Source organism: Halopolyspora algeriensis, from assembly GCF_003337235.1.
GTDB lineage: Bacteria > Actinomycetota > Actinomycetes > Mycobacteriales > Pseudonocardiaceae > Haloactinomyces > Haloactinomyces algeriensis.
The window spans coordinates 206,390-264,060 of record NZ_QPJC01000003.1; the positions used below are offsets into that span (position 1 = coordinate 206,390).

Sequence of the window (57,671 nt, forward strand, 5' to 3'; positions counted from 1 at the left end):
AATCTTCACGATCAGGACTTAACGTACCTGACGTACACCAGGTACACGGAAGCGGCCCCACCTCCGACAAGCCCCAGAGGCAGGAACAGGGTCGTACCCAGCCACTCGTCCAGTCCCCATCCGACCAGGCCGTAGAACAGCGGACCCGAGAGCATGTAAGCCACAGCGGTCCACGGATCTGCCCGCCGATCATGGCCATTGTCGCCGTGATCAGGGGTTTTGCCGGACGAGGCGTTCATTGCAGCCGCAGGTTACCAGCCGGTTATTCGGCACCTGAACCCGCACCGGCCGCGATATCGCTGGGTACAGGCGTGACGGTGGCCACCCGCCCCCGCAGGAAGCCGACGAGCTCGCCACCGGTCCACACCGCCGCCGCCGCCAGGATCGACAGGGCGAACGCGTGGATGTCGAACCACGCGGTCTCGCGCACCACGAGCAGCAGCGTCAGCAGCACCACGAACTTGCCGCAGTAGCCGCCGATGGCCGCCGCCATCACCGTGCCCGGCTGCGCTCGCGCCGTCCACCGCATCACCGCGATGTTGAACCAGCAGCAGGCGATCACCAGCAACGCCCCGGAAACGGCACCGACAGCCCCCGCGAGGCCGGCAGGCACCGCAGCGATCAGGACGGCGACCAGACCCACCACCAGGGTCGACCACAGCGCGGGCCGCAGCATCGCCGTCGCGAGCCGAAGCACCGTGGTTTCGGTGGTCTCCGTGCCGGGGTCGATCGTCTCGGGCAGAAGCCGCCCGGTGGAAGAATTCATCTGGCTCTCGTCATCTGGCCCGCATCCTGGGAACAAGGGAAATGATACCGGCCACGAGCGCCACGGAGCCCATCACCCAGGCCACCGCGAGCACGTTGAACAGCGTGAGCGAGACCGCGCCGAACGCGAGCACACCCGCCCACAGGTAGATGAGCAGCACCGCACGCCGCTGCGAGTGCCCGATCTCGAGCAGCCGGTGGTGCAGGTGCATCTTGTCCGCGTGGAAGGGACTCTTTCCCGCGCGGGTACGGCGTACCACCGCCAGGACCAGGTCCAGCAGCGGCACGAACAGCACCGCCACCACGACGATCAGCGGCGCGAACAGCCCGAGCGCGTCCTCGGCGGTGAAGCTGGTCGGGTCCATCTTCCCGGCAGCGGTGGTACTGGCCGCCGCGAGCATGAGACCGATCAGCATCGACCCCGAATCGCCCATGAAGATCTGCGCGGGCTGGAAGTTGTACGGAAGGAACCCCAGGCAGGCCCCGGCGATGGTGGCGGCGATCAGGGCGGGCGGGTAGGCGGTGACATCACCGTTCTGGTTCTGCAACAACCCGAGGCAGAACGCGCAGGTGGCGCTCGCGGCGATCAGCCCGATGCCGGAGGCCAGGCCGTCGAGCCCGTCGACGAAGTTCATCGCGTTGATCATCGCGACGGTGAGCAGGACGGTCAGCAGTTGCCCCTGGTTGGGGCTGAGCACCAGTACCGAGCCGACCTCGCTGGCATGGCCGCTCGAGGGCAGCATGAACCAGCGCACGCCCATCAGCACCAGGATTCCGGCAGCGGTGACCTGACCGGCGAGTTTCGTCAACGAGTCCAGTTCGAAGCGGTCGTCGAGCGCACCGACCACCGTGATCAGGCCGCCGGCGAGGATCACGGCGAGAGCGTCGTTGGAGTAGTCGAAACTCCGCGAGAGGGCGGGCAGGTTGTTGGCCACGAACATGCCACCGAGCACGCCCAGGTACATCGCCACGCCGCCCATCCGGGGAATCGGCGCGAGATGGACGTCCCGGCGCCGCGGATGAGCAACCGCGCCGCTCCGGAGAGCCAGCATCCGGACGAGTCCGGTGAACAGGAACGTGACCGCCGCCGACGTCAGACAGATGAGCAGGTACTCCCGCGCCGGGAGACCGGCGGGTGCCCACGCTGGTGTGTTGCCCACGGCGGCGGCTCAGCAGCGGACGGCCACGGGCCGCACGAGCTCGGCGTCCACACCCCACAACGGCATCGTCACAGTTCGGTGTTCCTCCTCACAGTCCACGTTGCGCATCCGCACGTTCACGCTATCGGGCCACGCTCCGGGAGTTCGTCACCGGTCCGGCGCAGTGAAGGGTCGGCCCACGGCACCCGCACCACTCGGATCGCCGCCGCTACTCGGCGGTGACCTCCATGCCGAGGACCTCCGACAGCGCGGCCGAGTCCACCGCACCCTCGCGCAGCACGCGCGGCCGGGCCTGGGTCAGATCCACGATGGTCGAAGCGACCTGATGCTCGCTGGGCCCGGATTCCAGGTAGACCGAAACCGCGTCACCGAGCTGCTCCCGCGCCTGCTCGGCCGTGAGCGCCGGGGGGTTGCCGGTGCTGTTGGCACTCGACACCGCCATCGGCCCCACTTCCCGCAGCAGGTCCAGCGCCACGGGATGCAGCGGCATCCGCAGGTTCACGGTTCCCCGCGTGTCACCGAGGTCCCAGGCCAGCGACGGTGCCTGCGGCAGGATCAGGGACAACCCCCCGGGCCAGAAGGCCTCGATCAGAGCGCGGGCCTGCTGCGGCACCGACAGCACCAGGCCGTCCACCGTGGACCAGGAGCCGACCAGTACCGGAACGGGCATGTCTCGCCCCCGTCCCTTCGCCGCCAGCAGCGATCCCACCGCGCTGGGATCGAAGGCATCGGCGCCGATGCCGTAGACCGTGTCGGTGGGCAACACGACGAGCCCACCGGACCGCACCGTGTTGGCGGCCGCGGTCAGCCCCGCCTGCCGAGTGTCCGGACGCTTGCAGTCGTAGACCGTGCTCACGGGTGTGATCCTGGCACGCCCGCGATGGCGGCGTGCGCGCGGTGCGACCTTGCGCCTGCCGGAATATCCTGACGAATCGTCCGGCACGCCCACGTGCGTGCAGGCGGATGTAGCAACCCGGTCACCGATATCGATGTCGATCAGGGACCTGATCACGAACCGGCCGGGCCGGTAGAAGGAGAGTTGGAGTTCAGATGACCGCCCCACCGCAGGGTGTCGAGATCGAGCACGTCGAGTATCCGGCCGGGAGGATCCGCTACTACCGCGCCGGATCCAGCGGCCCGCCGGTCGTCCTCCTGCACGGGGGTGGGATCGACAACGGGTTGCTGGCCTGGCGGCACACGATCCCGGCGCTCGCGGTGGATCACCGCGTGCACGTGCCCGATCTCCCCGGCCGGGGCGGCAGCGTCGAGTGGACCGGCCGGGCGGACCAGCGCAATCTGGAGGAAGTGCTGCGCTGGCTGCTCGACTCGTGGGGGCTCGAGGAGGCGACCCTGGTCGGCCTGTCCATGGGCGGCAGCATCGCCACCGGATTCGCGTTGCGGCACCCACAGCGCGTGGGTGGGCTGGTTCTGGCCGGCTCCGGCGGGCTGCAGCCCCGGGTCGACAAGCAGGTGCTGCTTCACCTGCTGTTGCGGACGCGCTTCGCCGGGCCCCTCATCGCCCGACTGCTGCCCCTGCACCGGGGGCTCAGCCGCCGGTACCTGGCACGCGGCGCCTTCGGCGATCCGCACTCGGTCCCCGACCTGGAACACATCCTCGACGAGGTGCGCGCCGAGCTGCGTACCTGCGGGTCGGTGTTCACCGACTGGATGACCGACGCGGTGGGGCGGCGCTCGATGCGGGTCAATCACCTTCCCCACCTCGGCCGGATCCACTGCCCCACGATGCTCATCCACGGTGAGCGGGATGCGATGGTGCCCGTGTCCGCCGCGCGCGAAGCGGCCGGGGCCATCCCGGGATCGAAACTGCGGATCGTGCCCGGTGCCGGGCACTGGGTGAACCGGGAACGGCCCAACGAGTTCAACGCCTTCCTGCGGGAGTTCGTCAACGGCGGGCATTGAGCGCGCGGCGAGACCGGACGAGGATGCCGTCATGACCACCGCGAACGAGATCGCCGAGCGCTACCGGGCCTTCGCCGGGCAGGAGGCGTCGCCCTCCTCCCCGCACTACGCGGCCCTGGCGAACGCGGTGGCCGACGATCCCGAGCTCTGCGGGCGCATCGCCGCGTTGCCCGCGCGGTGTCACCAGCCGGCACTGTTCCTCGCCGCGGTGCGTTTCGCCACCGGCTCGATCCCGGTGGACGGCCCGGACCTGCTCGGCCGCGCCTCGACGGCCTGGGAGGCCGTCAGCGGCACCATGCGAGCGCGCTCCACTCAGACCAACGAGCCCGGCCGGTGCGCCGCGCTGCTGCCCGCGTTGCAGGATCTTCCGCAGCCGCTCGCCCTGATCGAGGTCGGAGCCAGTGCGGGACTGTGCCTGCTGCTGGACCGCTACCGCTACGAGTACCGCGGCGTGCGCACCGCCTCGCTCGGTGCCGGGGACTGCAGGCTGGACTGTGAACTTCGCCCGGGGGCGCCGATTCCGCGGTGGATCCCGGACATCGCCTGGCGCGCGGGACTCGATCGCAATCCGCTGGACGTCACCGACGAGCGGGACATGCGCTGGTTGCGGTGTCTCGTGTGGCCGGACATGCCCGCCCGGGCCGAGCGGCTGGAACGGGCCCGCTCCCTCGCGGAAGCCGACCCGCCGCACGTGCGCAGCGGCGACCTCGTCGGCGACCTTCCGGCTCTGCTCGCCGAGGCACCTGCGGCAGCCACACCGGTCGTGGTGCACTCGGCGGTGCTGGCCTACGTCGACGCGGAGCGGGCACGGGCATTCGTGGCGACCGTCCGCGATGCGGGAGCGGTGCGGATCGGGCTGGAGGCACCCATGGCCAGTCCCGCCTCGGACGGTCCCGGCGGGACCGCATCCGCGGGGTTTCGATGGGGCTCGGCGCTCGTGCTCGATCGGGATGGCGAGAGGCTGGCTTCCTGCGCCCATCACGGCGGTTGGCTCGGCCCTCCGCACGAGTGAACTGCCCACGGCACCCGCCCGGCGGCCGCGCATGCCCGTACCGCGCCCGCCCGTGCCGGTCACCTCTCCGGCGCGTGCATCACCATGCGGGGCCGGGGCGGGGCGGTCCGGCGGGCAGTGGCGAAACGAGGCCGGCCCGCGAGGTCGGTGTGCTCCTCGACAGCGGTCAGCACCCGTCGCGCCGACAGCAGGGCGGGCACCGACCCTCCGTGGGTGTCGTCGTGCTCGACGGCCACGTACCCGTCCGGCCGCAGCAGCCGCGCCGCGCAGCCGACCACGTGCCGCACCACGTCGAGACCGTCCCGGCCGCCGAAGACCGCCTCGCCCGGGTCGTGCTCGCCGACCTCGGGAGGGACCGGTGTCCCGTCCGGAACGTAGGGCGGGTTGCACACCACCAGGTCCACCAGCCCCTCGAGCTCCAGCAGCAGCGTCGGTTCGGCCACATCCCCGGCATACAGCCGGACGGGGGTGTCACCGGAGCGCACCCGCTCCTCGGCATTGCGGCGCGCCCAGGACAGCGCCGTGGCATCCTTCTCGACGGCGTGCACCGCGGCATCGGGGCGCGCGTTGGCCAGGGCCAGCGCCAGTGCCCCCGAGCCGGTGCACAGGTCCACGACCACGGGGTTGTCCACCCCCTCCAGGCTCGCCAGCCCCCATTCGAACAGCAGCTCGGTCTCCAGGCGCGGCACGAACACACCCGGGCCGACGGCGAGCGTGACGTTGCCCAGCGTGGCGGTTCCGGTCAGGTGCTGCAGCGGCACTCGCGCGGCACGCCGACGTACCAGCTCCTGCAGCGCCTCGACCACTGCGGGATCCACCAGCGGGACCATCATCAGTTTGGTGCGTTCCACCCCGAGCAGGTGGGCGGCCAGCAACTCCACGTCGGTACGCGGGCTCGCCACGCCTGCCGAGGACAGGACGCGTTCGGCTTCCAGAATGGCCAGGCGCAGCGGTTGTCGACTCACGGGGCAAGCTTAGAGAGTGCGCGGATCGGCTTGCGCAGTGGTGCGGCAGGCGGAACCCCGGTACCTGTCTTCGGGCCGATTTTTTCGCTCGAGGGACCAGCCCGGGCACGAGGACCCGTTCCGGCGGATCCTCACGTGTCGGAGTCCAGCCGCTCCTGCCGGTCGGCCGTGACCAGTGCCGTGATGACGGCATCGAGGTCGCCGTCGAGGACGTGGTCGAGGTTGTAGGCCTTGAAGTTGATCCGGTGGTCGGAGATGCGGTTCTCCGGGAAGTTGTAGGTGCGCACCCGTTCCGAACGGTCCACGGTGCGAACCTGGCTGCGACGGGTTTCGGCGACCTCGCGGTCGGCCTCTTCCTCGGCGATCGCCTGCAGGCGTGCCCGCAGCACCTGGATGGCCCGGAGCTTGTTCTGCAGCTGGGACTTCTCGTTCTGGCAGGACACCACGATGCCGGTCGGCAGATGGGTGAGCCGTACCGCCGAATCGGTGGTGTTCACGCTCTGACCACCCGGCCCGGAGGAACGGTGAACGTCGATGCGCAGGTCTTTCTCGTCGACCTCGACCTCGACCTCCTCGGGCTCGGGATACACCAGCACCCCGGCGGCCGAGGTGTGGACCCGGCCCTGGGACTCGGTGACCGGCACGCGCTGCACCCGGTGGACTCCGCCCTCGAACTTCAGTTGCGACCAGACACCGTCCGGTTCCGTGCCCGCGGCCTTGTTCTTCACCGCCACGGTGACGTCCTTGTAACCGCCCAGGTCGGATTCGGTGGCACCGAGCACCTCGGCACGCCAGCCCTGACGCTCGGCGAAACGCAGGTACATACGCAGCAGGTCGCCCGCGAACAGCGCGGACTCCTCACCGCCCTCACCGGACTTGATCTCCAGGAGGATGTCGGAGGAGTCCCGCGAGTCGCGGGGGATCAGCAGCTCGGTGAGCTTGGTTTCCAGCTCCGGAACCGTCTCCGCCAGCTCGTCCGCCTCCTCGGCGAAGCCGGCGTCCTCGCCCGCCAGTTCCCGCGCGGTGGCCAGGTCGGAACGGGCCTGCTCCAACCGGCGCACGGTCTGCACGATGGGCGTCAGTTCGGCGTGGCGCTTGCCCAGCTTGCGCGCGTGGGCCTGGTCGGCATGGACCTCCGGGTCGGCCAGCCGCTGCTCCAGCTCGGCATGCTCGGCGACCAAGTCCTCGAGCTTCGACGTATCCACGGATGACCCACCTTCACTACGAGCCGACTGCACGAGCAGCAAAACGGCGCCCGCCTCCGCGCGTCGCGGTGGCAGGCGCCGCCGGCTCGGCTATTTCTTGGTGCGAGCGCCCTGCGGGCGACGGCCGTAGCGGGCCTCGAAGCGGGCGACGCGACCGCCGGTGTCCAGGATCTTCTGCTTGCCCGTGTAGAACGGGTGGCAGTTCGAGCACACCTCGACGGCGAGGTTGCCGCTGGTGCGGGTGCTGCGCGTGGTGAAGGTGTTCCCGCAGCTGCCGCAGGTCACCTGGGTTTCCACGTACTCGGGGTGAATGTCGGTTTTCATGCTTTGTCCTCTCCTCGTGGCCGCCGGGTCCACACGACTGGTGCCGTGCGGTGAACCGGTGCCGGAACCAAGCGGACAGTGTGCCAGAAGCACATGCCTGACCTGCAACGCAGGGGGACTCGACGGTATTCCACCCGCCGGTCACCGCCGGGCGTCCTGGTGCAGCGCCACCGCTTCCAGCTGCGAACCGACATCGAGCTTGGTCAGGATGGAGCGGATCTGGGTACGCACGGTGGCCAGCGAGATGTAGAACTCCTGCGCGATGGTCGCTGCCCGCTGCCCCTGCGCCAACCGCTCCAGAACTTCGCGTTCCCGGGTGCTCAGGCGGTCCAGCCGCCCGTGGACGTCCGCGGCCCGGCGGCTCGACTCCCGGTGCAGCGCGAGCCACTGCTTGCGTTGCTCCGGGGTGAGCAGCGCTTTTCCGTTCGCGGCCGCGAGTGCCGCGTTCAGCAGGTCGTCGAAGGACTCCGACTTCGGTACCCAGCCGTTCGCGCCGGCGGCGATCGCCGCGGCCACCCGCTCCTGCTGGGTGCTGCCGGAGACCACGACCACCGACCAGCCCGCCTGGCACAGCGGCCCCACCAGGTCCGCCCCGTCCCTCGGCCTGCCGTCGTCGCCGTTGCCCAGTTCGAGATCGACCAGGGCGAGCCCCGGCGTGTGCTTGTCGGCCTCGTCCAGCACTCCCTCGACGTCGAAGACCGGGCAACGGTGCGCATCGAGGGAATGCGCACGCAGGGCCATGACGAGCGAGGCGGTGACCAGCTGGTGGTCGTCGATCACCAGCACGCTCATGAGCTCTCCGTCCCGATGCAGGCGCGATCCTGCGATGCCGCGGCCGAAGCCGCACTGTTCGCCCGGTGCGGGAGCATCAGCCTCACCCTGTTGATCGGCTGGGTCTTCTCCGCGTGCGCCGTCGTCGCTTCCTCCGCGTGCGCCGCCGGAGCCTCGTCCTCGTGCGCCGCCTCCCCGGTGTCGGAGCCCGCGGCCGATGCGGGCACCTCGACCACCGCGGTGCAACCGGGGTTGTTTCGCGTGGAGGGCAGCATGGTCAGACGGCCGCCCTCCACGTCGAGCAGCTCGGCACTCACGTGCAGCCCCAGCCCGCTGCCGCCCTTGCGCCGGTCGCCGAACTGCCGCTGCACGACGAGCTCCTCGGTTCCCGGGGCCAGCCCGGGGCCGTCGTCGCTCACCTCGATGCGGATCGTCCCGCCGGTCTCGGCCGCGCGGATACGCACCCGTGCACCCGGCGCGTGGCGCTCACAGTTGGCCAGCAGGTTCGTCAGGACCTGCGCGACCGTCGCCGACGAGGCCGTGGTCCGCAGCTCGGCAGGGGCCTGCAGCTCGATGTCCGTGCCCGCGGTGCGGCGGAGCGTGACGAGTTGCTGCAGCAGCGGAGCCAGTTCCGCCTCCTCCCCGGCAGGCCGGGCGGCCGAGCGTTCGAGCAGGTCACGCAACCGCGCCAGCTCGGCCTCCACCGCCGTGCGCAGTTCGCCCTGGTCACCCTCGGGCAGGGCGGCTCCTCCCTGCCCGAGGAGACGGGCCGCGCCGGACAGTCCGACGAGGGCGTTGCGCATCTCGTGGTCACGCTCGTCGTTGCGCTCCCGGCGGCGTTGCTCCTCTTCCCGCATCGCCTGCAGCTGGGCACGTTCGGCCTCCTGCCGCGCCCGCTCCGCTCGGCTCAACGCCCCCGCGTGCACGGCCACGGCGGCCAGCACCGCACCGACCCCGGCGAGACGCAGGACCGCGAAGGGCAGGTACGGGTCGGAAACGCTCGCCGAGCCCGCCTGCAGGACTCCCTGGGCGATGGCGAGCACCAGCACCCCCAGGCCGATCCGCCAGAAGGTCCGCTGCCTGCGGGCGAGACCGAAGCCGGTCATCATCACGCCGACCAGGGCGTAGCCCTCGAAGGCGCCGTGCCCGGCCACGGCGGTCAGCAGGTCGATCGCCTCGACGGGGAACCTCGCGGCCGAGATGCCGACGACGAGCACGATCGCGCTGATCACGAGAACGGACGGCCAGGCGGTGGCCCTCGTCCTCGGTCCACCCGACCACAGCGACAGCGCCAGCAGCGCGACCACGCCGACACTGGCCACGAACCGCGCCGTCTGCAGCGCGACCACGTCGGCATCGGGCCCCGGATCGACGGTCGTGGTGGGCACGACGACGAGCCCGTAGACGAACAGCGCCGCGGCGATGCGGGCGTCCTGCCACTGCCCGCCCATCCGGGTGACGAGCTCGGCCAGGACACCCGCTCCGGCCGCCACCGCAGCCGAGAGCATGGTGATCACGAGGTAGCTGTGCTCGGCGGGCCAGAGCGTCCGGACGGGCCCCAGCGCCACCCCGAGGGCTCCGGCCGCCAGGGCGACGACCACGAGCAGATCGACGAACAGCGCGCCACCACGCGAGCCGAGCACTCGACGAACCCGGCCAACGCTCAACGCATCCATTCACTCGCCTCATTTCCCAGCCCGGGAGGACACCCCGGTTCGGCGACCCCCTGGGGTGGTATCGATCCGACCGGGGCGGATATTACCGGTGAATCGGATTTACTTCTCCGGTCGGACACTACTTGTCGGAGCGCACCAGCCCGCGCCGGGTGCGACCGAACCACAGCGCCAGCGCCCCGGCACCCACCGCCAGCAGGCCGCCGAGCAGGAGCGTACGGACCGGCGAACCGGTGATCGCGAGGAAGGACGAGTCCGAGGAACCGCCGCTTTCGGACACGACCGGAACGGACGCGTCGGCGCTGCCCACCGCACTCGTGGCGTGCCAGACCAGGTCGAACAGGGCCTGGTCGCTCTGGATGCGGTTGTCCACCTCCGCCGGGACCGTCAGTGTCACTCCGACCCGCATCGATTCACCCGGGGCGACCGGCGGCAGGGACACGTCCCGGTCGAGTGCGGCACGGATCGGCATCGAATGCGCCGCTCCGGACTCCGGTTCTGCCGAGAGGCGCAGGGCGGCGCCCAGTTCGCCGTCCTCGCCGGTGCACGTGGTGTCGACGGTGCGTTCGGGAGGGGTGCACCCGTTCTCCTCCTCGGTCAGGTCCGTCGCCCCCACCCCGATCCGGACCTCCTCGTCCGAATCGTTGGTGACGAGTGCGGTGATGCGCTCGGTCGTGCCCGGGACGAGTTCGGTGAGCTCCAGCTCCCCGGGGCCGTCCAGCGTCATGCCCGTCGAGGTGACGTGCAGCCGCATCTCCGGTTCCGAGGAGGTTTCCGGTGCAGCGGCGGCGGGTGATGCCGCGAGCAGCAGGGTGCTCAGCACGGCCCCGACGAAAGCGGGCACGAGTCTTCGGCCGGTGCGCGTGGAGCGGGCCGGCGCCGAGCCGTCACTGTTCCGTCCCATCGGAGGGCACCTCCTCTGCGGTCCGTGTCGACACCGAGCCCTCTGCCGGCTGCTGCGAATCCGGTTGCTGTGTCGGGGCGGTCGCCGGCGAGGTCTGTCCCGAGGTCTGCTGTCCGCCGTCGGCCGACCGGCTCTGCGTCGGCCGGTCTCCCGACTGCGACGGCGGCCGGCTCCGCTGCTCGTCGCCGGTGCCCGGCCGCTCGGCCGAGGCGCTGGGAGCGGCCGTCCGGGCGGGGTTCGAGCTCGGCACACCCGGCTGCGCTCCCCTGTCCGGGGGCGGCACCGTGTCGGGTTCCTTTCCGGGACCGGTGACGGTGTATTCCAGCACCACTTCCGAGTCGGTGAGCCCGGCCTCCGTGGTCCCGGACAGCGCCACGGCACTGGTGATGACGACCAGGGAACCGGCCAGAGCACCGGTCAAAGCGGCCCAGCGTCCCGGTCGGGCGAGACGCTGGGATTGCTCGCATGTGGGCATCGGCATCCTTATCCGTTATCCCCTGTTTCGATGGACGGGCGCAGCGCGGAACGCAGTGCCCCCACCCCGATGATCAGCAGCACCGCACCACCTCCCAGCAGCATGATCTGGGGAAGCCTGCCGTGGGCCCAGCCGAGCCACGGGAGGTGGAACCACACCTTGCCGATGACGTCGTCGGCGACCACGGGTTGCGCGTCCACCGCCTCGTTGGCGTCGCCCCGGGTGGTGAAGCTCACCGATTCTGCCGTCCGGTCCACGGCCACGATCCGGTGTGTGACGCGGTGGCTGCTGCCCAGGGCGTCCGGGCCTCGACTGGAGAAAGTGATCACGTCGCCGACGTGCAGGGAGGCCGGGTCCACCGGCTTGGTCACCACGACCGAGCCGGCCGGGATGGTCGGGCTCATGCTGCCGCTGAGCACCGTCAGCGTCCTCCCGCCCACCACCGCGGGGACCACGGTGATCGAGAGGGCCAGCGCGACCGCCGCGAGGACCACGAGCCCGCCGATCCAGCCCGCGACCCGGCGTACCGGCGACCGTGGCGGTGTCGAGCGCTTCCTCGGGGAATGACCATCATCGCGAGCGGTGTCGGCAGCCACAACCGGCATCTCTTCCGTCGGCATGTCCGTCGGTACGTTCGTCGGTATTTCCTGCGTGACGTCTTCCGTGCTGGCGGTCATTTCTTCTCCCCCTGCGGCGCGTGACCACTGCCGTGGGCGTGGAGCACGTCCACAGCGGAACTCCCAGCGTCGGGGACGGGGGTGATCGGTCGCATCATCAAAACCGGGTATTCGGGTTTCCTCAAGATTGACGACGCAGTTCGACCGGCCGGGCCAGCACGATCTTCGGTGACACGGCAACACCGCCGCCATCATCGCCGCCGCACCGGCGGCCCCGAAGAGAGGACCTTCGATGCGCAACAAGAAGCTCGCCGCCGGAATCGGTGGAGTCACCGCCGTCGCCGCCGCCGTCGCCATCTCCGCAGGCACCTTCGCCGCCTTCTCCGACACCGAGCAGCGCGGCGTCGTCGCCACCGGTGGCACCATGGACCTGCAGATCACCAACAGCCAGTACGGCGACGTGTTCGGCGAGAACGGCATCGTCGACGTGGGCACCGTTTCCCCCGGTGAGACGGTCGGCAAGGCCAAATTCACCGCGAAGAACGCGGGTGACGTGGCCGGCAACCTGAGCATCGATCTTCAGGCGCTGAAGGACGACGGAAACGGCTTCACCGGCCCCGAAGAGGGCGCCGACGGCGAGAACGGCGTCGACGGCGCGAGCGAGGGCGAGCTGCTCGAGAACCTGGTGCTCACCATCAACGGCGGAGGTAACTCCCACACGCTGGAGGATCTCGACGACATTTCCGTCGACAACCTCGCCACGCTCGAGGGCGGCGAAAGCATCAACTACACCCTGAAGCTGTCGGTGAAGGATGCCGGCAACGAGATCCAGGGCGACACGGCCAAGTTCAAGATGGTGGCCAACCTGGACCAGGTCCAGAACTGAAGCGCAGCGACCCCGCAAAGCCACTGATCACTCGCTGAAGCCGGGCCGGAGCATCACACACCTCCCGGCCACGGCATCCACCGAGGAGCCCCGCACCGGCGCCGGTGCGGGGCTCCTCGCGTGCTGTCCCAGTGATCACCGACCGGTCGCGCTCCCCTGCGTCGTCTCTCATCAAAACTGGGTATTCGCGTTTCCTCAACTTTGGCGAGTCCGCCGACCCGGCCGGCCCAGCATGCTCGTCGGTGACACGGCAACACCGCCGGCATCGACCGCCACACGGGCGGACATTCGGAAAGGAACCATCATGCGCAACAAGAAGCTCGCCGCCGGACTCGGCGGCGTCACCGCCGTCGCCGCCGCCGTCGCCCTCACCGCGGGCACCTTCGCCGCCTTCTCCGACACCGAGCAGCGCGGCGTCATCGCCACCGGCGGCACCATGGACCTGCAGGTGAGCAACACCCACGGCGACATCTTCGGTGAGAACGGCTACTTCACCGTGTCCGGCACCGTCGCTCCCGGCGACACGATCGGCTCCACCACTTTCACCCTGAAGAACGCGGGTGACGTGGCAGGCAACCTGAGCTTCGACTTCGAGACGGTGACCAACGACGAGAACACCCTCACCGACCCCGAAGAGGACGCCGGCGACAACAGCGCCGACGAAGGCGAGCTGCCCGAGAACCTGCAGCTCGTGGTCGACGGCCCCGGTGGGCAGGACGTGACCACGTCGCTGGATCAGCTCGCGGAGTGGGGATCCTTCAACAACGGTGGCACGCTCGCAGCAGACGAGACGGCCGAGTACAAGTTGACGCTGTCGGTGCCGCAGGACGCCACCAGCGAGTTCCAGACCGACAAGGCCAAGTTCCAGATCACGGCAAACCTGGACCAGCAGGTCCAGAACTGAAAGCACCCCAGCAGGCAGGGCCGCTGACGCGCGCTCGCTGAAAGCCGCGCTCGGCCACGGCGCAGGCGACGGGGCCCCGCACCGGGAGGTGGTGCGGGGCCCCGTTGCGTTCGCCGATTTCCTCAACTTTGACGACGCCGCCGGCCCGCTCGATCCAGCACGATGATCGGCGGCAGGGCACCACCGCCGCCACCGCCTTCCCGCGAATCCCGGGAGAAAGGACCTTCGATGCGCAACAAGAAGCTGGCCGCCGGGATCGGCGGGGCTTCCGCTGTCACCGCCGTCGTCGCCATCACCGCAGGCACCTACGCGTTGCTCAGCGACGAGGAGGAGCGGGGAGCCGTGGCCACCGCAGGCACGATGGACCTGCAGGTGGGCAACCTGAACAGCACCGAGGGCAGCTCCTTCAACGAGAACGGCGCCCTCGAGGTGGGCCCTCTGCACCCCGGCGACTCCAGCAGTGCCTCCTTCACCCTGACCAACGAGGGCAGCGTGGCGGGCAACCTGTCGTTCCGGCTCGAGAAGGACGCCGACGACGAGAACGAGCTCACCGAGCCCGAACGGGACGCCGGTGACGACTCCGAGGGCAAGAACGAGGGCGAGCTGTTCGAGAACCTGAGGATCACGGGCCTCGCCGCCGAGAACGAAAAACTCACGGAGGTCGTCGGCGAGCCCCGCAGCGCCGGAACGCTCGGTCCGGGCGAATCGCGGACCTTCACCGTGAACCTCACGGTCCCGCAGAACGCCACCAGCGTGATCCAGAACGACTCGGCCGGCTTCCAGATCGTGGCCGACCTGAACCAGCGGTAAGCGCACGCGGTCCCGCGCCCGAAAGGTCAGGGAACCGCCGAGCACGTTACCGAGAACAGGGGAGTTTTCCCGAGGGGCACGGGAACTCCCCGCCATGCGCCCGCTGAGCGCAAGCGCGGCCGGGTGTTGTCGGGCTCTTCCCCCGGCCGCCCGCTTCCCGCTCAGCCGCGGCGCAGACAAGCGGGCCCCGCGCCACGACCGGTGCGGGGCCCGCTTGCATCCGGCGACCACACCGGCGCCGACCCCCGCGCCGGTTCGATCACCACCACAGGACCGATCACCATCACGGGCGGAGTTTCGTCAACTTTGACGACGCCGACCGACCGGCCGATCCAGCACGATCTTGCGATAACACGGCACCACCGCTTTCCCGCAATCCGGGAGAAAGGACCCCTCCATGAAGAACAGGAAGCTGGCCGTCGGGATCGGTGGAGTCACCGCCGTCGCCGCCGCCGTCGCCCTCACCGCGGGTACCTACGCGGCCTTCAGCGACTCGGAGCAGCGGGGTGCCGTGGCCACCGCAGGAACGATGGATCTGCAGGCGAGCAGCGCCACGGGCGACGTCTTCAGTGGAAACGGCGTCATCGACGTGGACCCCCTCGCGCCCGGCGACTCCCGCACCGCCGCCTTCACCTTGACCAACAAGGGCGACGTGGCCGGTGACCTGTCGTTCGAGCTCGTACGTGTGGAAAACAACGAGAACAGCCTCACCGAGCCGGAAAGTGCCGCCGGCGACGAGACCGGTGGTGATTCCGTCGGCCGAGGCGGGGGCGAACTGCTCCAGAACCTGGAGTTCACGACCGCCACCGGAGCAGGCGAAACGGTCATCGACGGCAACACGGTGGCAGAGCTCGTCGGTGAGCCGCACAGCGCCGGAACACTGGATGCGAACGAATCCCGGACCTTCGAGGTGGCCCTCGAACTCCCCCGCAACACCACCAACGTGGTTCAGAGCGACTCGGCCCGCTTCGTGGTCAAGGCCGTGCTGAACCAGAACACCGACAACCGGTGAGCGCGGGCGCGCCGAGCGGAGAGCCGCCGAGCGCGCCTGTGAAGGCAAGGGGTTCTCCCACGGGGCATGGGAGAACTCCTTGGCATGCGCCCGTCGGATGTCAGCGCGTGTCCGGGGTTTCCCGGACTTTCCCCCGACGACGCTGCTTTCACCCGACCCCGGCGCATGCACGCGGGCCCCGCACCGATGTCCGGTGCGGGGCCCGTTCGTGTGCGGTGCGAGGAGGACCTACTCGTCGTCCTTGCCCGGAGTGGTCTTGGCGACCTGCATGAGGAACTCGATGTTCGTCCGCGTCTTGCGCAGCCGATCCTGCACGAGTTCCAGAGCCTGCTGGCTGTCCAGCGCGGCGAGCACCCGGCGCAACTTGTGGTTGACCGACAGCTCGTCCTGGGACAGCAGGATCTCGTCCTTGCGGGTGCTGGAGGCATCCACGTCCACCGCGGGGAACAGGCGCTTGTCGGCGAGCTTGCGGTCGAGCTTGAGCTCGGCGTTGCCGGTGCCCTTGAACTCCTCGAAAATCACGGTGTCCATCGTGGACCCGGTCTCCACCAGCGCGGTGGCGAAGATCGTCAGCGAACCGCCGTTCTCGATATTGCGGGCCGCACCGAGGAAACGCTTCGGCGGGTACAGCGCCGTGGAGTCGACACCACCGGACAGGATCCGGCCGGACGCCGGGGCCGACAGGTTGTAGGCCCGGCCCAGACGCGTGATCGAGTCCAGCAGCACGACCACGTCGTGTCCCATCTCCACCAGACGCTTGGCTCGTTCGATGGACAGCTCCGCGACCGTGGTGTGGTCCGACGGCGGGCGGTCGAAGGTGGAGGCGATGACCTCGCCCTTGACCGAGCGCTGCATGTCGGTGACCTCTTCGGGTCGCTCATCGGCGAGCACGACCATCAGATGGCACTCGGGATTGTTGGTCGTGATGGAGTTGGCGATCGCCTGCAGCACCATCGTCTTGCCCGCCTTCGGCGGCGAGACGATCAGCGCGCGCTGCCCCTTGCCGACCGGCATCACCAGGTCGATGATCCGGCTGGTCATGTTCTGCGGTTCCGTCTCCAGCCGCAGCCGCTCGTTCGGGTACAGCGGGGTCAGCTTCTGGAACTCGTGGCGCTTCTTCGCGGCCTCCGGCTCCAGTCCGTTGATCCCGTCGACACGCACCAGCGGGTTGAACTTCTGGCGCTGCTGCTCACCCTCGCGCGGCTGCCGGATGACGCCCTGGATCGCATCACCACGGCGCAGGCCGTACTTGCGGACCAGGGACAGCGAGACGTAGACGTCGTTCGGGCCCGCGAGGTAGCCGGAGGTACGCACGAAGGCGTAGTTCTCCAGGACGTCGAGAATCCCGGCCACCGGAAGGAGAACGTCGTCCTCCCGGACCTCCGGCTCGCCGCCGCCTTCACCACGTCCGCGGTTGCGACGACGGTCCCGGAACCGGCGCCCACGGCGCCCACCCCGGTCGTCATCGGAGTCCTGCCCGCGGTTGTCCTGCCCGCGACCGTCCTGTCCACGGCCGTCCTGCTGGCGGTTGTCCTGGCGGTCGTTGCGGTCGTCGGCCTGATCCTGACCCCCACCGCCGGAACGACCCGAGGAACGCCGGCGGCGGTTGTTGCCGCGACGGTTGTCGTCACCGGAACCGTCGCCGCCCTGCCTGCGAGAACCTCCTCCCCGGCTCGGTGCGGCGCCGTTGGTCGACGTGGTACCTGCGCCCTCGCCGCCCTGCGACTCCGTCCCGCGCGACTTCTGCCCGGTTTTCGCGGCAGCGGGAGCCTCCCGATCGGTGTTCGCGGCGGGAGCTTCCTGGTCGGTGCTCGCAGCAGGCTCTTCTCGAGTCGTGGCCGCAGCGGGAGCCTCCTCGGCGGTGTTCGCGGCTGCCCGGGCACGGTTGCCCCGCTGAGCAGGCTGCTTCTTGCCCGCGCTCGAGGCTTCGGCCCCACCCTGCTTTTCCTTGATGGCAGCGATCAGGTCGCCCTTGCGCAGGCCACTGGTCTCGATGCCCAATTCCCCAGCGAGTTGGCGCAGCTCGGCAAGCACCATGCCGGACAGACCACCGCGTCGCCGTGGAGTGCCGTTGCTCGCAGCCTCGGAGGTCCCTGCACTCGACGACTCGGATCCCTGCTGGCCAGCCGAAGAGACGCCGTTGGCGGTCTCGCTGCTCAACAGATCTGTGTTGCTCACGAATGTCCTTCCTGACCGGATCCGCGCCTCCCACGCGGCCCAGCGGATTTTCCGCCCGCAACCACGGCGAGCGGCCTTGTAGTGCTACCAGCCCCGGTGTCGAAGGAAACTCGACGAGGGCTCACGACACGATCGGTATCCGGGCCGACTCACGAAACCAGCGGCACCGGCGGGCGGAGACACCCGGGTCACGTGCACATGTTGCTGCCACCTCACACCGGGAATCACCATCTCAACAGCCCTTGCCGTACTGGAGTCGAGTCCGGTTGTCGCACGTCTGCGGCAGTTCCGGAGCCCTCGAGTACCTCACTTGCGAGCCATCGATCATCTCCATGGTGCCGTGCGGGGACACAACCGCGGAAACACCGGAACTTCCGGCTCGACACCGGCCACGATTCGACGATCGACTGCGTCGAAGCGAGCCCCATTGAGTTGCCAACTCCTACCTCGGCCACCGCGATCAAGTACCCGCCAATCCTGATCTTCACCCGTACGGGGGTGGAGTCAATTCACAGCGAGGGATGCACCCCGGGAATGGATGTCCCGGGTACGGCACCGGCGCCCGTGCGCGCGGTGACTGATTGACCTTGAGGGTAAATGCCGTCCACCGATACGTACAAGCCGTACCGGCGAGCCGTCATCTTGCGATGCGGCGTTGGCCCCGACCGCGCCGCAGCCGGGGTCTTCCCGCGGCGCTCCCCGGAGTCAACCGCAACGGGCTTACTCGGGTTTCCGTCGAGCCGTTTATCGTCACCCCGCAACGCTGGGAAGACGCCTGCCGAAGCAGGAGAACGGTTTCACATCGACCGGCTTGATTTTCACCGGAACGACCAGAACCCTCTACCCGGATTCTAGCACGCAGCACATCGATTCATGCTCCGCCTCGGCGGAGAACTCTCGGTGGTACTGCTCGGCGAGCACCCCGGAAAGGCCGCCGCCGAATCCGACACTCCCTTTGTACCACTGCGAACACCCTGCGCGACCGCCGGGTACCCCCTGCCACGCACTCTTCACGACAGGTGATCGACCCGCACACCGGCCCGATCCACCGGCAGCCGGAGCACGTCGAAACCCGCCGTATCGACACCGGCGGGGAGTTCCCCGCCCGGCGGGAACGCGAGCACGGTCGGTCCCGCACCGGACACCGCGGCCGCGACACCCGCGGCACGCAGACACCGCACCAGCGCGATGGTCTCCGGCCACGCCGGTTCCCGGTAATCCTGGTGCAACCGATCACCGGTCGCGTCGACGAGCAAATCGGGATCACCGGTCAGCGCATGCACCGCCAGGGCGGCGCGGCTCGCGGCGAACGCCGCGTCGGCATGCGGCACGTTCTGCGGGAGCAGGCCCCTGGTCGTGTGCGTGGCCGACTCCGCCGCCGGGACGAGCGCGACCGGACGCAAGTCCGCATGCGGCTCCAGCCTGGTGGCGCGGAAGCTGTCCCCCTCGCTCCAGGCGATGACGAGACCGCCGTACAGACTCGCCGCCGCATTGTCGCCGTGACCCTCGCACGAAGCCGCCATCTGCAAGACATCGGCGGCGCACTCGGGAGAGGCCACCGTGCGCCCGGCCAGCGTGTATCCGGCCGTGATCCCCGCGACGATCGCGGCGGCCGAGGATCCCAGTCCCCGCGAGTGCGGAATCGTGTTGTGACAGCGGACCCGCAGCGCGGGCGCGGTGGCACCCAGCCCGGCCAGCACCCGCTGGAGCATCCGCACCACCAGGTGGTTCTCGTCGGCGGGGACCGCACCGGTCCCCTGCCCCCGCACCTGCACCCGCGCGGTGCCGGGGCGCCCCTCGACCACCTCGACCTCGACGGTGTCGTACAGCGACAGAGCCATGCCGAGCGTGTCGAACCCGGACCCCAGGTTCGCCGTCGAAGCCGGAACGGTCACCCGGACGGAGGTAGCCGGTTCCGGGTGAGCGGAACGTTCCCCGCTTGCCGGGGAGTGCACATCCCGTTCGCTCTTCGCCGAAATCATGTCAGCTCCAGCGCTGTGGCCACGGCGCCGGGATCCACGGGCAGCGGCTCGACCTCGACCATGCCGGCCAGCGCGGTGTCCGGATCCTTGAGCCCGTGGCCGGTCACCGTGCAGACCACCGTCGACCCGGTGGGCAGGCGACCATCCGCGGCGGTGGCGAGCAACCCGGCGATGCTGGAGGCCGAAGCGGGCTCGACGAAAACACCCTCGCGGGAGGCCAGCAGCCGGTACGCCTCGAGGATCCGCTCGTCGGTCACCGACTCGAACAGTCCCCCCGAGGCCTCCTTGGCAGCGAGCGCGGCCTGCCACGAGGCCGGACTGCCGATCCGGATCGCCGTGGCCACCGTCTCGGGCGATGCCACCGGTTCACCTCGCACGATCGGGGCGGCGCCGCTGGCCTGGAACCCGAACATGCGGGGAGTGTCGGTGATGACGCCGTCCGCGGCGTACTCGGCGTAGCCCTTCCAGTAGGCGGTGATGTTGCCCGCGTTGCCCACCGGCAGGCAGTGCACGTCCGGCGCGCGGCCGAGCACGTCGCACACCTCGAAAGCCGCCGTCTTCTGGCCCTCGATGCGCACCGGGTTGACGGAGTTCACCAGGGTGACCGGATACTCCGCCGAGGTCTTGCGGGCGAGTTCCAGGCAGTCGTCGAAATTGCCCTGCACCTGCAGGATCTTCGCCCCGTGCACCACGGACTGGGCGAGCTTGCCCATCGCGATCTTGCCCTGTGGCACCAGCACCGCCGAAGCCAACCCGGCACGCGCGGCGTAGGCGGCCGCCGACGCCGAGGTGTTCCCGGTCGAGGCGCAGATCACGGCCTGAATCCCGGCCGCGACCGCGTGGGTGATCGCCACGGTCATGCCCCGGTCCTTGAACGAGCCGGTGGGATTGGCGCCCTCCACCTTCAGATACACCCGGCACCCGGTCAGTTCCGAGAGATGACGGGCCTCGACCAGCGGGGTGTTGCCCTCCTGCAAGGTCACCGTGCGGGCCCCCTCGGGGACCTCCACACGGTCGGGGTATGCCTCGATCAGACCGGGCCACCCGGCACCGGACGTCGGCGCTGCCCGGATTCCCGGCGTCACGATTGCTCACCTTCCACCCGCATCACGCTGACCACCTCGTTCACCGCCGAGAGCCGCGCGATCTCATCCACCGTGGCCTGCAGAGCCGAGTCGAGCGCCGTGTGCGTGATCACGACGAGGCTGGCATCGGGACCCCGGCCCTGCTGGCGCACCGCGGCGATGCTCACGTCGTGCTCGTTGAACGTGGCCGCGACCTGGGAGAGCACACCCGGCTTGTCGGCCACGTCGAGGCTGATGTGGTATCGCGTCGGCGTGGCGCCCATCGACCGCACCGGCAACTGCGCGTGTGCCGACTCACGCGGCCCCTTGCCCGCGACCACGAGATTGCGCGCGACCGCGACCAGGTCACCGAGGACGGCACTGGACGTCGGCACACCACCGGCTCCCTGCCCGTAGAACATGAGCTGACCCGCCGACTCGGCTTCCACGAACACCGCGTTGAACGCGCCGCCCACACCCGCCAGCGGGTGGCTGCGCGGGATCATCGCCGGGTGGACGCGCGCCGAGACGGACTCGTTGCCCTCGTCGTCGACCACCCGCTCGCAGATCGACAGCAGCTTGACGGTGCGGTCCAGCGACTTCGCGGCCGCGATGTCGCCGGCCCCGATCCCGGAGATGCCCTCGCGGTGCACATCGGTGGCCGTCACACGGGTGTGGAAGGACAGCGAGGCCAGGATCGCCGCCTTCGCGGCCGCGTCGAAGCCGTCCACGTCCGCCGTCGGGTCCGCCTCGGCGTAGCCGAGCTGCCCGGCCTCCTCCAGCGTCTCGGCGTAGCTCGCACCGCTCGAGTCCATCGCCGAGAGGATGTAGTTCGTGGTGCCGTTGACGATGCCCATGACCCGGCTGATGCGGTCGCCTGCCAGCGACTCCCGCAACGGTCGCAGCAGCGGGATCGCACCCGCCACCGACGCCTCGAAGTAGATGTCGGCCCCGGCCGCGTCGGCCGCCGCGTACAACTCCGAGCCGTACTCGGCCAGCAGCGCCTTGTTCGCCGTCACCACCGACTTGCCCGCACGCAGAGCCTGCAGCAACAACGACCGGGCGGGTTCGATACCCCCGATCAGCTCGACGACGACATCGACATCGCCGTTGACCAGCGCCGCAGCGTCCGTGGTCAGCAGATGCTCCGGTACTTCGGGGTGCTTGTGCGGGCGACGTACCGCCACACCCGTCACCTGCAGGGGTGCCCCGGTTCGCGCGGCGAATTCTCCGGGGCGACCCTGCAGCAGGCTCACCACCTCGGTCCCGACCGTGCCGCAGCCCAGCAGCGCCACCCTGATCGGTTCACGATCCTCGATCACTCACACCTCCAGCCGGAGCAGGTCGTCCTCGGTCTCCCTGCGCAGCAGCACCCGTGCCCGACCGTCCCGCGCCGCGACCACGGCAGGCTTGGGCAGGCGGTTGTAATTGCTGGCCATCGCATAGCAGTACGCCCCGGTGGCGGCTACCGCGAGCAGGTCTCCGGGAGCAATATCCTCCGGTATCCAGCAATCGCGCACTACCACGTCACCGGACTCACAGTGTTTGCCCACGATGCGGGAGAGCACACCGGGTTTCTCGCCCGACCGGGAGACCAGGCGGCAGTCGTAGCTCGCGTCGTACAGCGCCGTGCGCACATTGTCGCTCATGCCGCCGTCGACGCTGATGTACCGGCGCGATGCCCCGCCGTCGAGAGCCACGTCCTTGATCGTGCCGACCTCGTAGAGGGTCACCGTGCCCGGCCCTGCGATCGACCGGCCCGGCTCGACGGTCACCCGTGGCGGGTCGAATCCGGCGTCGGCACACTCCCGGCGCACGATCCTGTGCAGGCGATCGGCGAGCTCGGAAACCGGCATCGGGTCGTCCTCGGGGGTGTAGGCGATCCCCTGCCCGCCACCGAGATCCACGGTGGTCAGCGAGGACACCGCCTCGGCCCCGTACTCGGAGCGCAGCTCGGCCAGCAACCCCACCACCCGGTGGGCCGCCAGCTCGAAGCCGGTCTCGTCGAAAATCTGCGAACCGATGTGGCTGTGCAGGCCCACCAGTTCCAGGGCGTCGGCCTTGAGCACTCGGTGCGCGGCCTCGGCGGCATCCCCGGAGGCCAGCGAGAACCCGAACTTCTGGTCCTCGTGGGCGGTGGCGATGAACTCGTGGGTGTGCGCCTCCACGCCCACCGTCACCCGGATCATCACGGGCTGGCGGACCCCGCGTTCCCGCGCCACGTGCTCCAGGCGGGTGATCTCGTGGAACGAGTCCAGGACGACGGCCCCGACGCCGGCTTCGACGGCCGCGGCGAGCTCGGCGACGGACTTGTTGTTGCCGTGGAAGGCGATCCGCTCGGGCGGGAACTCGGCACGCAGCGCCACGCGCAGCTCGGCACCGGTGGCCACGTCCAGGCTCAACCCCTCCTCGGCGATCCACCGGGCGACCTCGGTGCACAGGAACGCCTTCCCGGCGTAGTGCACCGACGCGGGGTCCCCGAAAGCCGCGGCGTACTCGGCGCACCGTGCGCGGAAATCGGCCTCGTCCAGCACGAACAGCGGGGTGCCGTAGCGCTCGGCGAGCTCGCGCACGTCGAGGCCGGCCAACCGGGTGACCCCGTCCCGACCCCGCTCCGCGTTGCGCGGCCACACGGCGGAGTGCAGCCGCGCGGTCTCTTCCACAGAGGATGGTGTGGGGCCGGGAACACCGTCGGCCACGACGACATCGGCGTGCCGGGGCCCGGCCGGATGGGCGCGCATACTTGCGCCTCCTCCAAGGGATGTTCGAAAGCCCGCAGCGGCGGTCGCGCCGACCACCGCTGTGGACTTTCGGCCTTTCACATGGTCAAAGCTGTGTTGCAGTCGGACGGCGACGGACTTCCGACACTGTTCACATCTGTTCCGGTGCGCTCACGCCGAGCAGGGCGAGACCGTTGGCGAGCACCTGACGCGCCGCCTCGCACAGGTGCAGCCGGGCGATCGTCAGCGCGCCGGGCCGGTCGTCACCGGGCTGCAGAACGCGGCAGGCGTCGTAGAACTTGTGGTAGGCGCTGGCCAGCTCCTCCAGGTAGCGCGCGATGCGGTGCGGCTCCCGAAGCTCCGCCGCCGCTCGCACCACACGCGGGTACTCCCCCAGGGTACGGATCACATCGCCCTCGCGGTCGTGGGTGAGCAGCGACAGGTCCGCCTCGGCCACCGCCCCTCGATCGATCCCGAGCGATGCGGCGTTGCGCTGCAGCGACGACAGCCGCGCGTGCGCGTACTGGACGTAGAACACCGGGTTCTCGTTGGTGTGCTTGCTGATCAGATCGAGGTCGATGTCGACGGGCGAGTCCACCGACGACCGGATCAGCGAGTACCGGGCGGCGTCGACGCCGACCGCCTCGACGAGATCCTCCATGGTGACCACGGTCCCGGCACGCTTGCTCATCCGGACGGGCTGGCCACCGCTGACGAGGTTGACCATCTGCCCGATGAGCACTTCGACGGTCGCCGGATCGTCGCCCATGGCCGCGGCGGCCGCCTTCAACCGCGAGACGTAGCCGTGGTGGTCCGCCCCCAGCATGTACAGGCACAGGTCGAACCCCCGGCTGCGCTTGTCCCGCTGGTAGGCGATGTCCCCGGCGATGTAGGCCGGTTCACCGTCGTTTTTGATGACGACCCGGTCCTTGTCGTCGCCGTGCTCGGTGGAGCGCAGCCACCACGCGCCCTCGGCGTGGTAGAGACTGCCGGACTCCTTGAGCTGCTCGACCGCCGTCGTCACCGCCCCCGAGGTGTGCAGGGAGTCCTCGTGGAAGAACACGTCGAAGTCGGTACCGAACTCGTGCAGGCTGCGCTTGATCTCGTCGAACATCAGCCCGACACCGGTACGGCGGAATACCTCGTCGCGCTCGGTTTCCGGCAGCTCGAGCACGTGCGGCTCCCTGTCGACGACCGCGGAGGCGATGTCGTCGATGTAGGCACCGCCGTAACCGTCCTCCGGAACCGCTTCCCCCCGGGCCGAGGCGACCAGTGACCGCACGAAGCGGTCGATCTGCGCGCCGGCGTCGTTGAAGTAGTACTCGCGGGTGACCTCGGCGCCCTGCGCGCTCAGGACGCGGCCGAGCGCGTCACCGACGGCGGCCCAGCGGGTCCCGCCGAGGTGGATCGGCCCGGTCGGGTTGGCCGAGACGAACTCGAGGTTGATGCGCCGACCCCGGTAGAGCTCGCCGACACCGAAGGAATCGGCCTGCCCGAGCACCTGACGCACGATCTCGCCCTGGGCGTCGGCGGCCAGTCGGAGGTTCAGAAAGCCCGGGCCTGCAACCTCGGCCGAGGCGATGGAGCTTTCCGAGTTCAACGCCTCGGCCAGCCAGCCGGCCAGATCCCGGGGTGACACACCGGCCTTCTTGGCCACCTGCATGGCGAGATTGGTCGCGTAGTCACCGTGCTCCGGGTTGCGAGGTCGCTCGACCGTCACGGTCTCCGGGAGGACCGAGGTGTCGAGCCCTCGAGCGTCGAGGACCTGCACGGCGGTGTTGCGGACCAGTTCTGCGAGCGCGGCGGGAGTCACCTGATGAAGTCTAAGGAAACGTCTCTGCTGTTCAGCCAACGGGTTGACATCTCGGGAGCAGCCAGGGCCTGCTCTCACCAGGTGAGATTGTGACAGCGGCCCAGGCTCTCCCTCGGCTCGACCTGCAGGGTGGCGTGCTCGATGCGATAGCGCTCGGACAGCAGGCGCTGGGCCGCCACCAGCACATCACCGTGGTCGGCATCGGACCGGGTGGTCAGATGCGCGGAGGCCACCTCCATGCCGGAGGTCAGCGTCCACACGTGCAGGTCGTGCACGTCGGTCACCGAGGGCAGGTCGGTCAGTTCCGCGTGGAGCTCGTCGATGTCCACGTCCTCCGGGGCCTGCTGCACCAGGATGCGCAGCGCCTGCCGAGCCAGCTTGAACGTGCGTGGGAGCACGAACAGGCCCACGGCGACGGCCACGACGGGATCGGCGAGGTACCAGCCGAAGGCCCAGGCCAGCGCACCGCCGAGCAGCACACCGACCGAACCCACCGCGTCGGCGAGCACCTCCAGGTAGGCGCCGCGCACGTTCAGGCTCTCGCCCGCACCCCGGCGCAGCAGCACGAACACCACCAGGTTGGCCACCAGTCCCGCTGCGGCGGTGGCCATCATCGGGAGGCCGGCGACCTCGGAGGGATGCAGGAAGCGCCCGACCGCCTCGTACACGATGTAGCCGGCGACCCCGAACAGCAGCACGGCGTTGGCCAGGGCCGCCAGCACCTCGATCCGGTAGAGGCCGAACGTGCGCTTACCGCCGGCGGGTCTCCGCGCGGCCGTGATGGCCGCGAGAGCCATCCCGATGCCGAGGACGTCGGTGAGCATGTGTCCCGCGTCGGACAGCAGTGCCAGGGAGGAGACCAGGAAGCCCACGACGGCCTCGAGGACGAGGAACGTCACCAGGATTCCCAGGGATATCGTGAGCCGCCGGACGTAGCGCCCCGACGCACTCGTGCCCGCTTCCTCGGGCACGCCGTGACCGTGGCCGTGGCCCACTTCCTCACCTCCAGTCGCCTGTCCCGAATACATAGTGACATATGCATGAGTTGTTCGCAGCCGGTGACAGGCGCCTGGATCGGGCCTCCGCCCATCACGGCCATCGGCACCGCCACACCCCTTTCGAACCGCTGCCGGCGGTGCGGTAGGCTGACCGCAGTCGTCATGACGAGCCCTCGTAGCTCAGCGGATAGAGCACCGCCCTCCGGAGGCGGGTGTCGCAGGTTCGAGTCCTGCCGAGGGCACCCAGGCACAGGGTTCTCCCACTGCCCCGAGATCACTCGTGGGCACACTCGGGGCACGCACGACCCCCTCCATCCGGTCGACCGGTCTCGCTGAACCGGTCCGACAACAGGTGGCCGCAGAGGTCCGTCGTCCCGGTCCGTCAACGCCACCGGTTGCGAGTGATCGAAGACGGCCCCTCCGGACCTACCGGTGCGCACTTCCGCATCGTCCTGTTCTTCTGCAGGCAGCGCGATGTCTGCGGTGAAGACGGTGCGCGCCGCGCCGGCGTGCGGGTGTAGTCCTCGTTTCGTGGCGTGGCAGCTCAGGTGGTACGGGTCAGTCGCCACACGTTGTCCACCCGTGCGCCGGGCTTGCCCTCGGGCGATGGCGAGGGTCGTTCCACAGCCTCCAGAGTCTCCACCCGCCAGGTGTTCGGCAGCGCAAGCATCGCGAGCAAGCCCTGGAGCGGGGGGGGGCACCCACTCGCCGGGTGCCCGCAGGTTCGGCGTATGCGGCGCCGTGCAACCTCTTCCGGCTCGATTCCGTCCTTCCCACAGCACCGGTGATCACCAAGCCGGCGCAGCCGGAGGTGTCCTCCGAGCGCGGCACCCGGAGCACCGACCTTCAACAGAATTGCCATTCGGCCCGCAAAACCGCCCCGTCCGAGTAATACGGGAAATACGGTAAACAAACTCGCCGATCGCCACACGGCCTTCTGAACCCACTTTCCACTTCGCTGACCTGCACAGAAATATTCGCGCAGCACGGTGCTGGTCCGAATGGAGTCTTTTTTCTCGCCGCGCGACTTCCTATCGTTTTCCAGCAGAACGGCGGAAATCACGAGAAATAAATCCCGGGAAAAACGACAGCTCGGCCGGAAATGCCTGTACCTTGCACCGACCCACCGGTTTCCGCGCGTTCGACACGGCACTCGGGTCGAACTGCTTTCCGTCCTGTCCCGCGCTCCCACCGGCACCGATCCGGTTGCGCGGGTGCCCCACTGCACACGGAACCAGGAGACAACATTGAGCCGGAAACGAACGATACGACTGGCCGGCGCGGTCCTGCTCGCCACCGGAACCGCCACGGCCCTGGCCACCCCGTCGGTCGCGAACCCGCAGACCGCCGAGGCGGATTCCCCCAAACCCGTGGCCTCCGCCGCCATGGCCGAGGCAATGCAGCGTGATCTGGGCCTGACCGCCGAACAGGCACAAACCCGGCTGGCTCAGGAAACCAAGGCCAGAAATGCCGAGGACACATTACGTCAGTCGCTGGGCAACTCGTTCGGCGGAGCATTCTTCGACGCCGAGCGCGGCAAACTCGTCGTCGGCACGACCGATGCCTCGGAGAAATCGGCCGTCCGGTCGGCCGGAGCGGTCGCCAAGGTGGTGCCGAACAGCAAACAGGAATTGAACGCCGCCAAGGCCGAGCTGGACCGAATGGAAGGCTCCGCCCCCGACAGCATCACCGGCTGGTACGTGGACACCCGGTCCAACAGTGTCGTGGTGAACGTCAACAAGACGAAGCGCGACGCCGAGACCAACAAGTTCCTGGCTCGGGCCCGCTCCGTCGACGAATCGGTCCGTGTCGAGCAGGTGAAGCGCTCCCCGCGCACCCTGTACAACCTCATCGGTGGTGACGCCTACTACATGGGCAGCGGCGGGCGCTGCTCGGTCGGCTTCCCGCTCCAGGGCGGCGGCATGGTCACGGCCGGCCACTGCGGTGACACGGGCACCTCCGCCTCCGGCCACAACCAGGTGCACATGGGCTACTTCCAGGGATCGTCGTTCCCCGGTAACGACTACGCCTGGGTCTCGGCCAACTCCAGCTGGACCTCGAAGCCGTGGGTGAACATGTACAACGGTTACGCCCGCACCGTGGCCGGCTCCCAGGAGGCACCGGTCGGCTCCTCGATCTGCCGTTCCGGGTCCACCACCGGCTGGCACTGCGGCACCGTCGAGGCCAAGAACCAGACCGTGCGGTACTCGCAGGGTGCTGTCTACGGCCTGACCCGCACCGACGTCTGTGCCGAGCCCGGTGACTCCGGTGGTTCGTTCATCAGCGGCAACCAGGCGCAGGGCATGACCTCGGGCGGCTCGGGCAACTGCACCCTCGGCGGGACGACGTTCTTCCAGCCGGTCAACGAGGCCCTGAACGCCTACGGGCTGCAGCTGGCCACCAACTGATCCCGATAACCCCTCCCGGTGAGCCGCCTTCCTCCTCCGACGGCTCGCCCGAGGCCCACCCCGAGTGCCTGCGGCACTCGGGGTGGGCTGCTTTCTGTCGATACCGCTCGGCGAACTCCGCACCGTCGGGGGGATTCCGCACCCCCTCGGCCGGCCGGTGCCGTGCGTTCCGTTCCACGGTCCATCGCGCTCGGATCCCTCCCCGCCATCGCGATGTTCAGCGTGTCGTGAGATCGGACACGTCCGCTCTTCCGCTGTCGGCACCGGAGTCGTCGACCACGGGATTGCCTCCGATGTCCACCGGCCCCGGCGGTACGGGGGCAGCCGCGGGCAGCCATTCCCGAGCCACCCGCCAGGCCGCGTCGATCAGGGCCGAGGAGTGTGCGAAGGAGTACGGCGACAGCCCTCGGGTCGACGGTGCGGGAAGCACGTAGAGCTCACACCGCGTGGAGTTGAGCTGCATATCGAGCCTGGCGGCTGCGGACATCGCCGCACCCAGCGCATCGCCGTTGACCCCGCTGATCGACCTCGGTGGCCGCTTCGGCGGGGGCAGCGTCGCAATCGATCCGACGCCGCGCTCGGGCTCGACGGGTTCGAACGGCTCGGTCCCCCCACAAGGCAGCACGTACACCCGGTCGGCGCCCTGCTCCACCGCGCGGCTGATCGGCATGAAAGCCGCGGGGCCGCCGTCCACGAGCCACCGGTCCCCGATCCGGACCGGTGGGAACATGCCCGGGATCGAGCAGGAGGCGATCAGCGCGGGCAGCACCGGACCGTACTCGAAGTACACGCCGTCGCCGCTGTCGATGTCGGTGGCGGTGACGGTCAACGGGATCCGCGCGTGCTCGATCCGCCGGTACGGCAGGGTGTGGTGCATCCAGCGAGCCAGGCCGTGACTGCTCATCAGGCTGTTGGACAGGCCGAGCTTGCCCGCGAGGATGCGTACGGGCTGGGTGGGAAACACGTCGCGGCGCCGCATCGAGTTCCACAGCTCCCGAAGCTTGCCTGCTCCGCGGCCGGAAGGGTCGCCGGCCAGCCAGGCGGCATTGAGGGAGCCGACCGAGGTACCGACGACCGCGTCCGGTTCGATTCCGGCCTCGAACAGTGCCGTCACCAGGCCGGCCTGAATCGCCCCGAAGGTGGACCCACCCGGCAGGACCCATGCCGTTTGCATCCGCTTGCCCCTCCCGTGCGGCTGTCGACCACCACGGTAGCGGTGTGCCTGCGGCGATGCCGGGAAGCGCCGATCGGGCCGAACAGCCCCGTCACCGCTTGCCGCGGTCGGGGGCTCAGCCTTCACCGGGGTCACCCCGGCGCCGCTGTCGCTTGATCTCACCCCGGCGTTTCTTGGTCTCGAGACGGCGCCGCCGGGCTCTCTTGCTCGGCTTGGTGGGGCGACGGGTGGGCGGGGGCGGTGCGACGGCCTCGGCCAGCGCCGCGGCCAGCCGGTCGCGCGCGTCCCGGCGGTTGGCCAGTTGGCTGCGGTGCCGGGAGGCGGCGATGGTGAGCACACCGTCGCTGAGCCGGTGGTGCAGGCGGGCCAGCGCGCGCTGCCGGGACTGCTCGGTCAGCGACGGCGAGTTCCCGAGATCGAACGACAGCTCAACCCGGGAATCCGTGGTGTTGACTCCCTGTCCGCCGGGGCCGGACGAGCGCGAGAATCGCTCGCTCAGTTCGGCGGCGGGGATGAGCAGTCGCCGCGTGATGCGCAAGTCCTCGGTCACGCCCCCAGGATGCCGCACGGTGGGGCGAGAGCGAACCGGTTTTTTCTCCCGGATGCCTTCTACCGGGACCGCCGACAACCGGTCCGCCGGGTACCTCCAGGCCACAACAGCCACAGGTCGGCAAGGAGAACGGACTTATATCCGCAGGATGCGCTCCGCTCCGCAGTACCACGTGGGGTACGCAGGTCCCGCGCACCGGAAAGCACCGCGGTCGGTCACGAGAAGCAGGTGATCTCTCGCGGCAGGTCGAACGATTCACCGGCGAATGCGGGGTAGTCCTGCGCCAGCTCGGCGAACCTGATGTGTGGATCGAGCGCCGTCCCAGAACACAGCGCCCGTGATACTCGAGGAACGGCCGGCACCGTCAGCGGCGCGAGCCAGACCCAGTGATGGCTCCAGGAGAACAGGGAGATCGCCGTCGCGGTCTCCCGCACAACGTCAGTCCGAGCAGGAGATGACCGTTCCGATGGGCCCTGGCAGCTACGACCGGTCCGCCGATCGCGACGGCGATCGGCGGGTAGGTGAATGGAAAACTCCCGGCACCGACATGAAGATCGGCGGCCCCACCACCCATCTCGAGCAGCGGGGCCACTTCCTGCTGTGTCAGTCCTGCGCGGCCTTCAACAGCGTCTGCACTTCCTGCTCCAGGTTTCCTTCCACCTCACGGGCTTCCCTGAGCAAGTCGTTCAAACGGCGCAACTGCGGACCAACGACCGCGACTTCACGTGCAACGCTTGGCCGTTCAGCCATTGTCATGCACACCTTGCGAATCCACTCCGACTGAGACATGTTCGCCTGCTGCGCTGCCTGCTGGATCGCGGCGGACTCTTCCTTCGTCATACGCAGCGATGTCGTCACCGCCAGCGGTTTGGCAACGGTGACCTCTTCCTCCTCGCCCTCGAGGTCGGGATCGTTGCGGTGCTCGTATAGCCACTCGGCTTCGGCTGCTTCGCGGTCAGCGCGTGATTCGGTGTTCATCGTCCCTCCTCCCATGCGGTGATCGGGCGCACGGTGTACGTGTCCGGGTCGTAGATGACGGCGACGACGAGTCGGCGGCCACCATCGGTGCAGCCGTGCAGCAGGTGGGTAGCGGTTCCCGACTTCTTGTTACGGGGCGCGCGATGGACGTTGGCGATGGCTTGATCGATCTCGACTTCGCTGGCACGGGTGAGCGCGTGGGAGCGATTGTTGGCATCCCACTCGATGTTCTCGATGTACATGTGCGACTGCGCTCTCCACTACCCTCCCACCGCTGCGCAATACAAGGATACTTGTGTATTACACAGCGAGCAAGAGGGGGCTGGCGCACATGTTCCGGAGCCGAGTGGATGCCGCTCAGCGCCAGGATTCGACGCCACCCGGCACCGGGGCGTCCGGGTCGTAGGGCGAGCGCGTGAAGATGAACGTGTTCAGGTCGAGGTGGTTCGGCGTCCCGTCCGCGGCCCGGCCGACGCACAACTGCTCGCCGCGGTGATACCCGTCCAGGCCGGTCCAGGTGCCGTCGGCGTTCGGGCGGAACCTCGATGCCCGACCCTTGCCCTGCCACGGCACGAGATCGAGCATCCCGTCCGGCAGGATGCGCACCACGTGCGCTGTCGGTCCCCAGTACCACAGACCCGTCAGTTCCAGCAGCGCCGGATCCACCGGGGCGGGCTGCCACGGTTGCGGGATGCGCGGTTCGTGCTCGTCGAGGATGTCCAGCAGCTCGGCCACCAGTGCCCCGCTCGGCCCGGCGGTCGCGTTGGCCAGGAACACCGCCCCGGAGTTCTCGTCGGGGTCGGTCAACAGGTTCGCCAGGAAGCCGGGCATCGAGCCGCTGTGGCCGGCGAGCCTGCGTCCGCGATACCGCTGCAGTTGCAGGCCGAGCCCCATGCCCGCGGCCCACACGCCGCCATCGTCCACGCTGGTCGGAGTACGCATCTCCGTGACGGTGTCGGGATGCAGGACCTCTCCGGTGTCCCCGCCGAGAAAACGCAGCCACCGGGTCATGTCCTCCACAGTGGACCAGAGTTGCCCGGCGGGAGCCATCGCGCCCGCGTCCTCGGTGGGCTCCTCCTGGACGAGGTCGGCCCAGGGGTGCACCGCCCAACCGCGCGCATGCGGCGCGACCGGGTGCGGCGTGGTGCGTGTCATTTCGAGCGGGTCCAGGATCTCGCGCCGCACCACCGTCGCCCAGTCCTCGCCATGATGCCGCGCGACGAGTTCCCCCAGCAGCCCGAAACCGACATTGGAGTAGTGGAAGACGTGCTGCGGGTGTGGCCGCATCGCCTCCTTGTCGATCGTGTCGAGCAGCGACTCGGCTCCCACACCCGGGGTGCGTTCCCACCACGCGGTGTTCGGTTCCGCGGTCAGCCCGCTGTTGTGCGCCAGCAACTGCCAGATCGGGCGATCCCCCACCGCGGTTCCCGGCACGTGATCCTCGACGCGATCGGACAGGTGGAGCCGCCCCTCGTCGCGCAGCCGCATGACCAGCACCGCGATGAACGTCTTGGTGATCGAGCCGATCCGGTACTGGGTGTCGGCGGTCGGGGATTCCCCGTCGACCCAACCTCGCGTGCCCACCCAGATCGTCTCACCGTCCCGGACGAGTCCCGCGATGAGCGACGGGGCCCGGCCGTTCCGCTGTTCCCGGGCCAGTCGTCGGAGCAGGGCACGTTCGGTGGTGGGCAGCAAGCTCGTGGACATGCGCTCATGCTTGCGTGCGCCACCGATATCGGCAAGCGGATTCCGCACCGGCAACTCCCCGACCTGCGGTGGTCGAGAACGCTGTGTCGAAAGCCATACCACTCGTCTCCGGCCGGATCGACTGCTGCGCACGGGCATGGTGCGGCGCTCTGCGGTGCGACCCGAAAAGGTGCGATGCCTTGCCAACCGCCCCCGGATGGGTACCGTGGCCGCTGCCGATGGTTCACCCGCCGGGGCCGCTCACGGGCCCTGCCGGGTGAGGCAAGAGGGAACCCGGTGTGACTCCGGGACTGCCCCGCAGCGGTGAGTGGGAACGACCGCCGTCACCGGTCACGACGACCGAAAGGCACTGAGCACGGCTCGGGAAGCCGACGGCCAGTAGGAGCACCCGGCCACAGGCCGGGCCGCCCACGAGTCCGAAGACCTGCCGTCGGTGCGCACACGGGAGTGTGCGCAGGTCCGAGGCCTCGAGGGAGGGTCGCCGGACGGTTCGACCCGCGCCCCCACCACCGCGTTCGGGGCCGTGCGCCGCGCCGTTCCTCGCAGGTCTCGGTTCGTTCCTGTCATCGAGCTCGCGAGGAGAGAGCTGTGACCACCACGATCGGATCGACCGTCCTCGGCTACCCGCGCATCGGCCCCCACCGGGAGCTCAAGCGCGCGCTGGAGAGCTACTGGGCCGGACGCAGCAGCGAGGCGGAGTTGCGCGACGTCGCCCGCACCCTGCGCACCAACACCTGGCGCGAACTGAGCGACGCCGGGCTCGACTCGGTTCCGAGCAACACGTTCTCGTACTACGACCAGGTGCTCGACACGGCCGTCACCTTCGGCGCCGTCCCGCGGCGCTACACCGACCTCGGGGCGAACGCACTGGACACCTACTTCGCGATGGCGCGCGGGAATGATTCCGTGCCGCCGTTGGAGATGACCAAGTGGTTCGACACCAACTACCACTACCTCGTCCCCGAGATCGGCCCGGACACCTCGTTCGCCCTGACCGACCGCACCCCGATCGAGCAGTACCGGGAAGCGGCCGCGCTCGGCGTGACGACCCGCCCGGTGCTGGTCGGGCCGGTGACCTTCCTGCTGCTGGCCAAACCCGACGGAAGCGCGCCCGCGACGTTCCGGCCGCTGGACCGGCTGGGCGATCTGCTCGCCTGCTATGCCGAGCTGCTGCGGGAACTGCACCACGCCGGCGCCGAGTGGGTGCAGCTCGACGAGCCCGCTTTCACCGCCGACCGCTCCCCCGCGGAGAAGGAACGGCTCGGGCATGCCTACCGCGTACTCGGCGACCTCACCGAACGACCGAAGGTGTTCGTGCCCACGTACTTCGGCGACGCCGGCGAGTCCCTGCACACACTGGCCACGGCGCCGATCGAGGCGGTCGGCGTGGACCTCGTGGCGGGCCCCGTCTCCCCGGACAGGTTGCCCGGCATCACCGGCCTGCGGGACAAGACCCTGGTGGCAGGCCTCGTCGACGGGCGCAACATCTGGCGCACCGACCTCGACTCCGCGCTGTGCACCGCGGCGACCCTGCTGGGGGTGGCAGGCAACGTGGCGGTGAGCACGTCGTGCTCGCTGCTGCACGTGCCCTACGACGCCGAGGCCGAAACGAGCATCGACCCGCAGGTGAAGTCGTGGCTGGCTTTCGCCAAGCAGAAAGTCGACGAGGTGGTCACCCTCGGGCGCGCGTTGAGTGAGGGGCGCGAGGCGGTCGGAGCCGAACTCAACGCGTCCCGGGAAGCGATCGCCGACCGCGGTGCTTCGGAGCGCCTCCGCAACGAACGGGTCCGCAGCCGGGTCGATACGCTGCGACCCGGCGACTACCGGCGCAGTGAGTGCGCCACGCGACGCCCGGCACAGCAGCACGCCCTCCGGCTCCCGCCACTGCCCACCACGACGATCGGCTCGTTCCCGCAGACCGCCGACGTCCGCAAGGCACGCGCGGCACTGCGCAACGGCACCATCGACCGGACCTCCTACCACCAACGGATGGTCGACGAGATCCAGCGGGTGATCGCCCTGCAGGAGGAGATCGGGCTGGACGTACTCGTGCACGGCGAACCGGAACGCAACGACATGGTCCAGTACTTCTCCGAGCACATGGAGGGCTTCGTCAGCACCGACAACGGCTGGGTGCAGTCCTACGGGTCCCGTTGCGTGCGCCCCCCGATCCTGTTCGGCGACGTCGCCCGCCCCCGATCGATCACCACGGAATGGGCGAAGATCGCGCAGAGCCTGACCGACAAACCCGTCAAGGGCATGCTGACCGGGCCGGTGACCATCCTCGCGTGGTCGTTCGTGCGCGACGACCAGCCGCTCGAGGACACGGCCGCACAGGTCGCGCTGGCCATCCGCGACGAAGTGGTCGACCTGGAAGCCACGGGAATCCGCGTGATCCAGGTCGACGAGCCGGCCCTGCGCGAGCTGCTCCCGCTGCGTGCCGAGCAGCAGCGGGACTACCTGCGCTGGGCCGTGGACGCGTTCCGGCTCGCCACCTCCGGTGTCGCCGAGCGGACACAGATCCACACGCACCTGTGCTACTCGGAGTTCGGCGAGGTCATCGACGCGATCGTGGCGCTGGACGCCGATGTGACCAGCATCGAGGCCGCGCGGTCCCGAATGGAGGTCCTCGACGATCTCAACGCGGTCGGCTTCGGTCGGGGCGTGGGCCCCGGCGTGTACGACATCCACTCACCGCGCGTCCCGCAGACCGACGAAGTCGAGAAGCTGTTGCGGGCGGCCCTCGAGTCGATGCCCGCCGAACGGCTGTGGGTCAATCCCGACTGCGGGCTGAAGACCCGTGGCTATGCCGAGGTCGACTCCGCCTTGCGCAGCATGGTCGCCGCGGCCGCACAGGTGCGGGGATCCCTGCAGTGACGTTCCGATGAGTCACGCCGCCACGCCGCGAACCTCTGCCGCTCGGGGAATCCGCCTGCCGACCGTGTTTGGCAGGATGCCCGCATGGACACCGAGTACGACCGAGTGGATGTTCGCGGCGTGGTCGGCTTCGTGCTGCTGGCCTACCTCCCGGCATGGTTGCTGACGCTGCCGATGTGGCTGACCGGGCAGGGACTTTCCTGGGTGTGGTCGCCGGTTGTGCTGGTTGCCATGATGTTCATGCCCGCGGTGGCGACATTCGTGACCAACCGGTGGATCAGCCCGAGACGCAGGATGCTGCGGGAGACCGGCATCACCGGCCCGGGCGGCATCAGGGCATGGTGGCGTTACGCGTTGATCGGCTGGTTCGGCCCGCCGCTGGCCATGATGCTCGCGTTGCTGGTGGGACACGCCTTCGGCGTCTACCGGGCCGACTGGGGCGACTTCTCCGGTCTGGCCGAGCAGGTGCGGTTCTCCCTGATCGACAATCCGGACGTGCCCACGGGCACGGCCGTGGTGATCCTCGCCGCCCATACGTTCCTGCTGGGCTGGCTCAACGTGATCCCGGCCTTCGGTGAGGAGTGGGGATGGCGCGGATACCTGACTCGGGCGCTCCTGCCGCTGGGGCAGCCGGGCGCGTTCCTGGTGACCGGCGTGCTGTGGGGACTGTGGCATGCACCGCTGCTCGTGCTCGGCTACAACTACCCCACCGTGCCGGTGGTCGTGTCGTTTTTCATGATGATCTGCTTCTGCACGCTGGTGGGCACCCTGCTCGGCTGGCTGCGCCTGGCATCCCACAGCGTGTGGCCCGCGGTGATCGGCCACGGTTTCCTCAACGCCTCGGCGACCCTGCCGGTGGTGTTCAGCGCTCCGGGGCAACCGGTGGCCAACGCCTCGGTGGGACTGCTGGGCTGGTCCGGGTGGATCGTGCTGGTCCTGCTGATTCTCGTGCTGATCGCCCTGCACAGGCTTCCCGTGCCGAACCCGGTCCCGCGGGAACCGGGGCTGACCCGGGGCGTACGGCGCCTCAACCGCCGGTGAAGGAGAGGCTGCCGGAGCTCGAAGGCCCTACGGCGATCGCGGCGACGAGGACAGCGGAGCCACCGGCAACCCCTCGTGGATCTCGGTCATCGCATTGAACCAGGTCCGCCCGGGAACCGTTCCGCCGTAGATGTTGCCGTTGCCGTCCCCGCACAGGAACGGCGGCTTCCCGCCGCCACGGACGCAGATCCCCTGCGGGTCTCCGCCGTCGGCGTAGGTCAGCACCGCCCCGGCCATCTGCGGGGTCGCCCCCACGAAGGCGGCCGACTGGTGCCGCTGGGTGGTCCCCGTCTTGGCGGCGACAGGCCGCTGCCATCCGGCGGCCTTCGCCGGCGCGTGTGCCGTCCCGCCGGGAAGGGCGTCCTTGCTGAGCCCCTGCGCCAGCGCGCCCGCGACCTGCGGGGAGAGCACCTGCTCGCAGGCTTTCTGCTTGACCGGTACTCGGTTGCCGTTGCGGTCGATGACGGCCTCGATCGGAGTCGGGGGGCACCACGTGCCGTCGCTGACGATCGTGGCCATGACGTTCGACAGCTCCAGCACGCTCACCGAGGACACCCCGAGCGTGAACGACCCCATGTTGTGCCGCTTGACCCACTGCGCCTCGGACAGCTCGCCGTCCTCCAGGGGGCGGCCTCCGGAGTCCACGTGGTGCATGCTGCGCCGCAGCCCGAGCTCGGAGGCCATGTTCACGACGTTGTCGAGGCCGACCTTCTCCTGCAGCATGACGAAGGCCGTGTTCGGCGAGGTCGCCAGCGCCTCCTGCAGAGTCCGGGGTCCCGGCGCCACGCCCTCGGCGTTGTGCACCGTGTACGGCCTGACACCCGACTTGTAGATCGGTGAGGTGTAGACCGGCGGAGTCGGGATCGTGTCGTGGATGCTCATGCCCTGCTTGAGAGCCGCCGCGGCGGTGAAGATCTTGAACACCGAGCCGGCGCCGAACGGCTGCACATCGCTGACGATGGGATAAGCCGTCTGCCCCTTGTCCGCGTCGTTGCCGTAGTCGCGGTTGGCGACCAGAGCCCGCACCTCGTGCTTCTTCGTGCCGGGCTCCACGACCGCCATCGCATTGGCGATACCGGGCGTGCGGGTCGGAACCTGGGCCTCGGCGGCGGCCTTGGCCGCATCGGTGGCCTTGCGGTCCATCGTGGTGCGGATGGTGTAACCGCCGGTCTCCAGCTTGTCCCGGTCGAAACCGGCCCGTTGCAGGTAGCTGAGCACGTACTCGCAGAAGAACCCGTCGGTGGTGCCGTCGCCGATGCTCACGCAGCCGTTCGGCGGACGCCCCAGCGGCGACAGCACCCCCAGCGGCTGCTGCTTCGCCCGCTCGGCGTCCTCTTCGGTGATCCGGATGTTGTTGCCCGGATCGGCCATCCGATCGATGACCAGGTTGCGCCGATGCAGGGCATCCTGCGGGTGCGTGTTGGGATTGAGCGCTCCCGGCGCGTTGACGAGCGCCGCCAGCAGCGCCGACTGCGCGATGGTCAGCTTGTCGGGGATGGTGCCGAAGTAGGTCTGGGCGGCCGCACCCACCCCGAAGGTCTGGTTGCCGAAGGGCACCACGTTGAGGTATCCGGTGAGGATCTCCTCCTTGGTCATGGTGCGTTCGAGCTCGACGGCGAGCCTGGCCTCGCGCAGCTTGCGCGCGATGGTGGTCTCCTTCGCGTTCTGCGCCTCCACCGCGTTGTCGGCCGCCACGTGGACGAGGTAGTTCTTCACGTACTGCTGCGTGATCGTGGAGGCGCCCTCCTGGACCGAGCCGCTGGCGATGTTCGTCGCCAGCGCACGCATGGTGCCCTGCCAGTCCACGCCGTGGTGGTCCCAGAAGCGCTTGTCCTCGATCGCGGTGATCGCGGCCTTCATGGTCTTGGAGATCTCATCGGCCGGTGTAGGGATCCGGTAGTCCTCGAAGAGGTGCGCCATCGGATCGCCGTTGCGATCGGTGATCGTGGTCGTCAGCGGCATCTGCCGCTTCTCCAGCGAGTCGGACATGCGCGACATCGCTGTTGTGGTCCGGTTGACCAGGGCGCCGGCGCCGACGGCCATCGGCATCATCAAACTGGCCACCAGCACACCGGTGAGGACACACAGCCCGAACAACTTCAAGAACACGCTGCCGCGCACGTCTGCCCCAATCCCTGCGGCCCATTTTGACCATCGCGGACGGGGGACACCCTATCGGTGCACCCACCACCCGCATGCATGCAGGGGCCGGGCGAGGTGTTCGCACAAGCCGGGCACTAACGGCGGTTCCGGTCGGCCTCGCCGAGTTCCCGCAGGTACTGGTTGTAGGCAGCCAATTCCGGGTCCTCGTCCGCATCCACCGGTGGTGCGGGTGGCGGCACGAGGGGGCGGTTGCGCACCCGAGCGGAATCGCGTGCTGCGCCGACACCGGTGTCGGCGGGCGAGGAAGCTCGCTCGGTGCCGCTGTCGGAGACGACCCCGCTGTCGGAGACGACCGCGTCGGATCGCTCCTCCTCCGGCTTGCGCAGGTCCATGCGCGCCACCTGGTACCAGAGGAACAGCGTGAACGCGCCGAACAACGGCCACTGCAGGGCGTAGCCGAGATTGCGGAAGCTCCCGCCCGCCTCCTGCGCACGCTCCCACTGCCACCACCCCAGCCACAGCGTGGTGGCGACGGCCGCGACGAACACCAGGTGCAACAACACCCAGCCCGGGCTCAGCAGACGATGCTTCACACCCGCATTTTAGGGGTTTTTTCGGTATGAGCTCTGCGCATGGGTGCCCTCCCCGAGCAGAGCGAACGGGACGCAGCAGAAAACGAGTGCGGCCGCGAGGAAGGAGGTGATCGGATAGTCCACGGCGCCGACCAGCACACCGAATCCGGTCGCGCCGATGCCGTTGCCCGCGTCGTAGGCGATGTTCCACGTGGTGCTCGCCGGGCCGGCCGGAGCACGCTCGAACATGAGGACCAGGGTCGCGTTCTGCACCGCGCCGAAACCGCCGCCGAGCACCAGCGCACCGGGGACCGCGACAAGGGCCTGTCCGCCGGTGGCCACGGCGACGCCCACCATCCCGACCCCCGCCAGCAGCACCGAGGGCAGCAGCACGGTGCGGGAACCGAACCGGTCCCCCAGCTGCCCGGCCAACCATCGGCAGACCGTCGCAGCCATCCCGAAGGCCAGCAGTGCCACCGAGGCAATCGCGGACGCGGTCGCCAGGGGCAGGAAGGCGATGACACCGCCCGCGACGATCGACACGGCCGTCATCACCAGCCAGGGTGGCAGCAGGCCGGCCGGAAACCGCCGGCTCCGGCCGGTTTCGAGATGGTCGGTCCCATCCCGATCAGCATGGGTTCGGGCAGCACCGTCTCGAACGGCATGATCCCGCACCGGGGCGATCCCGGCGACGGCGATGGTCGCCGCGACGGGCAGTGCTCCGGCGGCCCAGAACAGCGGGACGAACCCCACGTGCCCGGCCAGCCACACCCCCACCGGCAGGAGGACCGCATTGGGCAGGCCGACCGCGAGGCCGTAGAGCCCGGCCGCCCGGCCGCGCTGCGACGGAGGGACGAGCTCGGCCACCAGTGCGCTCCCGGTCACGGTCAAAAGCCCGAAACCGACACCGCGCACACCCGACACCGCCAGCAGCGCCCACAACTCGGTCGCCAGGGCGAACAGCGGGGTCGGCACGCCGATCAGGAACGTGCCCAGCCCCAGTGCGATCCGGTGATCGACCCGCTGCAGCAGCCACGGCATCCCCAGCTGGGTCAGAACGGTGACCAGCATGAACAGCCCGGTGGTCGCCCCCGCGGCGACCTCACTCGCACCTGCCTCGACCGCCCACAGCGGGACGACCGGCAGCAGCGTCACGTAACCCGCGAACGCTCCCAGGGTGGCCACCAGCAGCATCAGGAAGGAGCGGCTGCGCAGTGCTCCGCCCTCGGGGGGACGGGATTCGACCCGAAACCGCATCTGTTCTCCGAAGCAGGCACTCCGATGCCGACCGTATCGACCGAAACCGGACTTCGGCCGGTGCGTCACGAAAAGGGCGACACCCCAGGGGGATGGGGGTGCCGCCGCTGCGGAGTGTAGTTGCCTTCCGCTGCCGCCTTGCTCGCCGGGCGAGCCCGGCACTCACTCATTCAGGTCATCGAGCATCCGCTGGGCTTCGGACAGTTCCTGCTGGAGCTGCTCGACCCGGGCACGCTGGTGCTCCCGTGCCGCTTCGAGCAGTGGCTCGACCGCGCGGGCGACATCGGCGTGCAGTGCCTTCGCGGCGTGGGCGACCGCGGAAGCCGGAACGGCCGTGGGGCGCAGAACCCGCTTCTTTCCGTTGCTGACCTCGACGCTCCACTGACCGTCCGATCCCGCCGTCAGGGTCACGGTCGCCCCGGCCGGTCGGCTCGCCTTTCGGCGGGCGGCCGCAGCAGTCCGGGCCTCGCCCCCTGCGGCCTGCTTGCTCGCCGAGGTGTGCTGAGCCGACCCCGACTCCGACGAACCTTCCGCGGCAGCCACGACGGTCGCCGGCCGACTCGCCGACTGCGCCGCAGCGGTTCCGGACGCAGTCCTTCCCGCACCACCGGACTTCGCACCACCGGACTTCGCACCACCGGACTTCGCACCACCGGATTTCGCGCCGCCGGATTTCGCGCCGCCGGACTTCACACTGCCGGACTTCGTGTCACCGGACTTCCCCGCGGCATCGGAGCCCTTGTTCCGTGGAGCGGGCTTGACGACGGTCACCTCCCCGGCCGAGAACGACAGCACGTCCTTCGAACCGGCCGGGCGGACCTGGATGAAGTCGCCTTCCTCGGGATCCCCCAGGGCGGTCACCTTTCCCGAACGGCCTTCCTGGACTCCCACCGCCGCGGACGTGAACCACACCGTCGGCGTGCCTCCCGCGGACAGCTCCTCGCGAAGGCCGCGGACGTCCTCGGACGAGAGTGCACGGGCCTGTGACATCGGCATCCCCTGGTGGACAGCAGGCTCCCCGCCGTGCCGAACGGGCGAGGCACGCCCCTTTCGGGAACACGCCCCGCAACCCCGATGGGGCTTTTCGACGGGGGGTTCCGCCGACATGGGCCCGGCAACCGGGCCCGGCGCGGGAAGCCGTGGTGGCAACGACGCGCCCAGAGTATCGAACTCGCGTGCGAAGACTCAACGACGCCCGGCGGAAAGGATCTCGTACTCGGCGGGGTCGACCTTGCGCGTGCGCCACCAGTAGTTCCACGTGAAGCCGGGCCACACCGTCCGGTTCACCCCGTTGGCGTCCAGGTACCAGCTCTGGCAGCCACCCGTCGACCACACCGACTCGGTGAGCTCCGACTGGATCTCCGCGTTGAACGAGTCCTGCACCGACTGCCGCACGTCGACCTGGTCGAACCTGCCCGTCAGCATCGGGCGCAGGACGCTGAGCACGTAGTTCACCTGCGACTCGATCATGAACACCACGGAGTTGTGCCCCAGCCCGGTGTTCGGACCCAGCAGGAAGAACAGATTCGGGAATCCGGACACCGTGATACCGAGATGGGCCTCCATCCCGTCGCTCCAGGCGTCCTGCAGTTTGCGCCCGCCGCGGCCGACGATGGCGAGGTGCTCGAACGCGTCGGTGACGTGGAAACCGGTGCCGAAGATGATGGCGTCCACCGGGTACTCCTCGCCGTCCCCGGTGACCACCGAGTGCTCGCGCACCTCCGCGATCCCGTTCGTGCGCAGGTCCACGTTGGAGCGGTTCAGTGTCGGGTAGAAGTCGCTGGACAGCAGGATGCGCTTGCACCCCATGGAGTAGTCCGGGGTCACGGCCTCGGCCACCTCGGGATCACGCACCTGCTTGCGGATGAACCGCTTGGCCAGCCACTGCGAGACCCGTTGCAGCTTCGGGTTGCGCAGGACGGCCACCGAACGCAGCTCCAGCGTCCAGTAGATCGCCGCCCGGGCGGCCTTCTGCAGCAGCGGGATGCGCCGGAACGCCTTCTGCAGCCGTGCGGGAATCGGCCGGTCCGGCTTCGGCTGGATCCACGGCGGGGTGCGCTGGAACAGGTGCAGGCGCTGGACCTTCTCGGCGACCTTGGGGACGAACTGGATCGCGCTGGCGCCGGTGCCCACGACGGCCACCCGCTTGTCGCGCAGGTCGTAGTCGTGATTCCAGTTCGCCGAGTGGAAGGTCTCACCCTGGAACCGCTCCAGGCCCGACAGGTCGGGGTAGCTCGGGATGTGCAGAGCCCCCACACCCGAGACGAGCGCCTTGCCGACGTACTCGGTGCCATCGGCGGTCGCGACGTGCCAGGTGTGGCCGTCCTCGTCCCACTCCGCGCCGGTGAACTCCACGCCGTAGTGGATGTGCTCGCGCACGCCGTACTTGTCGGCGCAGTACTGGAGGTAGTCCTCGATCTCGCCCTGCTCGGCGAACATCCGCGACCAGTTCGGGTTCTGCTCGAAGGAGAAGGAGTACATCAGCGAGGGGACGTCGCAGGCACACCCGGGATAGGTGTTGTCCCGCCAGGTACCGCCGAGATCCTCGTTCTTCTCCAGCACGACGAAGTCGTGAATGCCCGCCTGCTTCAGCCGGATCGCCGTTCCCAGACCCGAGAACCCGCTTCCGACGATGACCACGGAGGTCTCGTACCTGCGCTGGTCACGTTCCTGTCGCTTCGCCACCGGTGGACCTCCCCGTTTCGGCGCCACACTGCTTTTACTGTTCAGTAGGTTACTACCGGTAAGTTATGTGTATCCTACTGCCGGTAAGTTACGTACGGTAGGGTCGATTTCGTGGAGGCCGAGCAAGCAGACACGCATCCGGTGGCAACCGCATCCCGCAAGCGACTTCCTCGGGCCGAACGCGAGCGCCAGATCCTGGAGGTCGCCGAGGAGGTGTTCGCCACCCGGGGCTACCAGACCACCTCGATGGACGACATCGCCCAGCGTGTGGGCCTGTCCAAACCGATGCTCTACGAGTACTTCGGCTCCAAGGACGGGTTGCTGCTGGCCTGCCTCGAACGCGCCAGGCGGGAACTCCTGGAAAGCACCACGGCCGCGGCCGCGAACGCGGTCGGCCCCGAACAGCTGTTGCACGACGGCCTGCTGGCCTTCTTCCGGTTCAGCGACGAACACCGGCAGGCATGGGCACTGCTGCGCAACGAGTCCACCGTCCCCAGCCTGCCGGTCAACTCCGAACTCGAGTCGATCCGCAGCCAGCAGGTCGAGTTCACCGCGGACATGTTGCGCCTCTCGCTGCCCAACATGAACGAGGAACGGCTCGAGGCCTTCGCCGAAGCGATCATCGGTGCCTGCGAGCGGCTGGCCATGTGGCGCGAGAGGCGACCGGAGATCACTCCGGAGGTCGCCACCGAGCACCTGATGGCACTCGTCAGTCCGAGCCTCACCACCGCCTGACCGAGCCGCATCACCGCCCGGCCGACGCTCTCCGGCCGATACCCCGAGTCACCGTCCTTCACGCGATCTGGCGAAACCTCCGGGCACGTATTCCACACAAACCACCCGATCGGGTGTTACCGGCAAGCCCGGGGTCAAGATCGACAACGTCCCGTCCGATGCCGAGCGCGTTGGGCGTTTCACCGCCACCGCCGACTCTCCCCCGGTCCGGCGGCACGACGGTGAGGCGGCCTTTCCGCAGAAACCGGACCAAGGAGAACTGATCTTGCGCCCCTGGACCACGCGCACGCTGAACGCCGCTGTTGTGGCCGCGGGTTTCGCCACGGCCACGACGGGAACCGCCTCAGCGGCGGACACTGCGAACCCCGGGCTCCCCGACCTCAGCCAGGTACCCGACGACCTCGGGATCACGGCTCCCCTGCACACCTGCCAAACCCCCGCCGGGACGCTGCAGAAGCAGACCATGGGCTCCTGCGCGGACGTCACCCTGAAAGCCGAAGCCCCGAACCCGGTCAAGAAGGTCGGTGCCGACATCGCGACCACGGCCCGCGGTACGGCCGGTGAGATGCTCAGCGAACGGAGCTCTCTGCCGTCCGTCCAGCCGGGCCCCGTGCTCGGTCACGTCGCCAAGGCGAAGGCACGCGTGGAACAGCTGGTCGACAGCAGGCCGACGGTCGGCGTCGAGGCCGAAACCACGAGTGCGGGCCGGAGCAACGAACGCGGCAAGCACGCCAAGCTGCTGGAGGCCGAAGTCGGGCCACGCCATCCCGGTCACGAGGGCGTGTCCGCAGCCGACACCGCAGTCGATCTCACGGCCGCCCAGGGCGGCAGCATCGAACCGCTGAAGCCGGTCGGCGCCGTCGTGTCGAAAGCGTTGCAGAGCGCTCCGTCTCCGAGCGCGGACGGCCGGGCGAACCTGCCGAAAACGCTGCAGGACGCTCCGCCTCAGGCCTCGGACAGCCGGGCGAACCTGCCGAGGATCGGGGAGATCCTGCCCGCGCACAAGCACACTCCGGCCCTGGCCGCGTTGGACAACGGCCTCACCGGCGTGACGAGCCGGGCGGACACGACGGACCGGGGCGGCGAAACCCTCCCCGGCACCGGTACCCCTGTCGGCACGCCGAGCGACGCGCTGCCGATCGTCGGCAGCGTGCCGAACCCCGGCAGTGCACTCGGACTCTGAAGGAGCGCCTTCGAGATCGCCCGGTGGGCCCCGGAGCAAGGCTTCGGGGCCCACCGGGCAAGGCCATTGCCGTGTCAGGCGGCCACCGCAGTGACCACCTCGGCATCCGGTTCACCGGCGTCGAAGGCCTCGCCCGCTTCGGCCTTGGCCACCAGCGAAGCCGGCGGCTCGAAACGCTCGCCGTAGCGGGCCGCGAGTTCCCGCGCACGCTCGACGAAACCGGCCAGACCACCCGGGTAGCCGTTCATGTACTGCACGACTCCGCCGGTCCACGCGGGGAAACCGATTCCGAGGATGGAGCCGACATTGGCGTCGGGCACCGACTCCACCACTCCCTCGTCGAAACAACGGACGGTCTCGAGTGCCTCGATGAACAGCATCCGCTCCTCGAGGTCGGTGAGGTCGATCTCGCCGGGATCACGGCTGTCGGCTCCGAAGTGCTCCTGCAACCCCGGCCACAGGCCCGCGCGCTCACCGTCGGCGTAGTCGTAGAAGCCGGCGCCACTGGCGCGTCCCTTCCGGTCGAACTCCTCGACCATGCGGTCCAGCACCTCATCCGCCGGATGCGGTGTCCAGGCGCCGCCCGCGGCCTCGACGGCCTGCCGCGTCTCTTCCCGGATCTTGCGGGGAAGGGTGAGCGTGAGCTCGTCGTAGAGCTGCAGGACCGGGGCGGGGAATCCGGCCTGGGCGGACGCCTGCTCGATCGAGGCGGCGGGCACTCCCTCGGTCAGCATCGCCACGCCCTCGTTGAGGAACGTGCCGATCACCCGGCTGGTGAAGAATCCCCGGCTGTCGTTGACCACGATCGGCGTCTTGTTGATCCGGCGCACGACGTCGAAAGCCTTCGCCAGTGTTCGGTCGCTGGTCTGTTCACCGCGGATGATCTCCACCAGGGGCATCTTGTCCACCGGCGAGAAGAAGTGCAGGCCGATGAAGTCGGCCCGGCGGTGCACGCCCTCGGCCAACCCCGTGATCGGCAGTGTGGACGTGTTCGAGGCGATCACCGCGCCCTCGGCGACGACCTCTTCGGCCTGGGCGTACACCTGGTGCTTGACCGTGGTGTCCTCGAAGACGGCCTCGATCACCAGGTCACATCCGGCGAGCTGATCGGCCTGGTCGGTCGCGGTGATGCGGGCGAGCACGGCGTCGCGTTCCGACTCGCTGGAGCGCCCCTTGGACACGGCCTTGTCGAGGATCCTCGCGGAGTAGGACTTGCCCTTTTCGGCCGCTTCCACGGAGATGTCCTTGAGCACGACCTCCATCCCCGCCTTGGCGCAGACGTAGGCGATGCCCGCGCCCATCATGCCGCCACCGAGCACGCCCACCTTGCTCGCATTCCACTCCGGCACGTCCTGCGGGCGACTGCCTCCGGAGTTCACGTGCTGCAGGTCGAAGAAGAACGCCTTGCTCATGTTCTTCGACGTCTGCCCGCACAGCAGCTCCAGGAAGTACCGGCCCTCGATGGTCAGGGCGGTGTCGACGTCGACCTGCGCGCCCTCCACGGCAGCGGCCATGATGTTGCGCGGCGCGGGCAGCGGCACTCCCTTGAGCTGCTTGCGCAGGTTCGCCGGGAAGGCGGGCAGGTTGGCGGCGAACTTCGGGTCCGATGGTGTACCACCGGGGATCTTGTGGCCCTTGCGGTCCCACGGCTGAGTGGCGTCCGGGTTGGACTTGATCCACTCCTTGGCCTTGCTCATCATCTCGTCGGAGTCCGCGGCGAGCTCGTCGATGAGGCCGAGATCCTTGGCCTTGCCGGGCCGCAGCTGCTGCCCCTGGAGGAGCACCTGCATCAGGGCGTCGGCAATGCCGAGCATCCGGACCGAGCGGACCACGCCACCGGCACCGGGCAGCAGTCCCAGCGTGACCTCGGGGAAGCCGAAGCGCACGCCGGAGGTGTCGACGGCGATGCGGTGGTGGCAGCCGAGCGCGATCTCCAGGCCACCGCCGAGGGCGGTCCCGTTCAGCGCGGCGACCACCGGAACTCCCAGGGTCTCCAGTCGCCGGAGCTGCCGCTTGGCCGTGGTGCTGGTCTCGGCGACCTCCTCGGCGTTGTCCGGGCGTGCCCGGATGAGGTTGCGCAGGTCTCCGCCGGCGAAGAAGGTCTTCTTGGCGGAGGTGAGGACCACACCGGTGATGCTGTCTCGTTCCGCCTCGAGGCGTTGGAGGGTTTCCTCCATCGAGCGCAGGTAGCGCTCGTTCATGGTGTTGGCCTGCTGCTGGGGATCGTCCAGGGTGAGCACGACGACGCCGTCGGCGTCACGATCGGTCCAGCGGATGGTGCTCTGCTCGCTCATGAATGATGTGTCCTTAGGAGACTGTGCTACGGCTTTGGGGCGACGAATGCGGGAACTCTCGGTGTTTTTGGCTTTGTCTTTGAGTCTTGGCTTTTCGCACGAGTGCTCAGCCCGATCAAGGTGACCACCTCCGCCGTTCCATTTGGATGCATTGCAAGGCAGGAGGCCACGTGATGTAGGTGGCTACCTGATGTGGCCTTCAACGCCGCAAGGCGCCAAATGGGGCGGCGGTTCGGCGACCACGGACTCAAGCCGAAAACATCACTCGGTTCGTTCGACGATGGTGGCGATCCCCATCCCTCCACCGATGCACAGCGTCGCCAGGCCGTAGCGCTGGTTGCGGCGCTCCAGCTCGTCGATGAGGGTGCCGAGAATCATCGCGCCGGTCGCGCCGAGCGGATGGCCCATGGCGATGGCTCCGCCGTTGACGTTGACCTTCTCGTGTGGCACGCCGAAGTCCTTCATGAACTTCAGCGGCACGGCGGCGAATGCTTCGTTGATCTCGACGAGGTCGATGTCGTCGATGGACATCTTGGCCTTGCCGAGCGCCTTGCGCACGGCCGGGCCGGGGCCGGTCAGCATGATCGTGGGGTCGGCGCCGCTGAGCGCGGCGGAGACGATGCGGGCGCGTGGGCGCATGCCGGTGCGTTCCCCGAACTCGTCACCGCCGATCAACGCCAGCGCGGCACCGTCGACGATGCCGGAGGAGTTGCCCGGCGTGTGCACGTGGTTGATGCGCTCGACCCAGTGGTACTTCTGCAGGGTGACGGCGTCGAAACCGCCCATGTCGCCGATTCCCGCGAAGGACGGTTGTAGTCCACCGAGGTCTTCCACGGTGGTGTTGGCGCGGATGTGCTCGTCCTTGTCGAGCACGGTGAAACCGTTGCGGTCGGTCACCGGAACCACGGAGCGCGCGAAGCGTCCGTCGGCCCATGCCTTGGCGGCGCGGGTCTGCGATTCGGCGGCGAAGCCGTCGACGGTCTCGCGGTCGAAGCCCTCCAGGGTGGCGATCAGATCGGCGCCGATGCCCTGGGGAACGAACGAGGTGTCCAGGTTGGTTTCCGGGTCCAGGGCCCACGGGCCGCCGTCGGTGCCCATCGGCACTCTCGACATGGATTCCACACCGCCCGCGAGCACCACGTCCTCCCAGCCGGAGCGGACTTTCTGCGCGGCCGTGTTGACGGCCTCCAGACCGGAGGCGCAGAAGCGGTTGAGCTGCACGCCACTGACGGTCTCGGGCAGGTCCGCCGCGAGAGCGGCGGTTTTGGCGATGTCGCCTCCCTGGTCCCCGACGGGCGTGACCACACCCAGGACGACATCGTCGATCGTTTGCGGGTCCAGTTCCGGGTGACGCCGGCGTATCTCCTGAATGAGACCGACGACCAGGCTGATCGGTTTGGTCCCGTGCAACGACCCGGTTTTCTTTCCACGACCGCGCGGTGTGCGGATCGCGTCGTAGACGAACGCCTCGGACATGGGTGGCGTGCCTCCTCCTTGCAGCCGGTGCTCCACTCAAAGTGTGACACCACCGCTGTCACAGTCAATGGGTCGAGTAGCTGGGCGGGGACATTCCTCGCCGGAGGAATGTCCCCGTTGCCCCTACCGTCCCGGACGCGGGCCGCGTGCGCAGGACGAGCCACCGTCCCTCATCGCAGGGCATCCTCGCTGCTGTCGGGATGCTCCTCGACCGACCGGCGCAGCCACAGCACACCACCGAGCAGCACACCACCGAGCAGCACCAGCATGGTGGTACCGAGGTTCGCACCGAGCCCGTTGGTCAGCACGAACGCCAGCGCACCCGCGAACAGGCAGTAGTACATCAGCGGAAAGACGGTCTTGCGAATGAGATCGCCCTCCCTGCCCAGCAGGCCCACGGTCGCCGACGCGGCCACCACGTTGTGCACGGTGATCATGTTGCCCGCAGCGCCGCCCACCGCCTGGGAGGCCACCACCGTCTCCGGTGCCACACCGATCTGCTCGGCGGTGGAGAACTGAAACAGCGAGAACATCAGGTTGCTGACCGTGTTGCTGCCCGCGACGAACGCGCCCAGCGCACCGATCCAGGGCGCCAGCACGGGCCAGGCCCCACCGGCGATCGTGGCCGCACCGTCGGCCAGCGTCATCGGCATGCTCTCGTAACCGGACACGTTGAACTCCGTTCCGGAATTGATGAACACCCGCACCAGCGGCAGCGCGAACAGCAGGGCCACGGCCGCACCCGCGATCTGCCTGCCTGCCACCTGCCACGACGCCACGATCTGCCGCCTGCTCATCCGGTGCAGGCCGTAGGTGGCGACGCAGGCCACGATCAGCACGAAACCCGGGATGTAGAGCGGCTGCAGGCTTTCGGAAACCTCGGTACCGAAGATGCCCTCGAAATCCAGGGACACTCCACTGAGGAACTCCTTGATCGGCGTCACCGTCCTGGTGAGCACCAACAGCGCGGCGACCAGCAGGTACGGCGCCCAGGCACGGGCCGGGTGCATCGCCGTGCCGGTCACATCACCATCGGGCTCGACGTTGCCCGTCCACCGGGCAGGCCAGCCTCGCCGGTCCGGGAAGTCCCAGTTCCGCGCGGGCATGAACAGGCCGCGGCGGGCGGCGGCGACCACGATCGTCAGGCCGATCAGCCCTCCCAGCAGCGCCGGGAATTCCGGGCCGAGCACAGCGGCGACCACGAGGTAGGGCACCGTCATCGCCAGCGCGGCGAACAGCGCGAAGCGCCACACGCCGAGTCCCTCGCCGAAGCGGCGGTTCTCCCCGAAGAACCCGGTGAGCATGCAGGCCAAGAACAGCGGGATCAGCGTGCCGATGATCGCGTGCATCAGCGCGGCGTCCAGGGCGATGCGGGCGACGTAGCCGGGCATGTCCACACCCAGGATCGAGGCCCGTTGCTCCACGGCCGCGCTGCCGCTGAGGCCGTCGGTGACCCCGACCAGGATCGGTGTGCCGACCGCGCCGAAGGTCACCGGCGTACTCTGGATGATCAATCCCACCATCACCGCCGCCATGGCGGGAAAGCCGAGCGCCAGGAGCAACGGGGCCACCACCGCTGCCGGGGTACCGAATCCCGAGGCCCCTTCGATGAAACTCCCGAACAGCCAGCCGATGATGATGGCCTGGATGCGCCTGTCCGGACTGATGTCGGTGAAGGTGGCTCGGATCGCCGACAGTGCCCCGCTCTTGCCCAGTGTCTCGAGCAGCAGCAGCGCACCGAACACGATGTAGAGCAGGCCGAGCGCGAGGATCAATCCCTGCACGCTCGACGCCGCGACCACCACGGGTTCGACGTCCCACGTGAAGACGGCCGCGAGGACGACCACGACGAATCCGACCGGCATGGCGTATTTGGCGGGCCACCGCAAACCCACCAGAAGGATGCCGACAACCACGATCGGGGATAGGGCGACCATGCTGAGAACTGCGAGGTCACCCATGGCATTCACATCCGAGCGAACACGGATACGGAATCTGCTGGTACACGCCCACTCCTTCGTGTCGAAACCCGGCTATTCCGCCGATCACGAAGGAGTGAATGTAGCGCTTCGCAGTGTCACACGACAGGTCTTTCCCGGTACGACTTTCGAGGGATACTATCGCTGCGAGAGCGGCGATGCGAAAGGTGAAGAACCGCGCGATTTCGACGGGGAACGCCCCGAGCGCCGTTCCCCGTCGCTGTCGGCGGTATTCACCGCCGCAGCAGCGCCTCCACGCCGAGTCCCCGGATCGAGGCGTCGAGCACTTCCACGGTGTGCGCCATCGCCAGCTCCTTCTCGCGCCGCTCCAGTGCGGTGCGAATCTGCATCGAGCACCCGGGATTGGCGGTCACCAGCATGTCCGCATCGGTGGCGAGCACGTTGTCGGCCTTGCGGTCACCGAGTTCGGCCGCGGCCCGCGGCTGCAGCAGGTTGTACACCCCGGCCGAACCGCAGCACAGTTCCCCGCGATTGATTTCCCGCAGTTCCAGCCCGGGAACGGCACGCAGCAACTCGCGGGGCTGCGTCCGGATCCCCTGACCGTGACTGAGGTGGCAGGCGTCGTGATAGGCCACCTTCGCGGGCAGCGGATGGCGTTCGGCGACCGTGCCGAGCTCACCCAGCAATTCGGAAATGTCGCGCACTCGCGCGGAAAACCGCTCGGCGCGCTCGGCATGGTCGGGATCGTCGGCCAGCAGGCGCGGATACTCTTTCAGGGTGGACCCGCAGCCGGCCGAATTGATGACGATGTAATCCACCTCGGCGGATTCCAGGCGATCCAGCAGGCCGCGGGCGAACCGCACGGCCTCGGACTCGCGCCCGGAGTGCTCGCTCAGCGCCCCGCAGCATCCCTGCATCGCCGGAATCACCACGTCGCATCCCTCGGCGGCCAGCACCCGCGCGGTCGCGGCGTTGACGCCCGGGAAGAAAGCGCTCTGCACGCAGCCGGTGATCATGCCCACCACGGCACGCCGCTGCCCGTGCGCCCGCACTCGCTCGGGCAGTTTCGGGGCACGCTCGATCGGCGGTGCGAGCGACTCCATCGTCTGCAGATGCTCGGGCAGCTTCGCCAGCAGCCCGGTCCGCCGCAGCAGCCCGGCGAGCCCGAACCGCTGGTACAGCGCGAGCGGGCCGCGCATCGCCCTGAGCCTGCGCGGATACGGGAACAGCGAGAAGATCGCGCCGCGCAGGGCGCGTTCCCAAAAACCGCGACGATGGCGGCGCTCGACCTGGGCCCGGGTCTCGGTGATGAGCGTGCCGTACTGCACGCCCGACGGGCAGGCCGTCACGCAGGCCATGCAGCCCAGGCAGTTGTCGAAGTGATCGACCATGCTCTCCGACAGCGGCTCGCCGTCCAGGCCGGCCTCCATCAGGTGGATCCGGCCGCGCGGCGAGTCCATCTCCTGGCCCCACAGGTCGTAGGTGGGGCAGGAAGGCAGGCAGAAACCGCAGTGCACACAGTCGTCGACGAGTTCTCGCTGCGGCGGGTGGAAGGCGTCGAAGGCGCCCTCGGTGCCGGGACGGGCGGTGTTGTCGGCCATCAGATTCCTCCCACGAACCGGCCGGGGGACAAGCGATGTTCCGGGTCGAACTGGTCCTTGGTGCGGTGCATGAGAGTCAGCTCTCCTTCCGCTATCGGGCCCCAGGGATCCACGGTCGCGCGCACCGCTTCGGGGGCCCGCAGCACCACGGCATGACCGCCGTACTCGGTGGTCACCGCGCGCAGCTCCCGCACGAGGTCGGCTACGGCTGCCGGGTCGGCGCTGTCCGGCACCCCGGCGTGGAGCACGCCGAGACCGGCCGAGCCCCGCACCGCCAGCGGCAGGTCGCGGTGGTCGGCCGCCTGCTGCACCCCGGCCAGCAACGATCCGATCGCGGCGGGTTCGGCGCCGAGCCGCAATCCGGTGCCCCACGCATTCCCGAAGGGATAACGTCCCCACCAGGGCGGTGCGGCGTCGAGGACCTCGCCGGAGACCCCGACCGTCGCGTCGAGTCTCTCGGCCAGCTCCCGTGCTCGCCGGTGCGTGGCCTGCGGGCGCCCTTCCAGGTGCGCGCAGACCGTGATCGGGCCGTCCGGTTCGGCCCGGTCCGTCTCGACGGCGGTGGGCATCGCCTGCGAACTCCGCACCGTGTGGACGGCTTCACCGGCCGCTCCGGGATCGGACAGGGTCACCGCCACCCAGCGGTGCTCGGCGGCCAGCGGGTGCAGGCGGAAGATGGCCTCGGTGATCACGCCGAGGGTGCCGTAGGAGCCGGTGTAGAGCTTGCCGAGATCGTATCCGGCGACGTTCTTGACGACCTTGCCGCCGGAGGTGGTCACCACCCCGTCGGCGCGCACCACGGTGATGCCGATGAGCAGGTCCCGGACCGCGCCGAACAGGTGGCGGCCGGGCCCGGTCGTGCCCGTGGCGATCACGCCGCCGACCGTGGCCTCGGGAAAGGGCTGGTCGATCGACAACTGCTGCCCGGCCTCGGCGGCCACCCGCTGCACCTCGGCGAGCGAGGTGCCCGCCCGTGCCCGGAGCACCAGGTCCCCCGCTGCGTGTTCGCAGATCTCGCTCGCCCGGGACAGATCGAGCACCAGATCCACCGCCTCGACGGTGCCACCCCAGTCGATCTTGCTGCCTGCGCCCCGCGCGGTGACGCGGAGCCCGTGCTCGGCCGCCACCCGCATGGCCGCCGCGGTCTGTTCGGTGCCGTCCACCGAGGCCACCCATCGGGGCTGCACGCCACCGACGGTGTCGGCCTGCCCCGCATCGCGGAGGTGTTCCGTCCCGATCGCGGCTGCCAGAGCCGTCCGTGCCGCCTGCTCGGTCCTCGTCGCCATCAGAACTGGTCCGCCAATCCCGCCTCGGTCAGTGGGTGCACACCGCGGCGGGGGCCGGGAGCCTCGCCGCACAACCGCGGTGTCGGAAACACCTTGCCCGGGTTGCAGCGATTCTCCGGATCGAAGGAGCAACGCACCCGTTGCATGGTGTCGAGGTCGTCGGAGGTGAACATCCGGCCCATGTAGCGGACCTTGTCCGCGCCGACGCCGTGTTCTCCGGTGATGGATCCGCCGTGCTCCAGGCACAGGTCCAGGATCGCGCCGGAGACCTCCTCCGCTCGTTCGGCCGCGCCGGGGTGGTCCCCGTCGAACAGCACCAGCGGGTGCAGGTTGCCGTCCCCGGCGTGGAAAACGTTGGCGACCCGCACTCCGGACTCCGCCGAGAGCGCGGAAATGCGGGCCAGCACCTCGGGCAGCGCCGTCCGGGGGATCACGCCGTCCTGGACGATGTAGTCCCGGCTGATCCGGCCCACGGCGGCGAAGGCGGACTTGCGCCCCTTCCAGATCAGGGCTCGTTCGGCCTCGTCGGCGGCGACGCGGACCTCGAAGGCGCCGTGCTCGCCGCAGTGGCGCTGCACTTCGGCGAAGGTGTGGTCCACCTCGGCTGCCGGGCCGTCCAGTTCGACCACCAGCACCGCCCCGGCCCCCTCCGGGTAACCACAGTGGACCGCCTGTTCGGCGGCCTCGATGGACAGGGCGTCCATCATCTCGATCGCCGCGGGAGTGACCCCGTCGGCGATGATCGCCGAAACCGCCGCACCCGCCTCGTCGGTGGAGGGGAACCCGGCCAGCAGTGTGCGCACCGACTCCGGGCTCCGCAGCAACCGCACGGTGATCCGGGTGGCCACACCGAGCGTCCCCTCGCTGCCGATGAACGCGCCGAGCAGGTCGTACCCGGGTGCGTCCGGAGCGCGGCCGCCGAGCTCGACGAGTTCACCATCGGGTGTGACCACCTCCATGGCGAGGATGTGGTTGGCGGTGAAGCCGTACTTCAGGCAGTGCGCCCCGCCCGAGTTCTCGGCGACATTGCCGCCCACCGAGCAGACCTGCTGACTGGAGGGATCCGGCGCGAAGTAGTACCCGTACGGCGTGGCCGCCCTCGTGACGTCCAGGTTGATGACACCGGGTTCGACCACGGCCCGCTCGTTGGCGATGTCGACCTCGAGGATGCGACGCATCCTCGAGGTGACCACGAGAACGCCGTCGGCGTGCGGGAGAGCACCCCCGGACAGGCCGGTTCCCGAACCGCGCGCGACGAAGGGAATCCCGTACTCCGCGCAGGCGCGCACCACCGACCGGACCTGCTCGGCATCCTCCGGCAGCACCACCACGGCGGGCACGACGCGATGATTGGCCAGGCCGTCGCACTCGTAGGTGCGCAACTGCTGCGGGTCGGTGATCACCGCATCCGGCGCGAGGGCGTCGCGGAAACGACGGATCAGCGCGTGCAGGGTGGAGCTCTGCTCACCGTTTGCGACCATCCCGATCATCCTCCCGTGACCAGCAGTGGAACGTACTGTTCGGCGGCGGTGAGGGAACCGTGCTGGCCCCGCAGTGCCGACTCGCCCGGCTCCAGGACCGAACGGATCACCCCGGCCGTACGCATCACCGCGAGCACGTCGCCGATGCGCGAGCGCACGTCCTCGGTGACGGCAGGGCCGAACCAGCCCTCGTCGATCGCCTGCTCGCCGGTCAGCACCAGGCCACGATCGCCGATGTGCTCCCGCCAGGCCGCACACACATCATCCCGCGCTCCGGGTTCGGCATAGACGTGACGAGCGCGCACTTCACCACCGACCAGCCGCACACCGTCCCGCAGTGTCGGTTCGGTGTCGACATCGACCGTCTCCCCGGGATCGACGGTGACCATGCCGTGATCGGCGACGACGGTGAGCGCGCTGCCTGCAGGCAGACGTTCGGCCAGCGAGGACAGGAACCGGTCCACCTGCTCGAGCTGCATCAGCCACGGCAGTGAGCCGGGACCGTGCAGGTGACCGAGCAGATCGAGATGCCCGTGGTAGCCGTAGCACAGCGTCGGGCCGGCAGCCCCGGCCGCATCGAGCAGCTCCGCCGCGAGATCACCGAAGGCCTGCACACCACGGAACTCGGATCCCCGCAGCGCAGCCCTGGTCAGACCGGTGTTCGCGAAGTCGCGCGGCACCGCGATGCGGACATCGACGCCGGCAGCCGCGGCCTGTTGGAACACGGTCGGGTGCGGCTGCGCCCGCTCCGGCTGCCACGCATCGAGCATGCTGCTGCGCTGCCCCGCGGCAGCCTCCGCCGTGCCGTGCGTCGACCAGGACAGCGGATGCAGCAGGCCTCCCGAGGGCTCGGCGAACGTGTAGCCGACCACCCCGTGCTCGCCCGCACACCGGCCGGTACCCAGCGAGGTCACGCTGGTGGCCGTCGTCGTCGGAAACCCGGCCCTGCCGGGAGCGCCGCCGGCCAGGGAAGCCAGGAAGGGAGCATGGCTCGCGTGTTCGTGCAGCAATGTCCAGCCGAGTCCGTCGACGAGCACCACCACCGCCGTCCGGCACCCGGGGATACCGATGGTGTCGGTGAATCCGGTGATGCCGAGCGCGGCCAGTGCGGAGGGCAGCACATCGGCAAGGCCGCGCCCGGCACTGTCCGGAGCGACGATCCAATCCACGGCGCATCCTCTCCGGCCCGACAAGCAACAAGTCCGGCTTCCCGGTGGGAAGCTCACGCCCAGCTTCGCAGTACCACCGGCACGACAACAGCCCCTAGAAGCCCATCGACTTGCCCACGATCTCCTTCATGATCTCGGTCGTACCACCGTAGATCGTCTGGACCCGGGAATCCAGGAACGCCTTGGCCACCGGGTACTCCGTCATGTAGCCGTATCCGCCGTGCAGCTGCAGGCAGCGGTCCACGACCCGCTTGTTCAGCTCCGACAGCCACCACTTGGCCATCGCGGCGTGCTCGACACCGAGATCGCCCCGCAGGTGTTCGGTCACGCAGCGGTCGGCGAACACCCGGCCGATCTGCACCTCGGTGGCCATCTCGGCCAGTTCGAACCGGTTGTGCTGGAACTTGCCGATCGGACGACCGAAAGCGGTGCGGTTGCGGCAGTACTCCTTGGTGGCTTCGAGAGTCCGCTCCGCACCGGCAATCGACGCCACCGCGATGGACAGGCGCTCCTGGGGGAGGTTCTGCATCAGGTAGATGAAGCCCTGACCCTCCTCCCCGAGCAGGTTGGCCGCCGGAACCCGCACGTCGTTGAAGAACAACTCCGCGGTGTCCTGGGACTTCTGGCCGATCTTGTCCAGGTTGCGCCCGCGCTCGAAACCGGGCATGCCGCGCTCGACCACCAGCAGGCTGAATCCCTCGTGGCCGGCTTCGGGATCGGTGCACGCCACGACGATCACCAGGTCGGCATTGATGCCGTTGCTGATGAAGGTCTTCTGACCGTTGAGGATGTAGTCGTCCCCGTCGCGCACCGCGGAGGTGCGGATACCCTGCAGATCACTGCCCGTGCCGGGCTCGGTCATGGCGATCGCGGTGATCGTCTCCCCGGAGCAGAAACCGGGAAGCCAGCGCTGTTTCTGTTCCTCGGTGGCCAGGCGTGTCAGGTAGGGCGCGTTGATGTCGTTGTGCACGGGCACGCCGAAACCCGAGACCCCGG

General features: G+C 69.1%; 49 protein-coding genes, 1 tRNA gene and 1 riboswitch (1 of these 51 cut by a window edge). Of the genes, 12 read left to right on the plus strand and 38 right to left on the minus strand.

Translation table 11 applies throughout. From position 1 onward, the window contains the following. Positions 1-11: 11 nt before the first annotated feature. The 4 genes from DFQ14_RS07450 to DFQ14_RS07465 all read right to left on the minus strand — a co-directional run bounded on the left by DFQ14_RS07450 (position 12) and on the right by DFQ14_RS07465 (position 2,781). Positions 12-239: an AtpZ/AtpI family protein gene (locus tag DFQ14_RS07450; RefSeq protein ID WP_114452362.1), complete on the minus strand. Its 228-nt coding sequence runs from the start codon at positions 237-239 to the stop codon at positions 12-14. A gap of 23 nt (positions 240-262) precedes the next feature. Continuing rightward, positions 263-766: a Cg1360 family ATP-synthase-associated protein gene (locus DFQ14_RS07455; protein WP_114452363.1), complete on the minus strand. Its 504-nt coding sequence runs from the start codon at positions 764-766 to the stop codon at positions 263-265. A 10-nt stretch (positions 767-776) separates the two neighbouring features. After that, positions 777-1,925, minus strand: a complete 1,149-nt coding sequence (locus DFQ14_RS07460; RefSeq protein WP_114452364.1) for a glycosyltransferase family 4 protein — start codon at positions 1,923-1,925, stop codon at positions 777-779. A gap of 208 nt (positions 1,926-2,133) precedes the next feature. Further along, entirely contained in the window at positions 2,134-2,781 is a 648-nt protein-coding gene (locus DFQ14_RS07465) for an L-threonylcarbamoyladenylate synthase (protein WP_114452489.1), read from the minus strand. Between the two features lie 194 nt (positions 2,782-2,975). Here DFQ14_RS07465 and DFQ14_RS07470 point away from each other — a divergent pair, with 194 nt between their 5' ends. Next, on the plus strand, positions 2,976-3,845 hold the full coding sequence (locus DFQ14_RS07470; protein ID WP_114452365.1) for an alpha/beta fold hydrolase: 870 nt from the start codon (positions 2,976-2,978) through the stop codon (positions 3,843-3,845). Between the two features lie 31 nt (positions 3,846-3,876). Then, complete coding sequence (locus tag DFQ14_RS07475; protein ID WP_114452366.1) at positions 3,877-4,857, plus strand: DUF2332 domain-containing protein; 981 nt, start codon at positions 3,877-3,879, stop codon at positions 4,855-4,857. Between the two features lie 59 nt (positions 4,858-4,916). Here DFQ14_RS07475 and prmC read toward each other — a convergent pair whose 3' ends face one another. The 8 genes from prmC to DFQ14_RS07515 form a co-directional block, all read right to left on the minus strand. Further along, a complete protein-coding gene (gene prmC / locus DFQ14_RS07480) occupies positions 4,917-5,822 on the minus strand; it encodes a peptide chain release factor N(5)-glutamine methyltransferase (RefSeq protein WP_114452367.1) in 906 nt (301 codons plus the stop codon). Positions 5,823-5,953: 131 nt separating this feature from the next. After that, positions 5,954-7,027: a peptide chain release factor 1 gene (prfA, locus tag DFQ14_RS07485; protein WP_114452368.1), complete on the minus strand. Its 1,074-nt coding sequence runs from the start codon at positions 7,025-7,027 to the stop codon at positions 5,954-5,956. A gap of 90 nt (positions 7,028-7,117) precedes the next feature. Beyond that, positions 7,118-7,351: a 50S ribosomal protein L31 gene (gene rpmE, locus DFQ14_RS07490; RefSeq protein WP_114452369.1), complete on the minus strand. Its 234-nt coding sequence runs from the start codon at positions 7,349-7,351 to the stop codon at positions 7,118-7,120. 141 nt (positions 7,352-7,492) lie between these two features. Next, entirely contained in the window at positions 7,493-8,143 is a 651-nt protein-coding gene (locus tag DFQ14_RS07495; RefSeq protein ID WP_114452370.1) for a response regulator transcription factor, read from the minus strand. Further along, complete coding sequence (locus DFQ14_RS07500; protein WP_141921345.1) at positions 8,140-9,798, minus strand: sensor histidine kinase; 1,659 nt, start codon at positions 9,796-9,798, stop codon at positions 8,140-8,142. The genes DFQ14_RS07495 and DFQ14_RS07500 overlap by 4 nt, the downstream gene beginning before the upstream one ends. A gap of 118 nt (positions 9,799-9,916) precedes the next feature. Continuing rightward, positions 9,917-10,699, minus strand: coding sequence for a hypothetical protein (locus tag DFQ14_RS07505; RefSeq protein WP_114452372.1), 783 nt, complete (start codon positions 10,697-10,699; stop codon positions 9,917-9,919). Next, on the minus strand, positions 10,683-11,174 hold the full coding sequence (locus DFQ14_RS07510) for a hypothetical protein (RefSeq protein WP_114452373.1): 492 nt from the start codon (positions 11,172-11,174) through the stop codon (positions 10,683-10,685). The genes DFQ14_RS07505 and DFQ14_RS07510 overlap by 17 nt, the downstream gene beginning before the upstream one ends. An 8-nt stretch (positions 11,175-11,182) precedes the next feature. Beyond that, complete coding sequence (locus DFQ14_RS07515; protein ID WP_158546674.1) at positions 11,183-11,851, minus strand: signal peptidase I; 669 nt, start codon at positions 11,849-11,851, stop codon at positions 11,183-11,185. 232 nt (positions 11,852-12,083) lie between these two features. Here DFQ14_RS07515 and DFQ14_RS07520 point away from each other — a divergent pair, with 232 nt between their 5' ends. The 4 genes from DFQ14_RS07520 (at position 12,084) to DFQ14_RS07535 (ending at position 15,403) form a co-directional block, all read left to right on the plus strand. Then, on the plus strand, positions 12,084-12,677 hold the full coding sequence (locus DFQ14_RS07520) for a TasA family protein (RefSeq protein ID WP_114452374.1): 594 nt from the start codon (positions 12,084-12,086) through the stop codon (positions 12,675-12,677). Positions 12,678-12,981: 304 nt separating this feature from the next. Next, complete coding sequence (locus tag DFQ14_RS21845) at positions 12,982-13,581, plus strand: TasA family protein (protein ID WP_158546675.1); 600 nt, start codon at positions 12,982-12,984, stop codon at positions 13,579-13,581. 228 nt (positions 13,582-13,809) lie between these two features. Then, entirely contained in the window at positions 13,810-14,391 is a 582-nt protein-coding gene (locus DFQ14_RS07530; protein WP_158546676.1) for a TasA family protein, read from the plus strand. 397 nt (positions 14,392-14,788) lie between these two features. Further along, on the plus strand, positions 14,789-15,403 hold the full coding sequence (locus DFQ14_RS07535; protein ID WP_114452377.1) for a TasA family protein: 615 nt from the start codon (positions 14,789-14,791) through the stop codon (positions 15,401-15,403). Positions 15,404-15,631: 228 nt separating this feature from the next. Here DFQ14_RS07535 and rho read toward each other — a convergent pair whose 3' ends face one another. From rho to DFQ14_RS07570, 7 genes are all read right to left on the minus strand, one after another. Further along, complete coding sequence (gene rho, locus DFQ14_RS07540; RefSeq protein WP_114452378.1) at positions 15,632-17,581, minus strand: transcription termination factor Rho; 1,950 nt, start codon at positions 17,579-17,581, stop codon at positions 15,632-15,634. 1,010 nt (positions 17,582-18,591) lie between these two features. Beyond that, entirely contained in the window at positions 18,592-19,563 is a 972-nt protein-coding gene (gene thrB, locus DFQ14_RS07545) for a homoserine kinase (RefSeq protein ID WP_114452379.1), read from the minus strand. After that, positions 19,560-20,648, minus strand: a complete 1,089-nt coding sequence (thrC, locus tag DFQ14_RS07550; RefSeq protein ID WP_179951516.1) for a threonine synthase — start codon at positions 20,646-20,648, stop codon at positions 19,560-19,562. The genes thrB and thrC overlap by 4 nt, the downstream gene beginning before the upstream one ends. Continuing rightward, positions 20,645-21,949, minus strand: coding sequence for a homoserine dehydrogenase (locus tag DFQ14_RS07555; RefSeq protein ID WP_114452380.1), 1,305 nt, complete (start codon positions 21,947-21,949; stop codon positions 20,645-20,647). The genes thrC and DFQ14_RS07555 overlap by 4 nt, the downstream gene beginning before the upstream one ends. Beyond that, a complete protein-coding gene (gene lysA / locus DFQ14_RS07560) occupies positions 21,950-23,368 on the minus strand; it encodes a diaminopimelate decarboxylase (RefSeq protein ID WP_114452381.1) in 1,419 nt (472 codons plus the stop codon). Between the two features lie 130 nt (positions 23,369-23,498). Continuing rightward, positions 23,499-25,160 (minus strand): arginine--tRNA ligase, encoded by a 1,662-nt coding sequence (argS, locus tag DFQ14_RS07565; RefSeq protein WP_114452382.1) that lies wholly within the window; start codon positions 25,158-25,160, stop codon positions 23,499-23,501. A 74-nt stretch (positions 25,161-25,234) separates the two neighbouring features. Next, on the minus strand, positions 25,235-26,155 hold the full coding sequence (locus DFQ14_RS07570) for a cation diffusion facilitator family transporter (RefSeq protein ID WP_114452383.1): 921 nt from the start codon (positions 26,153-26,155) through the stop codon (positions 25,235-25,237). A gap of 172 nt (positions 26,156-26,327) precedes the next feature. On the opposite strand from DFQ14_RS07570, the gene DFQ14_RS07575 reads away from it, so the two are divergent. Both DFQ14_RS07575 and DFQ14_RS07585 read left to right on the plus strand, forming a co-directional pair. Next, positions 26,328-26,400, plus strand: a tRNA-Arg gene (locus DFQ14_RS07575). A gap of 1,005 nt (positions 26,401-27,405) precedes the next feature. Further along, positions 27,406-28,566 (plus strand): S1 family peptidase, encoded by a 1,161-nt coding sequence (locus tag DFQ14_RS07585; protein WP_114452384.1) that lies wholly within the window; start codon positions 27,406-27,408, stop codon positions 28,564-28,566. 217 nt (positions 28,567-28,783) lie between these two features. Here the strand turns inward: DFQ14_RS07585 and DFQ14_RS07590 are convergent, their stop codons facing one another. From DFQ14_RS07590 to DFQ14_RS07610, 6 genes are all read right to left on the minus strand, one after another. Next, a complete protein-coding gene (locus DFQ14_RS07590; RefSeq protein ID WP_114452385.1) occupies positions 28,784-29,740 on the minus strand; it encodes a patatin-like phospholipase family protein in 957 nt (318 codons plus the stop codon). A 115-nt stretch (positions 29,741-29,855) separates the two neighbouring features. Beyond that, entirely contained in the window at positions 29,856-30,290 is a 435-nt protein-coding gene (gene arfB / locus DFQ14_RS07595; protein ID WP_114452386.1) for an alternative ribosome rescue aminoacyl-tRNA hydrolase ArfB, read from the minus strand. 215 nt (positions 30,291-30,505) lie between these two features. Then, positions 30,506-30,724, minus strand: a complete 219-nt coding sequence (locus tag DFQ14_RS22010; protein ID WP_170206384.1) for a hypothetical protein — start codon at positions 30,722-30,724, stop codon at positions 30,506-30,508. Positions 30,725-30,893: 169 nt separating this feature from the next. Continuing rightward, positions 30,894-31,268: a DUF6290 family protein gene (locus tag DFQ14_RS07600; RefSeq protein WP_114452387.1), complete on the minus strand. Its 375-nt coding sequence runs from the start codon at positions 31,266-31,268 to the stop codon at positions 30,894-30,896. Continuing rightward, positions 31,265-31,510 (minus strand): hypothetical protein, encoded by a 246-nt coding sequence (locus DFQ14_RS07605; protein ID WP_114452388.1) that lies wholly within the window; start codon positions 31,508-31,510, stop codon positions 31,265-31,267. The genes DFQ14_RS07600 and DFQ14_RS07605 overlap by 4 nt, the downstream gene beginning before the upstream one ends. Positions 31,511-31,625: 115 nt before the next feature. Then, positions 31,626-32,975 carry a serine hydrolase domain-containing protein gene (locus DFQ14_RS07610; protein WP_114452492.1) on the minus strand — a complete coding sequence of 450 codons (1,350 nt, stop codon included), beginning with the start codon at positions 32,973-32,975 and terminating at the stop codon, positions 31,626-31,628. Between the two features lie 213 nt (positions 32,976-33,188). Next, a riboswitch (cobalamin riboswitch) is annotated at positions 33,189-33,411 on the plus strand. Positions 33,412-33,563: 152 nt separating this feature from the next. Here DFQ14_RS07610 and metE point away from each other — a divergent pair. Beyond that, positions 33,564-35,852, plus strand: a complete 2,289-nt coding sequence (metE, locus tag DFQ14_RS07615) for a 5-methyltetrahydropteroyltriglutamate--homocysteine S-methyltransferase (protein ID WP_114452389.1) — start codon at positions 33,564-33,566, stop codon at positions 35,850-35,852. An 84-nt stretch (positions 35,853-35,936) separates the two neighbouring features. Then, positions 35,937-36,893 (plus strand): CPBP family intramembrane glutamic endopeptidase, encoded by a 957-nt coding sequence (locus DFQ14_RS07620; protein ID WP_179951518.1) that lies wholly within the window; start codon positions 35,937-35,939, stop codon positions 36,891-36,893. Positions 36,894-36,920: 27 nt separating this feature from the next. Here DFQ14_RS07620 and DFQ14_RS07625 read toward each other — a convergent pair whose 3' ends face one another. The 5 genes from DFQ14_RS07625 to DFQ14_RS07645 form a co-directional block, all read right to left on the minus strand. Then, positions 36,921-39,014 carry a transglycosylase domain-containing protein gene (locus DFQ14_RS07625; RefSeq protein WP_114452390.1) on the minus strand — a complete coding sequence of 698 codons (2,094 nt, stop codon included), beginning with the start codon at positions 39,012-39,014 and terminating at the stop codon, positions 36,921-36,923. Between the two features lie 116 nt (positions 39,015-39,130). Then, entirely contained in the window at positions 39,131-39,589 is a 459-nt protein-coding gene (locus DFQ14_RS07630) for a hypothetical protein (RefSeq protein ID WP_114452391.1), read from the minus strand. 9 nt (positions 39,590-39,598) lie between these two features. Next, the gene (locus DFQ14_RS07635; protein WP_114452494.1) at positions 39,599-40,825 is read right to left on the minus strand and encodes an MFS transporter; all 1,227 of its coding nucleotides are present in this window, start codon (positions 40,823-40,825) and stop codon (positions 39,599-39,601) included. Positions 40,826-40,987: 162 nt separating this feature from the next. Beyond that, positions 40,988-41,815, minus strand: a complete 828-nt coding sequence (locus DFQ14_RS07640; RefSeq protein ID WP_114452495.1) for a DUF6319 family protein — start codon at positions 41,813-41,815, stop codon at positions 40,988-40,990. Positions 41,816-42,010: 195 nt separating this feature from the next. After that, the gene (locus tag DFQ14_RS07645; RefSeq protein WP_114452392.1) at positions 42,011-43,510 is read right to left on the minus strand and encodes a flavin-containing monooxygenase; all 1,500 of its coding nucleotides are present in this window, start codon (positions 43,508-43,510) and stop codon (positions 42,011-42,013) included. A gap of 111 nt (positions 43,511-43,621) precedes the next feature. Between DFQ14_RS07645 and DFQ14_RS07650 the strand changes: the two genes are divergently transcribed. Continuing rightward, positions 43,622-44,245, plus strand: a complete 624-nt coding sequence (locus DFQ14_RS07650; RefSeq protein ID WP_246195775.1) for a TetR/AcrR family transcriptional regulator — start codon at positions 43,622-43,624, stop codon at positions 44,243-44,245. Positions 44,246-44,510: 265 nt separating this feature from the next. Then, complete coding sequence (locus tag DFQ14_RS07655) at positions 44,511-45,428, plus strand: hypothetical protein (RefSeq protein ID WP_114452393.1); 918 nt, start codon at positions 44,511-44,513, stop codon at positions 45,426-45,428. Between the two features lie 74 nt (positions 45,429-45,502). On the opposite strand, the gene DFQ14_RS07660 is transcribed toward DFQ14_RS07655, so the two are convergent. The 8 genes from DFQ14_RS07660 to DFQ14_RS07695 form a co-directional block, all read right to left on the minus strand. Beyond that, the gene (locus DFQ14_RS07660; protein ID WP_114452394.1) at positions 45,503-47,722 is read right to left on the minus strand and encodes a 3-hydroxyacyl-CoA dehydrogenase NAD-binding domain-containing protein; all 2,220 of its coding nucleotides are present in this window, start codon (positions 47,720-47,722) and stop codon (positions 45,503-45,505) included. Positions 47,723-47,983: 261 nt separating this feature from the next. Then, positions 47,984-49,198 (minus strand): acetyl-CoA C-acetyltransferase, encoded by a 1,215-nt coding sequence (locus DFQ14_RS07665; protein WP_114452395.1) that lies wholly within the window; start codon positions 49,196-49,198, stop codon positions 47,984-47,986. Between the two features lie 170 nt (positions 49,199-49,368). Continuing rightward, the gene (locus tag DFQ14_RS07670; protein WP_114452396.1) at positions 49,369-51,159 is read right to left on the minus strand and encodes an L-lactate permease; all 1,791 of its coding nucleotides are present in this window, start codon (positions 51,157-51,159) and stop codon (positions 49,369-49,371) included. Positions 51,160-51,410: 251 nt separating this feature from the next. Continuing rightward, positions 51,411-52,739 (minus strand): (Fe-S)-binding protein, encoded by a 1,329-nt coding sequence (locus tag DFQ14_RS07675; protein WP_114452397.1) that lies wholly within the window; start codon positions 52,737-52,739, stop codon positions 51,411-51,413. Continuing rightward, on the minus strand, positions 52,739-54,025 hold the full coding sequence (locus DFQ14_RS07680; protein ID WP_114452398.1) for an FAD-binding oxidoreductase: 1,287 nt from the start codon (positions 54,023-54,025) through the stop codon (positions 52,739-52,741). The genes DFQ14_RS07675 and DFQ14_RS07680 overlap by 1 nt, the downstream gene beginning before the upstream one ends. Continuing rightward, the gene (locus tag DFQ14_RS07685; RefSeq protein ID WP_179951519.1) at positions 54,025-55,506 is read right to left on the minus strand and encodes an FAD-linked oxidase C-terminal domain-containing protein; all 1,482 of its coding nucleotides are present in this window, start codon (positions 55,504-55,506) and stop codon (positions 54,025-54,027) included. Before DFQ14_RS07685 ends, DFQ14_RS07680 begins: the two co-directional genes overlap by 1 nt. A gap of 5 nt (positions 55,507-55,511) precedes the next feature. Next, on the minus strand, positions 55,512-56,675 hold the full coding sequence (locus DFQ14_RS07690) for an alkaline phosphatase family protein (protein WP_114452400.1): 1,164 nt from the start codon (positions 56,673-56,675) through the stop codon (positions 55,512-55,514). Between the two features lie 94 nt (positions 56,676-56,769). Next, positions 56,770-57,671, minus strand: the 3' portion of a protein-coding gene (locus DFQ14_RS07695) for an acyl-CoA dehydrogenase family protein (RefSeq protein WP_114452401.1). It continues 241 nt past the right edge of the window; 902 of the gene's 1,143 nt are visible here — the last part of the coding sequence; the start codon falls outside the window, past its right edge; its stop codon occupies positions 56,770-56,772.

What these genes read in the sequence shown, in the direction of transcription:
- DFQ14_RS07450 (WP_114452362.1), bottom strand. Translation starts at nt 239, where the DNA reads ATGAACGCCTCGTCCGGCAAAACCCCTGATCACGGCGACAATGGCCAT.
- DFQ14_RS07455 (WP_114452363.1), bottom strand. Translation starts at nt 766, where the DNA reads ATGAATTCTTCCACCGGGCGGCTTCTGCCCGAGACGATCGACCCCGGC.
- DFQ14_RS07470 (WP_114452365.1), top strand. Translation starts at nt 2,976, where the DNA reads ATGACCGCCCCACCGCAGGGTGTCGAGATCGAGCACGTCGAGTATCCG.
- DFQ14_RS07475 (WP_114452366.1), top strand. Translation starts at nt 3,877, where the DNA reads ATGACCACCGCGAACGAGATCGCCGAGCGCTACCGGGCCTTCGCCGGG.
- rpmE (WP_114452369.1), bottom strand. Translation starts at nt 7,351, where the DNA reads ATGAAAACCGACATTCACCCCGAGTACGTGGAAACCCAGGTGACCTGC.
- DFQ14_RS07495 (WP_114452370.1), bottom strand. Translation starts at nt 8,143, where the DNA reads ATGAGCGTGCTGGTGATCGACGACCACCAGCTGGTCACCGCCTCGCTC.
- DFQ14_RS07500 (WP_141921345.1), bottom strand. Translation starts at nt 9,798, where the DNA reads ATGGATGCGTTGAGCGTTGGCCGGGTTCGTCGAGTGCTCGGCTCGCGT.
- DFQ14_RS07505 (WP_114452372.1), bottom strand. Translation starts at nt 10,699, where the DNA reads ATGGGACGGAACAGTGACGGCTCGGCGCCGGCCCGCTCCACGCGCACC.
- DFQ14_RS07510 (WP_114452373.1), bottom strand. Translation starts at nt 11,174, where the DNA reads ATGCCCACATGCGAGCAATCCCAGCGTCTCGCCCGACCGGGACGCTGG.
- DFQ14_RS07515 (WP_158546674.1), bottom strand. Translation starts at nt 11,851, where the DNA reads ATGACCGCCAGCACGGAAGACGTCACGCAGGAAATACCGACGAACGTA.
- DFQ14_RS07520 (WP_114452374.1), top strand. Translation starts at nt 12,084, where the DNA reads ATGCGCAACAAGAAGCTCGCCGCCGGAATCGGTGGAGTCACCGCCGTC.
- DFQ14_RS21845 (WP_158546675.1), top strand. Translation starts at nt 12,982, where the DNA reads ATGCGCAACAAGAAGCTCGCCGCCGGACTCGGCGGCGTCACCGCCGTC.
- DFQ14_RS07530 (WP_158546676.1), top strand. Translation starts at nt 13,810, where the DNA reads ATGCGCAACAAGAAGCTGGCCGCCGGGATCGGCGGGGCTTCCGCTGTC.
- DFQ14_RS07535 (WP_114452377.1), top strand. Translation starts at nt 14,789, where the DNA reads ATGAAGAACAGGAAGCTGGCCGTCGGGATCGGTGGAGTCACCGCCGTC.
- thrB (WP_114452379.1), bottom strand. Translation starts at nt 19,563, where the DNA reads ATGATTTCGGCGAAGAGCGAACGGGATGTGCACTCCCCGGCAAGCGGG.
- lysA (WP_114452381.1), bottom strand. Translation starts at nt 23,368, where the DNA reads ATGCGCGCCCATCCGGCCGGGCCCCGGCACGCCGATGTCGTCGTGGCC.
- DFQ14_RS07590 (WP_114452385.1), bottom strand. Translation starts at nt 29,740, where the DNA reads ATGCAAACGGCATGGGTCCTGCCGGGTGGGTCCACCTTCGGGGCGATT.
- DFQ14_RS07600 (WP_114452387.1), bottom strand. Translation starts at nt 31,268, where the DNA reads ATGAACACCGAATCACGCGCTGACCGCGAAGCAGCCGAAGCCGAGTGG.
- DFQ14_RS07605 (WP_114452388.1), bottom strand. Translation starts at nt 31,510, where the DNA reads ATGTACATCGAGAACATCGAGTGGGATGCCAACAATCGCTCCCACGCG.
- DFQ14_RS07610 (WP_114452492.1), bottom strand. Translation starts at nt 32,975, where the DNA reads ATGTCCACGAGCTTGCTGCCCACCACCGAACGTGCCCTGCTCCGACGA.
- DFQ14_RS07620 (WP_179951518.1), top strand. Translation starts at nt 35,937, where the DNA reads ATGGACACCGAGTACGACCGAGTGGATGTTCGCGGCGTGGTCGGCTTC.
- DFQ14_RS07635 (WP_114452494.1), bottom strand. Translation starts at nt 40,825, where the DNA reads ATGCGGTTTCGGGTCGAATCCCGTCCCCCCGAGGGCGGAGCACTGCGC.
- DFQ14_RS07640 (WP_114452495.1), bottom strand. Translation starts at nt 41,815, where the DNA reads ATGTCACAGGCCCGTGCACTCTCGTCCGAGGACGTCCGCGGCCTTCGC.
- DFQ14_RS07660 (WP_114452394.1), bottom strand. Translation starts at nt 47,722, where the DNA reads ATGAGCGAGCAGAGCACCATCCGCTGGACCGATCGTGACGCCGACGGC.
- DFQ14_RS07665 (WP_114452395.1), bottom strand. Translation starts at nt 49,198, where the DNA reads ATGTCCGAGGCGTTCGTCTACGACGCGATCCGCACACCGCGCGGTCGT.
- DFQ14_RS07670 (WP_114452396.1), bottom strand. Translation starts at nt 51,159, where the DNA reads ATGGGTGACCTCGCAGTTCTCAGCATGGTCGCCCTATCCCCGATCGTG.
- DFQ14_RS07675 (WP_114452397.1), bottom strand. Translation starts at nt 52,739, where the DNA reads ATGGCCGACAACACCGCCCGTCCCGGCACCGAGGGCGCCTTCGACGCC.
- DFQ14_RS07680 (WP_114452398.1), bottom strand. Translation starts at nt 54,025, where the DNA reads ATGGCGACGAGGACCGAGCAGGCGGCACGGACGGCTCTGGCAGCCGCG.
- DFQ14_RS07685 (WP_179951519.1), bottom strand. Translation starts at nt 55,506, where the DNA reads ATGGTCGCAAACGGTGAGCAGAGCTCCACCCTGCACGCGCTGATCCGT.